Here is a 41546-nt window from a genome sequence, read left to right as displayed (position 1 = left end):
GTAAACGATGGAATCGATTATTTTAACAATATTAGTAGATCAGAAACAAGAAATGGCTGTACCCCAGCAGAATTCTGGAGTATAGCCATATAATAAAAAAGCTAAATTTTATATTATTTTAAATGACAACCAGATGGGTACTAACGCATAACGAGCCTTGGTCTCGTTCCTCGGTTTTAAGCCTTGCAAAGTTCAGCAAGTCTTAAAACTCGTCCGGTGGTGTAATGGCTTACGCCATAACGCCACTTTCCATAGCTGGTGAATTTTCTCAGTTCTTACGACTTATTTATTTGCTAATAATTCATTTAGATATATGAATGGAGAATTATGAGTAAGCAGAATTTTTTATAGCACTAAGCGACAAAATTAAACCCAATAAAAAAGTGATCAATCAAACCTCCAATAAGAGATTCAATCGATCACTAAAAATTCAATATTAATTAACCGTTAACTAGTCGTAGAGGATGAGAATATTTAACATCTGTGGGAATGGCGTTATGACGGAGTCATTACACCATCGGGCGAGTTTTTGGTAAGGCTTCAGTCCAATCCGCACAGCAGGTAAATATCCTCATCCCCGAAGACGGAAAAAAATCACTTTTTAATAGTAGCGCCTAATACTTTTTCAAAATGTTCCATTGCCCAGTCATTGCCGACTTGATTGAATGAAGCCACACCCTGACTGTGAACAACAATCTTATATCCTAAGTCATAAGCGTCAACCGCAGTATGTAAGACACAAATATCTGTACATACTCCAACCAGATGAAGTGTATCGACTCCTCTTTCACGCAAACGAATGTCTAATGCTGTTCCAGCAAAAGCGCTGTAACGTGTTTTATCAAACATCTCGACATTACTTTCTGACTTATGTTTCTCATACCAATCTTTCAAATCTCCGAAAAATTCACGACCCCAAGTGTCACGCATATTGTGAGCTGGGAAAAGCTTTGTTTCGGGATGATATGAATCGAATGGTTTATGAAGATCAGTTGGTAAATATACCCAATCACCTGATTTTCTCATATCCTCAGCTAATTTAATGATCCTTGGTTCAATTAGCTGTCCGGGTTTACCGCAAGTTAGTGCACCATTATCGGCAACGAAATCGTTCGTGTAATCAATGATTAAAAGAGCTTGGTTTGACATGAGAAGTACCTGCTTTCTTTTTTACTTTGATTATTGATGGTTACAGTGATTAAGTCAAATCTAAATTATGCTTCTTCTGTTGGCGTGCTTTCGTCAAAAGCAATGATCTTTTTAGCAATTTCCTCTGGTTTTTCTAAGAAGGCAATGTGTCCAGTTCCAGTTACATCTTCCATTTTAAGGTTAGGAACACGGCCAATCGTTGCCTTGGCATCTTTAATTCCAGCTTCTCCTAAAATTTGATCATTGTCAGAGAACAAAGCCATAGTTGGCAAGTTAACTTTACGCATACGGCGATTTAACGCCATTTCTTCAAGGTAACTATCAGTTGACTTCAACAATTTTTTAGCAACTTTTTTGTCAGTATCTTTAGCTGAATCAGCGATGACATTAGGATCAGGCAAAGTTGAAGTGTCAAAATCCTTTGCAAAGTATAAATTCGACTTAACTGAAGACTTGGCCATTTTGCCTAGTAGAGGTATTGATGACAAAGTTGTTGATGTATCTAAATCAGCATATTTTTGTGTAGCCGGTGTATTCAACATGATTTTCTTAGACATTGCGATATCATGTTGTTCAGCCATGCGATTGACGATAAGTCCACCGACACCATATCCAAAGACAATAACGGGTTTTAGTACCTTAACACGTCCGATACCTTCCCACATAGCCCAAGCTTCGATATCAATTGTATAAAGGTCATCCTTACCTTCTCCAGAATCACCCTGTCCTAAAAGATCCATAGCTATAACCGTATATTTATCAGTCAAATAAGGCGTGATAGCATCATAATAAGAAATTGAACCATTGATTCCTGAAACTAAAACGATAATATCTTTATCGCTATTGACGTCTCCTGTTACTCTTACATTTACAAATCCACGTGAAGTTTCTAATTTATTTTCCAAATCTATTTGCCTCTTTACTTTTTTCTGTCATTCAAAATATACCGAAAAAACTGAACTTTTGCATTGTATTTGTTTATTCTTAATCAAACAGTAATCTGTCATGAGCATAATTCTATTCTATCAAAGATTTATAGCTTTATATTTAGTCTAGTAAAATATTCCATTGGACTATTTATTCGATTAATATTGACATTCGGTCCGAAAGTTACGTAATCTAGTAAAGGTTATTTTACAGGTAGGTAAAAATATGAAAGAAAAACTTTTCAAAAAAGCAGACTATAGACAGTTCATCTCAAAAGACTCTCATTTTACGAAGTCATTGACTAAAAATAACTTGATTGCCATGGGTATTGGTTCAATTATTGGTACAGGTATTTTTATTCTTCCCGGAATCGTTGCTTATTCAACATCTGGACCAAGTATTACGTTATCTTTTGTTTTGGCAGCAATAGTTTGTATCTTAGCAGCAATGTGCTTTGCGGAATTATCATCAACTTTTCCAGTTGCTGGTAGTACATATTCATACGGAAGTATCGTCTTTGGACAATTTCCCGGCTGGATCGTCGGTTGGGCATTATGTCTAGAGTACGTATTAGGGGTCTCAGCCGTTTCTTCAGGATTTTCAGCCTACTTTGTTAGTCTGTTCCAAGGATTCGGCATAGAGCTTCCTAAAGCCCTAACGGGACCATTTATTCCTTCAGAAGGAACAATCGTCAACTTGCCATCAGTTATTGTCCTCATTCTGATTTATTTTCTGTTAAAACGAGGTGTTCAAGCCTCAGCCAGAATGAACGCCGTGATGGTTTTTGTTAAATTAGCCGTCATTATCGCCTTTATCGTTATTGGTTTATTCTATGTAAAACCAGCTAACTATCATCCCTACTTCCCAATGGGCGGTCTTGGTGTTGTTAAAGGTGCTGCGTTAGTCTTCTTTGCCTATTTAGGGTTTGATGTCATTCCCTCATCGGCACCTGAAGTTAAAGATCCTCAAAAAAATATTCCCGCTGGTATCATGATCTCTCTAGCTGTCTGTGCGGGTCTTTATCTAATCATGGCCGCGGTTTTGACAGGTATGGTCAATTATAAACATTTGAACGTTTCTGATCCGGTTGTTTTAGCCTTGAGATATGTTGGTTTAGGAAAAATCGCCTTTATCATTACTATTGGTGCTTTAGCTGGAATGTTCACTATGATGCTGAACACACTCTATGGTGGATCTCGACTGGTCTACGCATTAGGACGTGACAAAATGATCCCTGCAAAATTTGGCGAACTGGAAAAGAAATCCAATATGCCAATGTTGTCACTAGACGCTATTACGATCATGGCCGTTCTCTTAGGTGGATTTGTCTCCTTAAAAGAATTAACCAGTTTAGTTAATATTGGGACACTTCTGTCATTTACTTTTGTTTCCTTAGGCGTCATTAAATTAAGACGCCGTGATGATGTACCAGAAAGTGGCTTCCACGTTCCCTTTTATCCAGTCTTTCCACTGTTATCAGCATTTCTATGTATCTTACTTATGACTCAAGTAAGTATCAATTCATGGATCGCCTTTATCGGTTGGATCATCGTTGGTACTGGAATTTACTTTGCTTATGGCTATCGTCAAGCTGATTAATCTACAACTAAATATATAAATCATCCCTTTATCGTTAACAGATGAACCCACATTTCATCTGAATACCGTTTAGGGATTTTTTTTATCTGGAAATAAAAAATGGCCATGCCCGTTTAGGACATAGTCATATATATAACTTCAATAAGAGCCAAAGAGTACGCTGGTGATTGGAAAGCAGTGTACACGGAGGCGGAACCTCTTAGACAAACTCCAATGCTTGTTTCAAATCATCGATCAAATCGTGATAATCTTCCAAACCAATTGAAAGGCGGATCAATTCATCTGTAATACCGACTTTTAAACGTTCATCACGTGGAATTTCAGCATGTGATTGAAAAGCAGGAACTTCAGCCAAACTTTCAACTGCACCTAGACTGACAGCGAAAGAAATAACTTTGACATGATTAACAAATTCTTTAGCATTCAAACCAGGATTTAATTCAAATGACAATACGCCACCAAATCCTTTACATTCATCCTTGATAGCATCAAAATTCTTGTCCCCATCGTGACCAGGATAGTGGATCTTGCTGATACGAGAATCGCTCTCTAGAAATTCGATCACCTTTTCAACATTGAATAAGTGACGATCCATTCTTACAGCTAATGTTTGAATACCTCTTTGTAAAATACTACATTCCTGTGGTGGTAGCACAGCGCCAGTAGTATTTTGATAATTATAAATTTGATCAGCTACATCTTTATTTTTAGCGACAACGACTCCAGCTACGAGATCAGAATGACCGGCTAAATATTTGGTTGCTGAATGAATCACAACATCCGCACCTAAATTAAGTGGTTGTTGTAGATATGGTGACAGGAATGTATTATCAATCACTGTTAAAATATCGTGCTTTTTAGCAATGGCAGTAATTTGTCTAACATCAGTCAATTGCAGTAATGGATTTGTGACTGTTTCAAAATAAATTGCCTTAGTTTCTGAAGAAATGGCTTCCTCAACTGCCGCTGAATCTCTGGTATCAACTGAAGTAAACGTAACGCCATTTGGCTTCAAATAATCGTTGATATAACGGAAAGTCCCACCATAAATATTGTCACCAATAACGATGTTGTCACCCGGCTTAAAGAGTGAAAAGGCAGCTGTAATAGCAGCCATTCCTGATGCAAAAGCAAAGGCACCTACTCCATTTTCAAGTTTAGCTAGTAATTGTTCTAACGAATCTCTAGTTGGATTACCGGATCTTTCATAATCCCAACGGACATCTGCACCGAATTTAGGAGAAACATAAGTCGATGAATTGTAAACTGGTGTATTGATTGCACCAGTATTATTATCATCAATTTTCCCTCCGTGAATCAACGTAGTATTGAATTTTGACATAGTAAATCCCCCTCATTTTAAAGTACTCTGCTTGCACTTTGGCAAGTATATTAGCATTATTTTAATTTCATTACAACAGGCGTATGAAGGCCGAATTGCCAAATTGTTTCACATGGAACATTCTGTATTCAGAACATACGTTTCTACTAGATATAGTGTCCTATTTTTGATGAACAATTTTGTAACAGGTTTCATGACTCAATATTGATGATTCTGGACTTATTGGATTCTCTAATTTTTCAGAAACAGCCTTCAAAAATGCCACAATGATCGGCTCAAATCCACGTGTAACTAGGTTTGGTTCCCAATCAGGACGAGCAGTTTGCTGAATACCACTAGTAGTGTACTTCTGCAATAAACTCAAGTCCTTTACAACCGCTCTTTTGGTTTCAGTTTGAACCACACTCTGTTCTAAGTTTAGACCACTGATCATGTTAGTTACAACACGTGTTTGACTGTTCTTACCAGTAATTTCTAAATACATTTGTGCTAGCTTATCATCCTGTAAAATTAATCTAGAACTGGTATTTTCCACTGCTTCATCCATCAAATATAATGCCGTATCAACACTATGAATAGCTAAATCAAACACGGCTTTATTTACAGATTGTTCTGTATCTTCACGTGTTTTTTCAACGGTTATCATTCTTTTATCTTCCATGGCTTTTAAATCTTGGTTAAATGGTGCAAAACGACGATTAAATCCACACGTTAACATTAGATTCTTGGATTCAGCCAATGTATAGAGGCGTTTAACTTCCTCAATATCATCAGAAATCGGCTTATCTACATAAACATTGATTCCTGCCAACAATAATTGTTGAATAATTTCCGCATGAGTCTCTGTTGGCGTATGTACAAAAACTGCCAAGGGATGTTCATCAATCAGTTGGTCTAAAGTTTGGTGGAGATGACTGAAATTATATTTAGCTTGTAGGCGTTCACCCTTCTCTTTATTACGCGTAGTTAAATGCCATTCATATTGATCTTGTAATTCTGACATCACGGGAAGATATGCTTTTTGAGCAATCTTGCCTAATCCAATAACACCGATTTTTTCCAAAATATTTCTCCCTTGCATACTAAATATTTATGGGTCTCTATTCGTAATCCAGTATACAAAAAAAGCGCTCGGATTACTCCAAACGCTCTTACTTTAATCAAATAGTGGAACTTTTTGCTGTGTTTTAACATCAAACATCCCTACATCAGAGATCTTCAATTCTTGAGATACTAATAATGACAAAGTTGAAAAAGACATGATCTCGTTGAAATTTACGTATCCTAAACGATTCATAGCTTCTCTAACTTGTTTGAGCTTCATAGCTAGAATTTCTACCGGCTCATCACTGATAATACCACCAATTTTTAGTGGTGCATTGGCTGTTATTTTATTGCCTTCAGCGACCACATAACCACCTTGTTGATCGATGATTTGGTGTTGAACTTGTAACATGGAATCAAGATCCGTTCCCATAACCATCAAATTGTGATGATCATGCGCCCAGGTAGTTCCCACTGCACCGGATTTATTCAAAGTATTTTTGACTAGTCCAAAACTGATATTACCGTTTTTACCATAGCGTTCTTGCACAACCAACAACGATAACCCTGCACTTTGCCAATCAACCACACCATTTACTACATTCAGTTCCATTTTTTCATGCTTAGTGAAAGTACCATGCTCATTGACTGCCATTATATTAGCAATAACTGAATTTTGAGAACTTTCAAGAATAAGATCATCTTTAGTAAATTTTTTGGCGTGAACAGTTGTCCGTAAATACTTAGGAAAATCAGCCCTTTGAGATGGTAAATCTGCGACAGAAATCCCAGATTTGAAGACTTGTGAGATAGTAAATTCATTAAGATCGGATAACATGATCAAATCAGCTACTCTGCCCGGAGCGATTGCTCCTCGATCGTTGAGAGACATTCTTCTAGCCGGTGTAAATGTAGCCATATAAACGGCTTTTTCAGCTGGTAAACCTAGACTGATTGCTTCTTTAACGATCATATTCAAATGCCCATGGATCAAATCGTCAGCCATCACGTCATCAGTTACAAAACCAATATATTCATACAAGTTATGATCAATAATCGTCTGCATATTTTCTTTTGAAAGTGACTTCTTTTGAATCTGAATATACATCCCGTTACTGATTCGTTCTAGCATAGTTTCTGGAGCTTGGAAAGTGTGATCAGAAGTAATACCACTAGCGACAAATTTTGCTAGATCTTCGCCTGTATACTTTGGACAATGCCCTTCAAGCGGCATCGTTGGACGCTTGTTTTGGCATAAACGGATGATCTGCCTGATCAGTGAATCTGGTTCATCAACGATACCTTTAAAATTCATAGCCTCGCCCAAACATATGATCCGTTTATCCTTTAATAGTTCATTTACTTCAGATAATCCAATGATGCCACCAGTTGTTTCCATATCTGGTCTAGTTGATGGAACTGACGAAGGGATTGCATAGAACGTATCAACCACACTGCTCTGGTTCATAAAGTCTTTTAATCCCTGTAATCCAGCCACATTTGAAATTTCATGAGCATCGGCAACTACAGTCGTTGTTCCAAACTTGACTGCTACTGCTCCAAAGTTAGCAGGACCAGTCATCGAACTCTCGATATGCATATGAGAATCTATCAAACCGGGAATAAGATATTGACCTTTAGCATCAACCGTTTTTTTGGCCTCATACTTCAAATTAGTATCAACTCTGACAAACTTTCCATCGGCAATCGCTATATCTTTTGATTCAAAAGTTTGATTAAAACTGTTAAAAACTTTTCCATTGATGATTAAAGTATCTATTTTCATATGCGCCTCATTAGTTCATTGTTTGATTCCAAGTTTTGATCCATGTTGGTAATTGTTTATTTACATAGTTAAAGTCAATTAATTTAGCACGTTTGGCAACATCGCCATATGTCATATGTTTAACATCGCGAGTTAAGTTAACTTGATCATTTACTGGAGCATTATTTAATGAGTCTGAACCGGCAACTGTTGTTTGAGAATCTTTGCTGATACGGTAGTCGATGTACTTATAAGCTGCTTCTGTATTCTTGCTATTCTTCAAAATTGAAACTGTATCATAGTTAGCGTATGTACCTGATTCTGGAACTACATAATCAACATCTGGTGCTGCCCCTTGAATCATATCAACAGCAAAGTCACCAACAACGGCGACGTCGATCTCACCAGATTTGAACATATTAGCAAGATCAGAAGATTTTGCATAAGTCTTAACAACGTTTGGCTTTAGTTCTTTCAAAGCACCAAAGGCTGCCTTACCGTCATCTTTTGTTACATCAGTTTTAGCATGTTCACTAGCCATATAAACCATAGCTGGTCCAAAAGTAGTTGAAATATCTGGAATGGCAATTCTGTTTTCTAATTTCTTATCCCATAATTGATCCCAAGAAGTAATTTTACCAACTGTCTTAGGATTATAGATAATACCAATGCTGTTAACAGTATAAGGAACACTGTTAGTATCCTTAGCTAATTTTTGTTGTTCCTTACTTAAATACTTGAAATTCTTAAGCTTGCTGAAGTCTAATTTTTTAAAGAGACCCTTTTTTTGTCCGGCTACGGCATTATTTTGAGCTAACTCGATCACATCAACACTTGAGTTAGGATTATGTTCAATTTGAGTAAATCTAGATGAACTATCTCCAAATTGGCTCTTAACTTTTAGCTTATTATCTTTTTGGAATGGTTTGAAAACATCATTCGTCATCTGCTTAGTTGCTAATCCAAAAGTAGAAACCGTCAATTGCTTACTTTCTTTACTGCTATTGTTACTACATCCTGCTACAAGTAATGTAACTAGTAAAGTTGTGATGATCGCAAAGAATTTAGTATTTTTTTTCATGTTAATCTCCTATTTATCCTCTAATTCAATTAATGATGATTCTGGAAAATTCAATGTAATTTCAGCATTTGTTTCTGACTGATCTTTAGTCGTATTTACCTTTAAAATACCCAGTTCTGTATCAACGATATATTGATAGTAATTTCCTAAAAAGTTTTTAGAAACGACTTTCCCCAAAAGAGTATTCTCTCCTGCGCCGATCCCAATATTTTCTGGACGAATAGTCAACAAATTCCCCATAATTTCTTTATGAAATTGCCATTGTTGATCTTCAGCCCAAGTTTTAGGAATGAAATTCTCATAGCCGATAAAGCGAGCTACAAATTCAGTTCGTGGATTCTTGTAAATATTTTGCGGTGTATCTAGTTGTTCGATTTGACCTTGATTCATCAGAGCTACTCGATCAGAAATTGCAAAACACTCTTCCTGATCGTGGGTAACAAAGATAGTTGTCATATTGAGCTTCTGTTGCAAGCGATGAATTTCTTCTCGCATTTCAATTCTTAATTTAGCGTCCAAATTGCTTAGTGGTTCATCCAAAAGTAAAACATTAGGATTTATCGCTAAAGCACGAGCTAATGAAACACGTTGTTGCTGACCACCGGATAGTTCATGCGGCATACGGTCTTTTAAATTTGATAGACCTGTTATATCTAAAATGTTGAGTGCTTTTTGTTCGATTGTTTTTTTGTCTAACTTACGTCTCTTTAAGCCAAACGTAATATTTTGAAAAATTGTCATATGTGGGAAAAGCGCATAACTTTGGAAAACCATCCCAAAATTTCTTTTATAGACTGGCACCTTGCTGATGTCTTTTCCTGATACTTTGATGGTTCCTTTTTGAATCGGAATAAGACCGGAAATCAAACGTAACATGGTTGTTTTACCGCAACCACTGGGTCCTAAAATTGATAACAGTTCCCCATCTTTGATACTCAATGATAATTGATCAAGAATTTGTTTACCTTTTTGATAAGACATAGATAGATCTGATATTTCGATATTTGCCAAGTTAAGTCTCCTAAGTCAATTTGTTTAATCCCAAATACTTTTCAGCGAGGATCATGATCGAAGCCGTGATGATCATCAAGATAACTGAAACAGCTGAAACGGTCGGATCGTAATTATTCTCCAGATAATTCAAGATGGACGTTGGTAACATATTTAAATCCGGTCCATTCAAGAACAGACTTATTGGGATATTATTGAACGATGTAATAAAAGATAGGATAAACGCTGCGACGACGCTTTGCTTAATGTTAGGAATAACTACTTTGAAGAAAGTTGAAACTTTATCGTATCCTACCATCCAAGCTGCCTCTTCTATACTTTCGTCAAATTCCATCATCCCCGCCGTGATCAGACGCACCACATATGGCAGGCACAATAGAAAATGTCCAACTATTAAACTTATAAAGAGCGGCAATTGCAAGCTGATTACTAAAGCCTGGTATAACGCAAATCCAATTACTATTTCCGGTATCAAAGCTGGGCTTAAGAATATCGTCTGAAACCAATCCTTATGATGAATATCAAATCTCGTCAAAACATAGACGATCGGTGTTCCAACCAGTAGAGCCAGAAAGGAGGCCAAAACAGCCACTATTGAGCTCATTTTTAACCCTTCTACAAAATCCGGTTGTTGAAAAACATTGGCATACCAGTCAAAAGTAAATCCTTTAATTGGAAATGAAATAGCTGACTCTTCTCCAAAAGAAGTAATAATAACGATCAACAGTGGTACAACTAGTATGATCAAAATCAAGAATCCTACTATGGAAGAAAACTTAATTTTTGTTCTCACTTAGCATTCCTCCGATCCATTAACTTAGTACCGTAATTCATAATTGTCATAACCAAGACAGCAATTACAGTTAAGATAACAGCAACTACACTGGCGCTTGTCCAATCGCCTAAAGTGATCGATTGTTGTTGTAGCAACGTTGCCAATACCATATTCTTGTTTCCACCTAACAACTGAGGCGTTGTATATGCCGTTAGCGAACCAACAAAAACCAGGATTGAACCTGTAAGCATCCCCACCGAAAGTTGTGGCAAAATGACTTTGAAAAATACGATTGAAGGTCGAGCACCAATAACAGAAGCAGCTTCTTCAACTTCAAAGTTAAGCTGACTGAACGAACTAACTAACGAAGTAATCATGATCGGCAAAAACAGATAAACCGATCCAATAACGATCGAAAAGTTCGTGTATAGCAAAGTCATAGGTTTCTCAATAAGGTGTAATTGCATCAAGAGATTATTGATTACACCGTTTTTTCCTAAAATTGTGATCCATGCAAAATTTCTAACTACGGCATTGGTCAATATCGGGAATAAAACAATTATTGATACGACTTTCTTCCATCTCTCTCCCAAACGAGACATCCAGTATGCAGTTGGCAACCCCAACGACAGGGTTATTAAGGTTGTGATAACTGCAATCATCAATGTTCGTAAGATTACTTGAATATTGCCGCTACTATGGAAAAAGTTAAGATATTTTTCCAAGAAAAACTGATCTCCCACAAATGTCGGCAAGAACATTTGTAAGATCGGTAATATCAACAGAACAATTATCAATAAAAGTCCCGGGGATAGTAATAAAACAGTAGATCTTTTCAAATTATGACAACCTTTCTGAAATCAATACCAGTAATATAGCAGAAAGTACGAACAATTTCAAATTTGTTTTTTAATATAGTTCGTATTTTATACGTAATAAAACTTAATAATAAAAAAAATAGGAAAATCGTTCGTACGATTTTCCTATTCTATAAATGTTTTCAGAAAGTTACTTTACTCCAATTTACTCTTTTCGATATTGAACAATTTTCTTGATCAATTCTTCAGGCAACGGTTTTTCGTAGAGAAACTGAATTGCACCTTTGGAAGTTTTATATGGTTTCAATTCTTCTTCAAATTCAACAATTGCTGAAGGAGTTGGATAAAATCCTAAGTGACGTTTAAAATCTGCGAAATGAACTAGATTTTTCTTCAAATAAAACGTCGGCATAGCATATGATATCTTCTCTTCAGCTTCAGGAATGATTGACTTAATAAGCTTGTACATTTGATTGAGCTTCTCTTGATGAGAAGTCTCCGCCTTACTGATATAGTCTTCAATTACGGTCATATGATCACCTCTAACTAATTTATACCAAAAAAGACGTCGAAATACGACGTCTTTTTTATTCTGCTATTTTAGCAATTCTACCTTGTTCAATATAAACACTCAAAATTCCTATATCAGCAGGATTTACACCACTGATACGACTAGCTTGAGCTATTGTTTCTGGAGTTATTTTAGATAACTTTTGAACGGCTTCAGTAGCTAAACTTGGTACTTTAGTATAGTCGATACGATCAGGAATCTTCTTTGACTCCATCTTCTTCAATCGTTCGATCTTTAGTTCTTCTTTTTTAATATAACCTGCATATTTAATGCTGATCTCGACTTGTTCTTTAACACGACGATCAACTGGACCATCCTCTGGATCACCGATCATATCAATAATATCCTCATAGTGAACTTCAGGACGTCTCAATAAATGATCAGCTAAGATACCATCTTTCAAATTCTTAAAGTTATGACTTGTCATAAATGGTTCATCCATCTTCGGAGTGATCATCTTACGATTCAAACGCTCCAATTCACGCTTAGTCGCATCACGTTTGTCGTTAAATTTAGCATAACGGTCATCACTGATAAGTCCTAAGTCATAACCTTTATCAGTCAAACGTAAGTCGGCATTATCATGACGTAAAATTAAACGATATTCAGCACGACTTGTAAGCAAACGATAAGGTTCATTTGTACCCTTAGTAACAAGGTCATCGATCATAACGCCGATATAAGCTTCATCACGGTGTAGTACAAACGGATCTTTACCTTCAGCACGTAAAGCAGCATTAATACCAGCCATAAGACCTTGTCCAGCAGCTTCTTCATAACCAGAAGTTCCGTTCATTTGACCAGCGGTAAAGAGATTCTTAACAACCTTTGTTTCCATATTCAATTTCAATTGCCAAGGTTCAATAACATCATATTCGATTGCATATCCTGGACGCATTAATTTAGCGTTCTCAAGCCCGGCAACTGAATGAACCATCTTTAATTGAACTTCTTCTGGCATAGATGTTGAGAAGTCTCCAACATAATATTCTTGTGTATCTCTACCTTCAGGTTCCAAGAAAATTTGGTGACGTGGCTTGTCAGCAAAACGAACGATTTTGTCCTCAATTGATGGGCAATATCTTGGACCAACACCCTTGATGACTCCAGAAAATATTGGGGCACGATCAAGATTTTCACGAATGATTTGATGAGTTGTTGAATTAGTATAAGTCATCCAACAAGATAACTGATCTTTCAAATATTGTGAATCTGGTGTTTCAAATGAAAAATGATTTGGTTCCTTATCGCCAGGTTGTTCCTCTGTTTTAGAAAAATCAATTGTATCTTTATTTACACGTGGAGGTGTACCAGTCTTAAAACGAGTTAACTTAAAGCCGTTTTCTTCCAAATTTTCTGATAATTTAATTGAAGGAATACTGTTATTAGGACCGGACGAATAAGTTAGCTCACCAATAATAATCTTACCTCTTGAAGATGTACCAGCCGTTAACACAACAGCCTTGGCATGATATCTAGCGCCAGTAGCCGTTATAACGCCTTTACAAATACCATCTTCAACAATCAATTTGTTAACGATACCTTGTCTCAAAGTAAGATTAGGTTCCTTTTCAAGAGTTTCTTTCATCATACGATGATACATATTCTTATCTGCTTGAGCACGCAAAGCTCTGACGGCTGGACCCTTACCTGTATTCAACATTCTCATCTGAATATAAGTTTTATCGATATTACGACCCATTTCACCACCAAGAGCGTCAATCTCACGAACAACGATCCCTTTGGCTGGTCCACCAAGAGAGGGGTTACATGGCATAAAAGCTACCATATCTAAGTTTATAGTTACGAGAAGCGTCTTTTGTCCCATTCTAGCGGCAGACAAAGCAGCCTCTGAACCGGCATGGCCAGCTCCAACTACAATTACATCATAATTCTCTGAATCAAATTCTTTAACTTGCATACATTCACCTATTTTCCTAAACAGAATTGTGAGAATAGTTGTGTTATCAACTCATCTGGATAGCTATCTCCGGTAATTTCACCCAGAGTATCCCAGCAAGCTGTCATATCGATCTGAACTAAATCAATTGGCATCCCTGCTTCAATTCCTGAAATAACATCATTTAAATTTTCTTTTGCTTGTCTTAATAAACCAGCCTGTCTAGCACTAGTGATGATCACATCTGTACTGCTGTCTTCAATACCAGCATTAAAAATCTGACTGATAGTTTGCTTGATCATTTCGATACCGTCATTCGTTATAGCGGAAGTTTGTAAAATAGTGTCATCTGCTTTAACTTGTTTCACCGTTTTAGGTGTTATAACGGGTATTAAATCATTTTTATTAAAAATAATGATTCGACGTTTATCATTAGTTGCATCAAGTAACTGAATGTCATCACTTTCGAGTTCCCTACTGGAATCTAAAACAACAATGACTAAATCAGCTTCTTTTAACGCTTTTTTAGAGCGTTCAACACCAATTTTTTCAACTTTATCTGTTGTATCACGAACACCAGCTGTATCGATCAGTTTAAGTGGCACACCATCAATATTGACATATTGCTCAACAATATCTCTAGTCGTACCAGCAACATCCGTAACAATGGCCTTATCTTCATCAAGTAAGCGATTAAGCAAACTAGATTTACCAACATTAGGTTTACCAACAATGGCCGTGGCTAGTCCATGCTGCAAGATTTCCCCACTGTCGGCTGTTTTCAATAGACTATCAATATTCTTGCTAACTAAATGAGCTTTTTCTAACAACATCTTGGTTGTCATCTGTTCGGTATCATATTCTGGATAATCGATATTTACCTCAACTTGAGCCAACGCATCTAAAATCTCTTGACGTAAATTTGCGATCAAATGATTCAAATTACCATCCAACTGATTTACAGCGACTTGCATAGCTTTATCTGTCTTAGCACGGATCAGATCCATTACCGACTCAGCTTGTGTTAAGTCGATACGACCGTTTAGAAAGGCCCGTTTGGTAAATTCACCAGGTTCAGCCATACGTGCTCCAGAACCGATCAGAAGCTGTAATACCTTATTAGTGGCCACAATACCACCATGAGTATTTATCTCCACTACGTCTTCTCTAGTGAATGTTTTTGGAGCTAACATGACCGAAACCATGACTTCATCAACTAAAGACTCATCTGTAGGATCGATGATATGACCATAATTTATTGTATGACTCTTAACTTTGGTTAAATCTTTACCCTTGAATACCTTTTGTGCTATAGCTACTGCTTGATCTCCTGAAAGGCGAACGATCGAAATGGCACCCTCCCCAGGAGGGGTCGAAATAGCAGCAATAGTATCATATTCAGTAACTGCGCTTGGCATAATAGTCCTCTTTTCCCATTTTTAAGCACAAAAAAAGTGCGTAATCCACCAATTATGGCGGAAAAGCACTTTGACTACTTTTCTATATATGTTTGTACAATTTCTAAAACATCTTAACTAGTTTTAGAAAAATTGTCAATTAACGACGTTTGTAAGCACGTTTTTTAGCTCTTCTGATCTTACGTTGCTTCTCACGCTCTGCTTCTTCCTTTTCCTTTTGAGCACGACGGTACTTGAAAGGATTTTGGAAAATCAATGTCTGAACAACTTGGAAAGCATTTGTTACAACCCAGTATAAAGTAATGGCTGATGGGAATGTCAAAGCAGGAACGAAAATAAATAACGGCATGACGTATGTCATTAACTTAGTAGTTGTATTTTGATTTGGTTGCGAATAGCTGGCAATGTATGTACTTAAGAAAGTAAATACAGCGGCCAAAATAGCCATAATGTAATATGGATCGGCTTTACTTAATTGCATCCACAAGAATGTACCATTACGTAATTGCTCAGTCTTATAAATTGCTTGATACAAAGCAAACATAACCGGCATCTGTACCAAAAGTGGCAAACATCCCGCAACCGGATTAACTCCGGCCTCACTATAAAGTTTTTGAGTCTCTTCTCTTAACTTACTTTGTGTGTCAGTATCCTTAGCAGAATACTTCTTTTGAAGTGCTTGTATTTGTGGTTGAACAGTCATCTGCTTGTTCATACTTCTGATTTGATACCAGTTCAGTGGTAGTAAAACAATTCTTACAATCAGAGTAAAGAGCACGATAGCCCAACCTGAACTATTACCAACTAATGAACCTAACCAAAGGATAAATTGCGAGAAACTATATAAAACATAGTGATCCCAAATCCCAGAACTATGGCTAGTAATCGGTTCATTAAGGTTAGAACAACCTGACAAAACTAAAACAACACCAAGTAATAACGCCACACCTAAGTATTTTTTTAAGCTTTTTTTATTCACTTTTACACCTATATATTATTATTTTTTATCTTACCCTAGTATTTTACCTAATTTTAGCAAATGTACGATATTTTTTTTCGTTTCGAACATATCTAAATCAACGGATGGTTTTCGAGCAATGATCAAAAAGTCCAGTTCAGCTGGTAATTCTGGTTTTAATTCCAACAATGATTGTCTGACGTAACGTTTAACTCGATTACGACCGACTGCTGTATGCGAAACCTTTTTCCCAACTGACAATCCCACGCGAAAATGTTTTTGATCCTTCTTATCAATTTGATAAAGAACAAAATTACGATTTGCGACTGATTGTCCCTTTGAATAAACATATTGAAACTCATTTTCTTTTTTAATTCGATAGCTCTTTCTCATATGTCACCAGACGATCCCTTGTTTGTAATAAAAAAGGACCACTAAAAATCAGTGATCCTTCAAAACTAAGCTGATAATACTTTTCTACCTTTTTTGCGGCGTCTTGCAAGAACCTTGCGACCATTACTTGTACTCATTCTCTTCATGAAACCATGGACGCGTTCACGATGACGCTTCTTAGGTTGAAATGTTCTTTTTGTAGTCATCAATAAACCTCCTGAATCTTATTTAACAAAAATTTTTCACTTCTTCAGACAATTGCTTAACTATAATACCATGCTATGCAATGAATTTAAACAACAAATTTTCGATTACTTCTATATAGTTACTATTTTGTTTTGAAAAGTTTTTAAACAGTTTTCCTGTGGATAATTTGTGGAAGCATTTTACAACTTTTTTTACCCACAAAGTTATCGACAGGCTTTTCACCTGAACAATTTTACTGTGTTTTAGTTATCCACAGGTTGAGAATAAAAAATAAATCTTGTAGAATTAGTTGATATATAAGGCCTGATAGATACACTAGTTTGTGGAAAACTGTGTGAATAACTAAAATTGTCCGACTTTTTCACAGGCTATCTTTTTTAGTATTTCCTTCTTGTTATTTTTTTATAATTTAAACATTTGTTCTGTGGAAAACTCTTTTATACAATGATAAACTATACAATGTCTTTTTTCCGTAAAAAATTTATCCACATTAAAGATTGGGGGGAAATCTTTGCAAAATATAAATGACGATTCAAATACTCAAATCAAAGAATTTTGGGATTATTTAACTAAAAAATTAAAATCTAGTTTAACCCCCGTAAGCTATACAACTTGGGTAGAAAGCGCGCATCCTTTATATATTTCTGGGAATGATCTTCATATTTCTGTTCCCAGCAACTTGCATAAAGACTATTGGGAGCGACATTATACCGAAGATATTGCAATTTATTCTTTTGAATTAAATGGTATTGAACTTAATCCAGTCATCGAGACTGCTGAAGATCAAACAAAGAGGGAAGAACCGGCAGCTCCTAAAAATAACATTGAAAAAACTACTACCACTGGACATGTCTTCCATAATTCTCATTTGAATCCAAAATACACTTTTGATTCTTTTATAACTGGTAGTGGTAACCAAATGGCCCACGCCGCAGCTTTAGCAGTTGCCGAAGAACCAGGTACTATTTACAACCCATTGTTTATTTATGGTGGTGTTGGACTTGGAAAAACTCACTTGATGCAGGCCATAGGACACCAAATGATCAAGCTAGAACCAGCAGCAAATGTCAAATACGTTACCAGCGAAACTTTTGCCAATGATTTTATTAATTCAATCCAGACCAGAACTCAAGAAGAATTCCGTCAAGAATACCGTAATGTAGATTTATTACTAATAGATGACATCCAGTTCTTTGGTGAAAAAGAGGGAACTCAAGAAGAGTTTTTCCATACTTTCAATGAACTGTACGCTAATAGTAAGCAAATCGTTATGACTTCTGATCGCTTACCAAATGAAATTCCTAAGCTTGAGGAAAGATTAGTATCACGTTTCAAATGGGGGCTACCTGTTGATATCACTGCGCCTGATCTTGAAACAAGAATTGCCATTTTACGAAACAAAGCTATCGCCGAAAATCTTGAAATTCCTGATGACACTCTTTCATATATAGCTGAACAAGTTGATACCAACGTTCGTGAATTGGAAGGTGCCTTGCTGAGAGTTCAAGCTTATTCAACAATGAATAAAGAAGACATCACTAAATCCATTGCCGCAGATGCTTTAAAATCATTAAAACTTAATAAGGAACAAAATGGTCTGACCGTTGGGAAAATTCAGAGTCGTGTCGCCAAATACTACCATGTATCTGTCAACGACCTTAAGGGTAAGAAACGTGTTAAAACAATTGTTGTTCCTAGACAAATCGCTATGTATTTAGCCAGAGAACTAACAGATAAATCCTTACCACAAATTGGAATGGAATTCGGTGGTAAGGATCATACGACAGTTATGCATTCGTGTGATAAAATATCCGAGTTAGTTATAAAAAATGGTGAAATAAAAAGAGCCGTCGCTGAATTAAAGGACGAACTCAGAAATTAACATGTTGAAAAGTATTTAGTTTATACTAAGTTATCCACACCTGTTAATAACAAGATAAATTCAAGATCGCCTTGGCTTTATGAAAGTTATCCACAGAATCAACAGCACCTACTACTACTTCTATTTATATACTAATTAATTAAAAGAGGGGTACCTATGAAATTTTCAATCGATAGATCAAAATTCGTAAACCAAACAAATAACGTTCAACGAGCAATTTCCACAAAAACTACAATTCCAATACTTACAGGAATGAAATTAGATTTGTCAGACAGTGGTTTAACTATTACTGGTAGCAATTCAGATATTTCTATCACTTCATTTATTTCAAAAGAGGACACTGATAATGATTTAAGAATCGAAAGTACCGGTTCAATCGTCTTACCAGCTAGATTCTTTAATGAAATCATTAAAAAATTACCTGGGGATAATTTTGATTTAGAAGTTCTAAGTAATAATCAAACTCTTATTTCTTCCGGAGTATCTGAATTTACTATCAATGGTTTGGATGCAAGTAATTATCCACACCTTCCAGAAGTTGAGACCTCAAATCAATTAGTTTTCCCCACGGATCTATTTAAAGAAGTTGTTAACCAAACCGTCATTGCTGTTTCAAATCAAGAAAGTCGTCCAGTTTTAACTGGTGTTAACTTCTTGATCAGTAGTGAAGGTTTAGTTTCGGTCGCAACTGACAGTCACCGTTTATCTCAAAGAAGAATCGATATTACTAGCGATGAAGATTACAACTTGATCATTCCTGGAAAGAGTTTGACTGAATTGGTAAGAACAATTAATGACTCAGTTAAAGAAATTTCAATGTCTATCTCTGAGAATCAAGTCCTATTCAGTTTTGACAATGTTATGTTTTACTCACGTCTGCTTGACGGAAGATATCCAGAAACAGACCGTTTGATCCCGGCAGATTCAAATACCAAGATTACTTTCGATACGACAAAGTTATTAGGTTCTGTTGAGAGAGCTTCACTTCTTTCACATGAGAGTCGCAATAATGTTATTAAGTTAGAGATAAAGACGGCTGAAAAGAAAGCAATTCTTTATGGGAATTCACCAGAGGTCGGAACTGTTGAAGAAGTTCTAGATTTCGAAAACCTTGAAGGTGACGATTTAGAAATTTCATTTAACCCTGATTATTTGAAAGATGCCTTAAGGTCATTTGGTGGAAATACTAATATTGAAATGAGTTTTACTTCGCCATTACATCCGTTCACATTGAGACCAGTAGAGAATAAAGATGACTTTGTTCAACTGATTACTCCTGTTAGAACGTTCTAGATATGTCAAAAAGGGTCAGAACATTTCGTTCTGACCCTTTTTTTTGTCTGATTTGGAAATATACCATTATTTCGCGCTGTCTGTGATTTTTTTATCTTTTTTAGTGGGGAACTACTAAACCGTTTGAAAATTGCTCTAAACGCCTGATAAGTTGTTTTTCGAGTTAAAAACCTCTATAATTATAATATGTCATTAAATATGTAAATCTAATAAATAGGGTGTTAATATGTCGCAAAAAATAAAGATTGAAACGGAATTTATAACGTTAGGACAGTTTTTAAAGGACGTTGGAATCATTTCAACCGGTGGTCAAGCCAAGTGGTATTTGAAAGATAACGCGGTGCAACTTAATGGGGCATTGGAGGATCGTCGAGGCAAGAAATTGCATAAAGGCGATGTATTAATTATCGATAAAGAATCTTACGAGATTGAATAACCGCATTTGTATATAAAGGAGTTACGACTTCGCAGTTATCGCAATTACGAGTCTTTAAAAATTGATTTTTCTCCAAACATTAATATCTTTTTGGGAAGAAATGCCCAAGGTAAAACTAATTTATTAGAGGCTATGTATTTTTTAGCTTTAACAAGAAGTCATCGAACATCTAGTGACAAGGATTTGATCATGTGGGGCAGTGACTTTGCTAGAATTTCTGGGACTATTATTAAAGATAATTCTAGTAACCTGCAGATGGATTTAGTTATAAGCAAATCTGGAAAAAAAGCTCGTTTAAACAATTTAGAACAACGCAAGTTATCGACCTATATTGGTAATTTGAATGTTGTTTTGTTTTCTCCGGAGGATTTGTCGATCGTAAAGGGAAATCCTGGGATTAGAAGAAAATTTATTGATATGGAGTTTGGCCAGATTTCTGCTCAGTATCTAAAAACAGTTAGTCAATTTCGCCGTGTCTTGAAGCAGCGGAATGTATATCTGAAAAAATTACAACATCAGAAAAAACCTGATTTGATGTATTTGGATGTTTTGTCTGATCAACTATCCGGGTATTGTGCTGAAGTAGTGAAAATGCGTTTGGATTTTTTGACACGTTTACAAACTTTCATGAGTAAAATTCACGCTGATATAACCGATCAGCAGGAAAAACTTGAGTTGCATTATAGTAGTGTAATCGATGTCAATGAAAAATCTGTTGAAAACATTTATAATAATTACAAGAATGTTTTCAAAGAAAGTGTCAAAAAAGAGATCCAACGCGGCGTTACATTATATGGACCACACCGTGATGATATTAAATTCATGATCAATGGAAAAGATGCTCAAGATTTTGGATCGCAAGGTCAACAGCGATCTGTGGCTTTAAGTTTGAAATTGGCCGAAGTCGAATTGATCAAAGAAGAAGTAGGAGATTATCCGATTTTATTATTGGATGATGTTTTGTCAGAGTTGGATCGGAAACGACAGACTCATCTTTTGACCTCAATAAGTGATCGCATTCAGACATTTATTACGACAACTTCATTGGAAGATGTCGATCAGACTTTGGTTAGAAATCCTAATATTTTGAATATTAGTAACGGAGTAGTTCAACAGGAGGAAATTTAATGGCTGAGAACGATAGAGAAGCTGAATTAGAAAAAAGAGAAGAATTAGCCGAAGAATATGATGCCAGTCAAATTCAAGTTCTTGAGGGACTTGAAGCCGTTCGTAAAAGACCAGGTATGTATATTGGTTCAACCAGTAAACAAGGTCTACATCATCTTGTTTGGGAAATAATTGATAATGGTATTGATGAAGCCTTAGCTGGATTTGCCACTAAAATTGATGTTACCGTTGAACCCGATAATTCAATTACTGTCTTTGATGATGGTCGTGGTATTCCAATCGATATCCAGAAAAAGACTGGTAAACCTGCACTTGAAACTGTTTATACGATCCTACATGCCGGTGGTAAATTCGGCGGTGGCGGATACAAAGTTTCTGGTGGTTTGCATGGTGTTGGTGCTTCAGTAGTTAACGCGTTAAGTAGCGAACTTGACGTTGTAGTTACTCGTGCCGGAAAAAAATATGGAATCGACTTTGCCAAAGGTAAAGTAGTTCATTCAATGCATGTTGTTGGTGATGCGCCAGAATTTGAACATGGAACTTTGGTTCATTTTGTTCCAGATCCTGATATTTTCACCGAAACAACTGTTTATGACGACAAGGTTTTGACAACTAGAATTCGTGAATTAGCCTTTTTGAATAAAGGTTTGAAATTAACTTTTACAGATAAAAGAGCAGATACAGCTGAGAAACTAGTTTTCCATTACGAGGGCGGTATCAAGAGCTACGTTGAATTTATGGACAAAGAAAAAGAAGTCCTATTCGAAGATCCAATCTACCTTGAAGGTGTTCAAGATGGCGTTACGGTTGAAGTAGCGCTTCAATACACTGATGAATTCCATACTAATTTGATGACTTTCGCCAATAATATCCATACTTATGAAGGTGGTACTCATGAAGTTGGATTTAAGACAGCTTTAACACGTGTCATCAATGACTATGCTCATAAAAATAAATTATTAAAAGACAGTGAAAAGCTTTCTGGTGAGGATGTTCGTGAAGGGATGACTGCGGTTGTCAGTGTTAAACATCCTGATCCTCAATTTGAAGGCCAGACTAAGACTAAATTAGGTAATAGCGATGCACGTACGATCACTGATCGCCTATTCAGTGAACACTTTATGAAATTCTTGATGGAGAATCCTAGCTTAGCTAAGAAAATCGTTGAAAAGGGTAGTTTAGCTACTAAAGCTAGAATGGCTGCCAAACGTGCTCGTGAAGTTACTAGAAAACAAAATGGACTGGAAATCAGTAATTTACCTGGTAAATTGGCTGATAATTCTAGTAAAGATCCAGCAATTTCTGAATTATTCATCGTTGAGGGTGATTCTGCCGGTGGCTCTGCCAAAACTGGTCGTTCACGTTTGACGCAAGCTATTTTGCCGATCAGAGGTAAGATCTTAAACGTTGAAAAAGCAACTATGGATAAGATCCTAGCTAACGAAGAAATTAGAACACTCTTTACAGCTATGGGAACAGGTTTTGGAGAAGACTTTGATATCTCTAAGGCTCGTTATCATAAAGTAATCATCATGACCGATGCCGATGTCGATGGTGCTCACATTCGAACACTGTTGTTAACATTGCTTTATCGTTATATGCGTCCGGTTGTTGACGCAGGCTATGTTTATATCGCTAAGCCACCTTTGTATCAAGTTCGTCAAGGTAAGATGATGCAATACTTTGATACTGATAAAGAAAAAGATGAATTTGTATCACAACTTTCACCAAAACCAGAACCAAAGATCCAACGTTACAAGGGTCTTGGTGAAATGGATGCTGATCAATTATGGGAAACAACTATGGATCCTGAGAAGAGAAGATTAGACCGTGTTAACCTCGATGATGCCATTGAAGCTAACAAAGTATTCTCAATGTTAATGGGTGATAAAGTTGAACCAAGAAGAGAATTTATTGAAGACAATGCACGTTATGCCGAAGTAGATTATTAGGGAGGTAAAGCAAGTTAATGGACGATCGAAGAATATCCAATGTTAATCTAACGGAAGTTATGAAAAAATCTTTCGTGGATTATGCCGCTAGTGTTATCGTTTCAAGAGCACTTCCAGATGTGCGTGATGGGTTGAAGCCAGTTCACCGTCGTATTCTTTACGGTATGAACGAACTTGGCGTTACGCCAGATAAACCATATAAAAAGAGTGCTCGTTTTGTCGGTGACATCATGGGTAAGTATCATCCACATGGGGACTCTGCCATTTATGAATCAATGGTCAGAATGGCTCAGGACTTTAGTTACCGTTATCCATTAGTCGATGGACACGGAAACTTTGGTTCAATTGATGGTGATCCACCCGCTGCCATGCGTTATACCGAAGCTCGTATGAGTAAGATGGCAGTTGAAATGTTGCGTGATATTAATAAAGATACCGTTGATTTAGTACCAAACTATGACGGTGAAGAAAAAGAACCTATGGTACTTCCTGCACGTTTTCCAAACCTTTTGGTCAATGGTGCAACCGGAATTGCCGTTGGTATGACTACTAATATCCCTTCACATAACTTAAAAGAAGTTATTGATGCTTTGCATATTTTGATGAGAAATAAAGATGCAAGTATTGCTGACTTGATGAAGGTACTACCTGGACCTGATTTCCCTACTGGAGGAATCATCATGGGTCGCTCTGGAATTAGAAAAGCCTATGAAAATGGTAAAGGTACAATCATTTTGCGTGCCAAAGTCGACGTGGTTACCAAAAAGAGTGGTCAGGAACAAATTATTGTTACTGAGTTGCCTTATATGGTCAACAAGGCCAATTTAGTTGAACGTATCGCTGAATTAGCACGTGATAAAAAGCTTGATGGAATCACTGATCTAAATGATGAATCTGACCGTGAAGGTATGAGGATCGTTATTGATATTCGTCGTGATATGAGTGCTTCTGTTGTCTTGAATAATCTCTATAAACTGACACAACTACAAATTTCTTACGGTATCAATATGGTTGCTATCGTTGATAAAACGCCACGTGTTTTATCACTTAAAGAAGTTCTAGTTTATTATTTAAAGCATCAAGAAGTTGTTATCAGAAGAAGAACTCAATATGAATTAGATCGTGCTCAGGCACGTGCCCATATTCTAGAAGGACTAAGAATTGCTCTGGATCATATTGATGAAATTATCAGTATTATCAGAGGTTCGCAGACTTCTAGTGTGGCTAAACAAACTTTGATGGATCGTTTTAAGTTATCAGATAAACAATCGCAAGCTATTCTTGATATGCGTTTGGTTCGTTTGACTGGCTTGGAACGCGAGAAAGTTGAAGCTGAATATCAAGATCTTTTGGTAAAAATTGCTGATTACAAAGATATTTTGAATACACCAGAACGTGTAGATAAAATAATTTATGATGAATTATTGGATATCCAAGATAAATTTGGTGATCCTAGAAGAACTGAGATTCGTGCCAGTGAAGTTGCTAATATTGAAGATGAGGACTTGATCGAAGAAGAGAATATCTTGGTCGTCTTGACTCATAACGGATATATCAAGCGCTTGTCTGCTGATGAATTCAGAGTTCAAAATCGTGGTGGTCGTGGTATCCAAGGTATGGGTATTCATGATGATGACTTTATTGAACATATGATTTACGCATCGACTCATGATCGAATGTTGTTCTTTACTAATACTGGTAAAGTTTATCGGACTAAAGGTTACGAGGTCCCTGAATACGGTCGTACTGCTAAAGGTATCCCCGTTATCAATTTGTTGAACATTGAAAAAGGTGAGAAGATCCAAACCGTTATCAATGTCGGACGTGATGTTGATAAGGAAAATTCATTCCTGTTCTTTGTTACTAAATATGGAACTGTTAAGCGTACGCCAGTAACTGATTTTGCCAATATCAGACATTCTGGTCTTCGCTCGATCACTTTAAAAGATGGTGATGAATTAACTAATGTCTTCTTAACAGATGGCAGCAAGGTTATCTTTATCGGAACTCATAGAGGTTACGCGGTAACCTTTAGAGAAAGTGATGTTCGTCCAATGGGTAGAACTGCTGCTGGTGTTCGTGGTATCAAGCTTCGTGAGGAGGACTATGTTGTTGGTTCATCAATCGTTGAATCGGGACAAGAAGTTCTTACGATCTCTGAAAAGGGGTATGGTAAGCGAACTAAGGTTGAAGAATATCCGATCAAGGGACGTGGCGGTAAAGGTATCAAGACTGCTAACGTAACTGAAAAGAACGGACCGATTGCCGGAGTTACTTCCGTCAATGGGGATGAAGATATCATGTTGATCACGGATATGGGTGTTATGATCCGTTTTGAAGTTCAAAGCGTGTCACAAACTGGTCGTGCTACTTTAGGCGTTAGATTGATCAAGGTTGATGGCGATTCTATCGTTTCAACTATGGCCAAGATCCAACACGAAGAACCTGAAGAAGATGCTGATCAGAGCACTGAATCAAATCCTGATGATCTAGCTAGTGATGATGAATCTGTCGACTCAGTTGACACAAATGAGGATTCAAATAATACTGAAGAGTAAAAAATAGTGTTTCTGCGTAATTTGATATGTATCAAGTTTTTGATACGTGTCAGGCAGAAACACTTTTTTATTGGGAAATTTATCTAGAAATTGTTTGTTAGTTATGCTAAACTATAACATCGTGAGTATAAAATGTAGTTAATTTATGCTCCTTGTTCTTTAATTAGAACCATTAGACCATAAGGAGGTGTACAGTCATGGCTGAAACACATTACGAAATTACATACATCATCAAACCTGATGTTGAAGAAGACGCAAAGAAAACTCTAATCGATCGTTTCGATAAGATCCTTACAGATAACGGCGCCAAAGTAATCGATTCAAAAGACTGGGAAAAGAAACGCTTAGCATACGAAATTGCTAACTATAAAGAAGGTGTCTACCACATTATTAACGTAGACGCTGATAACGATGAAGCAATCAATGAATTCGATCGTCTATCAAAGATCGAAGATAACATTCTTCGTCACATGATCATCAAACGTGAAGACTAGTTTTGTTTCACGTGAAACATTTTAAGGAGGCAGGTATATGATTAATCGAGTAGTTCTAGTGGGGCGCCTGACACGTGATCCTGAACTTAGATATACTGCCAATGGTGCAGCAGTTGCCAGTTTTACAGTCGCTGTAAACAGACAATTTACTAATGCTCAAGGTGAGCGCGAAGCTGATTTTATTAATTGTGTTATTTGGAGAAAGGCTGCTGAAAACTTCTCTAATTTTACTAATAAAGGTTCACTTGTTGGAATTGATGGACGTCTTCAAACACGTAACTATGAAAACCAACAAGGACAAAGAGTCTATGTTACTGAGGTAGTTGTTGAAAACTTCTCATTACTAGAGTCTAGATCTGATAGTGAAAAGAGAGCAAATTCAAGTAGTAATAGTAATCCAAATCAAGCACCTAATTATAACCAACAAAATCAATCATCAAATCAGTCTCCAGCAAATAACAATAATAGCAACAATAACAATAACTTTAACAATCAATCTAACAATAACAGTAACAACTCAAATAATATGGGCGATCCATTTGCTGACAACAGTAAACCAATCGACATATCAGATGACGACTTACCATTCTAAAGTGAAGGGAATGACATAAATGGCTCAACAAAGAAGAGGCGGACGTAGAAGACGTAAAGTTGACTTCATCGCAGCTAACCATATCGAATTTATCGATTATAAAGATACAGAATTACTTAAGAGATTTATCTCAGAACGTGGTAAGATTTTGCCAAGACGTGTAACTGGTACAAGTGCTAAGAACCAAAGAAAGCTTACAATTGCTATCAAGCGTGCAAGAATCATGGCTCTATTACCATTCGTCGCTGAAGACTAATTGAAAATTAATTAAAGACCACTGAAAAGTGGTCTTTTTTTATTCTCTGAATTAACGAAATTTCAATTTTGGTATCATCAAAGTCTTATATTTAGATATTAAAAGTGAAACCCTGCTGTGATAAAATTAGGAGGTACGTTTAAGAGGGGACTAATATGGAAAAAATAAAATCTAACCTGCGATTTTTCCTTTCTCGAGTAGATTATTCAACACAACTGACAGCGCTATCTTTAATTGTCATGCTGATTTCAATTTTAATTGTTGGTATGGTACATGGATCCATCAGTGGCTATATTCAAGCTGTGCTTGTAATTATCTCGTTGATACTTTTTGTATACCTCTTCTTGCTTTTAGGTGAAAAAGCGGGTAAGTATACGAATAATTTGCAGTATCGAATTGATCGGGGAACGGATAATAGTTTTGTCGAATATCCTTTGGGAATCTTACTTTATGATGATGATAATCAAGTTCAATGGGTCAATCCTTATTTTGTTGAAAAAACCGGGATCGAATCCGCATTTAGTATGAGTCTATCTGATATTTCAAATGATTTACTTTCATTGGTTAGTGATGATCAAGAAAATGAATCTCATCAAACTATAAAAATCGGTGATAAGTACTATTTAGTTCAGATCCAAAGAGAATTACAGACGATGTACTTTATGGATATAACTCGTTATTCCAAGATTGAACGACGCTATGAAGATAACCGTTCAGTTATTGGTCAAGTATATTTGGATAATTACGCAGAAATCACACAATCAATGAGTGATCGTGATGTTTCCAATCTGGATAATTATATAACCAATGAATTGTCCAATTGGGCATCCAGCGAACAAATGTTTTTAAAACGGATCGATGATGATCATTTCTTCATTGTTGCCTATTCAGGTAAGATTTTTAACATGGAGAAAAAAGGATTTAAAATCTTAGATGTCATTAGAGAATATACATCCCAACAAAATGTTCCGTTAACTTTGAGTATGGGATTCTCATATGGTGTTGATGACTTGAATGTTTTGAATGATGAAGCACAAAAGAACCTTAATCTATCACTAGGTCGAGGGGGAGATCAGGTTGTTGTTAAAGAGATCGGTAAGAAAGCTCGTTTTTATGGTGGAAATACTGATCCAATGGAAAAACGAACACGTGTTCGAGCAAGAATGATCAGTGAAGCTTTACAAGAGTTACTAAAAGACAGCGATCAAGTGTTAGTTATGGGACATAATCATCCTGATATGGATGTTTTAGGTTCATGTTTAGGTATCAGAAGAATTGCACAGATGAACAATACTCCATGTAAAATCGTGATCGACACTAAGGATCTACATACGGACGTTAGTCGTTTGATCAGTTTGATCGATGAAGATCCAGCTATAAAAGATGACATTATTTCATCAGAAGAGTCACTGAATACTGTTACTTCTAACACATTGATCGTTATGGTCGATCATTCTAAGCAGAGTATCTCGATCAATCCAGATCTATTCAATAAGACCAGCGAAAAGGTTGTCGTTATCGATCACCATCGTCGTGGTGAAGAGTTCCCTGAGAATCCAATGTTGATTTATATTGAACCTTACGCATCATCAACCAGTGAGTTGATTACTGAAATGTTAGAATATCAACCTAAGAATAAGAAAGCTATCGAGAAAATCGAAGCTACTTCTTTATTGGCCGGAATCACAGTCGATACCAAATCCTTCTCACTTAGAACTGGTACCAGAACCTTTGATGCCGCTAGTTACTTACGTTCAGTCGGAGCTGATGAAACTCTGATTCAAAATCTTTTAAAAGAGAATATTGATTCATTTATTCAGAGAAATCATCTGATCGAATCGATCACCATGATTGGAAATCAGATGGCAGTTTGCTTTGGTGAAAATGATCGGGTTTATGACCCAGTAATTGTTGCTCAAGCAGCTGATACATTGTTATCATTAAATAATGTCGAGGCCTCATTTGTTATTAGTAAGCGTCCAGATGATCGTGTAGGTATTTCTGCACGTAGTTTAGGTAATATTAATGTCCAAGTTATCATGGAGAAATTGGGCGGTGGCGGTCACTTATCTGATGCCGCAACTCAAATTTCTGATGTGACTGTCAATGAAGCTAAAGAACAACTGGTCCAGGTTTTATCTGAATCTGAAAATAAAAACTAGGAGGAATCCATCGTGAAAGTTATTTTTACCGCAGATGTAAGAGGAAAAGGAAAAAAGGGTGAAGTAAAGAACGTTGCAGATGGTTATGCCCAAAACTTCTTGATCAAAAATAACAAAGCTATTGAAGCTACTAACCAAAATGTAGCTAAACTCAAAGCTGAACAAAATAAAGAAGCTAAGAACTATAAAGAAGAGTTAGCTCAAGCCCAAGCACTAAAAAAGCAAATTGAAGATGACAAAACTATTGTTGAGATCTCAGCTAAATCAGGTGCTGATGGTCGACTATTCGGTTCAGTCACAAGTAAGAAAATTTCAGAAGAACTAGAAAAACAATATGGCTTAAAAGTTGATAAACACAAGATGGAATTAAACGAAGGTGTTAAGTCATTAGGCTACATCAATGTTAAAAGTAAAATTTTTGAGGGTGTTGAGGCAACAATTAGAGTACACGTTGCTGAAAAGAAGTAATTTAAATGAATAATGAAATGACAACAAGAATACCGCCAAATGATAAAGATGCTGAACAAGCTGTTTTAGGTGCGGTATTTTTAAGCCAATATGCACTAGTTGAAGCGATGGAATACGTTGAAGCTGAAGATTTTTATCAACATGCTAATCAATTAGTCTTCCAGGCAATGGTTAATTTAAATGATCAGGAATCTCCAGTCGACGTCGTGACTGTTCAAAATGAGCTTGATCGTTTAAATCAAGTTGAGGATATAGGCGGGGTTAGTTACCTAGCCGATCTGGCTAATGCTGTACCAACGGCTGCTAATACTAGCTATTATGCCCGTATCGTCAAAAATAAAGCCGTCTTAAGACGTTTGATCAATGCTGGTACAACTATTGTCTCTCGTAGTTTTGAAGAGTCTGATGACCTTGATACGATCATTGATCAATCTGAAAAAGACATTATGGAAGTTTCTGAGAATCGCAACCATCAAGGATTCAGAAGAATTTCCGATGTTGTAAAGTCGTCTTTCAATGAAATTGATAAATTATATGGTGAAGATACTGATGTCACTGGACTTTCAACAGGTTATAAAGATCTTGATAATTTAACGACGGGCTTGCATAAAGATGAATTGATCATTTTAGCCGCACGTCCCGGTGTTGGTAAAACAGCCTTTGCGTTGAATCTCGCTCAAAATGCTGCAACTAAAGATCAAGCAACGGTTGCCATCTTCTCATTGGAAATGGGTGCTGAACAATTAGTTAACCGTATGATCTGTTCTGAAGGTAGTATCGACGCTAATTCATTGCGTACAGGTCAATTGGATGAGAATCAATGGAACAGTTTGGTTGTTGCCATGGGGAGTTTGTCTCGAACTAATGTCTATATTGACGATACCCCCGGTGTTAAAATGGCTGAAATCAGATCAAAATGTCGTCGATTGTTAAAAGAAAGCGGCAAGTTGGATTTAGTCATCATTGATTATTTACAGTTGATCGAAGGTACAGGTCAAGAGAACAGACAACAAGAAGTTTCAGTAATTTCACGTAACTTAAAGAAATTAGCTAAAGAATTACATGTCCCAATAATTGCGTTATCACAGCTTTCCCGTGGTGTTGAACAACGCCAGGATAAGAGACCAATGTTGTCAGATATTCGTGAATCTGGTTCAATTGAACAGGATGCTGATATCGTTGCCTTTCTTTATCGTGATGATTACTATCGTGATGAAGATGGGGATGATAACAGTGAACCACAGGATCAGGAGGATCAAGACGTCGGTGAAGTAGAAGTCATTGTTAGTAAAAACCGTTCCGGTCCGCGTGGGACTGCCAAGTTATTGTTTGTGAAGTCTTATAATAAATTTTCATCGATAGCCAATATCCCTGAAAATTAGAGAGAGCGGAGAAGAGACAGTAGAGACTAACTAGAATTGCGAACCTGCCATGCTAGTAGTCGTAGTAAGCGCAGAAATCCGTCTCTTCGCAGCTCGTTTCAAACCAAGTTCCAAAAACTCAATCAATTAAGAGGAGATAGACATGACAACAGTTGTTGTAGTAGGTACCCAATGGGGTGACGAAGGAAAAGGTAAAATCACTGATTATTTCAGTGGTGAAGCAAATATTATCGCTAGATATCAAGGTGGAGATAATGCCGGTCATACCCTAAACATTGATGGCAATGTTTACAAATTAAGATCAGTCCCATCAGGAATTCTTTATCCTGATAAGACTAGTGTTATTGGTAATGGTGTTGTTTTAAATCTAGAATCTCTTTTAGAAGAGTTGAATCGTTTGCACGAACAAGGTGTTGATACTTCAAGCTTGAAGATTTCAAACCGTGCACAATTGATCTTGCCTTATCACATTAAACTGGATTCCCTTCAAGAAGCTGCCAGAGGCGATTCTAAAGTCGGAACTACTAATAGAGGTATTGGTCCAGCCTATATGGATAAAGTTGCTCGTATCGGTATCAGAATGGCCGATATCTTGGATAAGGATATCTTCAAGAGCCTACTTACAGAAAACTTGAAGCAAAAAAATGAATTATTTACAAAAATTTACAATTCAGATGAGATCAAGTTTGATGATGTTTTTGAAAAGTACTATCAATTTGGACAAGATGTAAAAGATCGTGTTATTGACACTTCAGCTTATTTAAATAAAGAGCTAAAGAATGGTAAGAATGTTTTATTTGAAGGTGCACAAGGGATCATGCTTGATATTGACCATGGTACATATCCATATGTAACTTCATCTAATCCCGCTGGTGGTGTTACCACAGGTGCTGGTATTGGTGCTCCGATGGTTGATAAGGTCATTGGGGTTGTCAAAGCGTATACATCACGTGTCGGTGCTGGACCATTCCCAACAGAACAAGAGAATGAAATTGGTGATTTCTTGCGAGATGCTGGTCATGAATATGGAACAGTTACACATCGTCCTCGTCGTGTTGGTTGGTTAGATACAGTTGTTTTACGTCATTCAGCTAACGTGGCTGGTGTTACTCATCTCTCACTAAACTGTCTTGATGTTTTAACTGGTCTAAAAGAGATCAAAGTATGTACCGGATATGATTTGAATGGAAAAATAATTGATGAGTATCCTGCTAATCTTAATATCTTGGCTCAATGCAAACCCGTTTATAAGACATTTGCGGGCTGGGATGACGATATTACAGGTGCTAAAAAGCTCAGTGATCTTCCAGAAGCAGCTAGAAATTATCTTGATTTCTTGAAGGAACAACTTGGCGTTGAATATGCGACTGTATCAGTTGGTCCTGATCGTGAACAAACAATTGAAGTTAATGATGTTTGGAATGCTTAATTAAAAGTGAAAAGTGGATACCGTTTAGGTATCCACTTTTATTTTGCTCTGTTATCAGTTGATATGATGCCCTTTTGAAAACTGACAAATTTTTTGCTGTTACGGTTATAAGTTAGAGTGTAATAATAATGCTTATTTTTACTTAGTTGTTTGATATAGACTCGTGAATGACGAGGTACGTCAGATATTTCATAACCAACTATTCCGTAATTAGTTACTCTGGAGTTAGAATTTTTAGCTAGATTGTAGAGTCCCTTATTGCTCTTATCGGCATTAAGTCCAAGATTTATAGCAATTTGATTGAAGTTACCCGGTTCAGATGCATTGTTCATTGTTAAATTGGAATTGATGACAGCCGTTTTGAGACGCTGCATGAAATTCTTAGAATTGTTGATGCCAGCATCCCCAACTTCAACATCAGGAATAATGAAACGTGGAGGATAGGTATTTGAAGTCTGTTTTAGATATTTAACTGAGAATATCTGTGATTTCTTGTGATATAGACGATAGCGATAACTGACTATTTGTTTGGTGTCATTGTATTGATTCAGACTGATGGTCAAGTATTTACCTTTACGGTCTTTTCCAAAATTCAACAGAGTGACATCATGGATGTATTGATGCGATTGCTTTTTGATTTTATCGGTGAGAGACTTATCCTGTTTTTCAGTGAGAAAATTAAAATCTTTGGTAGCTTTATAATTGCTGTTGATCGTATTAACTAGATTGATGGCTTGAGTCTTGTCAGCTTCAAAATCCTTATCATTTAATTTGATCGATTTTGGCGTGACATCCTGATCGATATTTTTAGGATTGACGATCAAAGAGAAGGGGATCGTGATCGAAGATATTTTGTTGACAGTCTTATCTTTGATATTTCCCCAGTTGAAGACATAGGTTAAAATTATTAAGATTAGGATCAGTAAAGTAATTAATAATTTCAGATGTTTTTTTAATAATTTTTTCAAAATTTCTCACCCTTTATAATTGTGGTACTTTAATATATATAATATACAAAAAGAAACGTTATTTGAGGAAAATCGTGAAAGATAAAAAAGATTTAAAAGGTAGTTCTTCATCAGTACACTATTTACTACTAGGGGCCAAGGTAATTGCTGCTATCACAGCAGTTATATTTTTTGTCATGCTTTCACGCGGGGTAGTCAATGCGGCTGTAACAGCTAAGATAAATGGTCAATATCAGGATAAGACTAACAAAGTTTTAAAAACACATGTTGATTCTGGTTCAGTGAGTTTTGTGGGCAAGCTGATAAAAGTCAGTGGAAATAATATCATAACTAAGGATAACGTTAAAAGGTATCATGAACTAGAACAATATATCGATGCCAGATCAATACGAGCTGAGCAGGTTTCGGCTCTCTTTGATGGAAAGAGCAACTATAAAGATGGTGTTTCTAGTGGTGAAATTGACGAATTAGATAAAAAACTGCTAAAAGAAAAGAATCAGGATGTTTATCAGAAGCAGCGTAATAGATTGGATATGATTCAAATCTGGTTTGAACAAACTCAAGATGCTAATGGGTATATTTCTAAAACTTGGGATAAGTTCAGCAGTGACAATGCTAGTTTGGACATCAAAAAGATCTCCATGGTCAATGCCTATTATAAGTTGATCAAGAATAAGACAATTAAAAAACAGTGGACTGAAGCAGTTTCGAAGATGACTGACTACTATGCTAACCATAAGGGTGCCAGTGCTAGAGTTACTGCTGCAAAGGAGCAACTAGATGCTTTGAGAAATTCGCCTTTGACGGAGAAATATAAAGCAGCCAATGTCGATATTATCGGAACGCTTGATAAATCAGATAATGATTCTGATACGTTGAATAATGCTGGTTTAACGGGCAAGACTGTTCTTTACTATGATTCTAGTAGTAGTAAATTAGCTTTGATGACTAATGTTAACGGAAATTACGTAGCTGAAAGTGGATATATTTCAGTAAGTAATTCAAGAGTAAGTTCAGGTAAGTATAGTATCAAGAAAGTCATTACTTCAGCAGGCAATAATGATGCCATCATCACGGACAGTAGTAATAGTAGTTTTGGACAGTATCTAACTAATGCGACTGACAGTACTTTGGAGAGTAATGATATTACTGACGCCGATAATACAACGTCTGATTTCAATTCAGCTACGCCAGTCTTTTGGATGAAGAATAATAGCAGTTTGAGTAAGTCGATCTACTTCAGCAATGGATCAACAATTGGATTTATTTATTCTGGTGGAAGCAGTTATAGTAATGGACTACAAATAAGTTCATCAGACTTATCGAGTTTGCAATCTAAGATTTCATCGGGAACAATATTCTACGCTGATTAGGGGTCATTATGCGAGAAGCTAAGAGAAATACAGTTAAAAGAAAACATAGAAAATGGCCGTGGATAATACTGATATTGATCATTCTTATTTTAAGTGGGATCGGGACATTTTGGATGAAGTATGGTTATGATATCAAAGGTGCGATTGCTGACGGTTATTCATACAGTGAAGGTCTGACAAAGAGCGATTTCCGCCCTAAAAACTCTACCGTTATATATGATCGTAACGGCAAAGTCTTAAAGAAGTTATCACAGTCAAGTTCTGATTATGTGCCGATAAATAAGATCAATCCTAAGATCACTAAAGGATTGGTAAAGGTTGAAGATCAGAGATTCTATATTCATCATGGGGTCGATGTTTATGCTATCATTCGATCGATCGGAGCCAGAATCCTACATCGTAGGATCGAAGGTGGGTCAACCTTGACACAGCAGTTGGTTAAAAATGTTGTTCTAAAAGATCAATCACAAACAGTCGATCGTAAGTTAAAGGAAATGGTTATTGCCCAACAACTGGAAAAGAAGTTTACCAAAAAACAGATTCTAGAATTTTATATCAATGACGTTTACATGGGCCATGGTTCATATGGGTTTAGCAGCGCCGCCGATTATTATTTCTCTAAGAATCAAAATGAATTATCAATTGATAAACTGGCAATGCTAGTTGGTATTCCGAATAACCCGGCTTACTATGATCCTGTCAGTTATCCGCAACGCTCATTGAAGCGTAGGAACATGGTATTATACATTTTCTATAAGAATAAATTGATCAGTCATAACGCCTATTTGAACGCCAGAAAGCGACCATTAGGATTGAAGATCAATGAACATAAATTTGATAACGATGTTTCCAATAATTATGCGCTAAGTTATGCCGTCAATAATGCTGCCGAAGAACTTATGAAGTCGTCTGGCTTTATGATGAAGTACAAATTCAGCAGTGATAAAGAGATGAGTCAGTACTACGCTAAATATCAACAAGAATTTGAGCGGGCTCGTGGTGAGTTATTGGAAGGTGGATATAGTATCCATACGACTATTGACATGGATGTCCAGAATAAAATCGAAAGCATCGTTTCTGATACCTATAAGTCATATACCGGACGAGATGTACACGGAAAGTTGGCACCACAAGTATCTAGTACAGTAGTTGATAACCAAACAGGGGATGTTTTAGCAATTATTGGTGGTAGAACGACTGATGGAGACCAAGTTAATCGTGCTATTACAGGTTATCGTCAGCCAGGTTCTGCTTCTAAACCAATTACAGCCTATGCTCCAGCCTTCGAGCGTGGCTATTTGCCACAAAGTACCGTTATTGATTCGGCAATTGCCGGTAGAAAGAATTGGTATAGTGGTTATAAAGGTAAGACGACCGTTCGTGATGCTTTGGCAAATTCAATTAATACTGTTGCTTATAAATTGGCTTTAGAAGACAATAAACACTTGTATTATAACAATTTGATCAAGATGGACTTTGCCAGATTAGCGCCAGAAGACGATAATCCAATCATTGCCATTGGTGGTTTTCAAAATGGTGTAACTACCACTGAGATGGCTTCAGCATATAGTTCATTCTCAAGGGGTGGTAGTTTTATAGCCCCAAGTAATTTGAGCAGTATTTATGATAATGCCAATGAACGATATATTTATCAAAATACTCACCCTAAAAAATCCATTTATACTAGGGATGCCAGTTATATGACGTTGAATACCATGCAATCAGTAATTAGTGATGGTTCAGGTAAAAATGCTAAATTGGATAACTATGACTTTACAGCTGGTAAAACAGGTACGACTGATGATACTAAGGATTCATATTTTGTGGGTATGACACCAAGATTTACGATTGCTAATTGGACCGGTAATGATATGCCATCGACATTGACTGCCGCTGAAGAGAATCTTTCGATGCAGGCTTTTAAAGCTGAAGGTGAGTATTTGGTTGATTCGCTTAAAGAGAAGAATAAAGACTTTAAGAAACCAAGTACTATCACGGTTAATGGTGATAAATTGTCAGTTCAAACTAAGAATAGGAAGCAGTCAATACAAGATATTATTGATACAGACTTTTCTAAATATAATACTGAACAGACAAATAAGAATTCTGAACGTTTGGCTAACTTAGATTATCGGATCATTTATCACTTAACGAAAAAAGAAGAATATTCTCGTGAACGTAAAGTTGAAAAGGCAATCGAGAAGTATAAAGAGTCTCCAATTATCAAACAATCTCAATACAATAAAAAGTTGGATCAATTACAAAAGATCCGTTATTTGAATGCCAATGTTAAACGTCAGAATGCTAAGAGTGACTTTAACAACCAGATTCTTGATCTACAAAAAGACCTTAATATGAGTCAAGCAATGTTCCAAACTTCAAAAGATAATAAGAAGATTGCCAAATATAATCAAGAAAAAGAACAAATTGAATCAGAACGAGCCTCAAAGCGTAAAGCTAAAGTAAATGACCTGATGCCACAATACAATTCTCAATTGCAAAAGGTTAAAGACGCTTACAACAATGATGATTCTGATAAAGAAAATCAAAAGCAAAAATTGATTGATATTATGAATGAAATCAGAAGTTATGGTGGAAACGTTCCAGACGTGAAAATAAACGTTAATAGTAGCAATTAAGAGGTTGTCATGAGGTACGCAATCTATTAACATTTAAATAGAATAATTAATGGAGGTTAAGGACAATGAGCTTAGCAGATAAAGTTTCTGAGGGAAAAATATTGCTATTTAAATGCAGTCAATGCAATCATCCAGCCATGCTGATCCTTAAGAAAAAGGAACTGGGAACTAATCCAGACGACTCTGTTAAATACGAAATTACAATGCAGTGTCCACGTTGTCGCAATAAAGATGAATTTACTTTGAATGACGGTAAGGTTGACGTTGCATCTAAATCTGAAAAAACAGATAAAGTTCCTAATTTGGATCGAGTATTGTAGTTGGTAGTATTGCAATAAGTTTTAATTATTAGAAAAGAGAAAGCAGATATTACTTGAGTTTTTCAAGTTTTGATCTGTTTTCTCTTTTTTTTAGGATAAAGGTGTATTTTCTACCAGTTTCTGGGGACATTTATTATTTCACAATTTGACAGAATAGCTTAAACTTTTATAATTGTTTCAACGTACACTAAATTTCTTCATATTTTTAGGGTATATTATTAACGTTGTACAAATATGTCCATTTTTCATAAAATAATGGAAAATCTCAGGGATATACTAAACGGAGTTTATTTATGAATAATAAGAATAATATGTCTAGGGAGCAAAGACGTCGTTTGACTAGAAATAGTGCGTTGGCTTCTAATAATGGTGGAGGGACAAAGAAATCCTTCCTAAAAATTCTAGGCTTAGTAGTTTTAACAGTATTTTTCATATTAGGTGCGTATGGATTTAGGATTTATGCTCAGACACAAGAAACTTTGGGCAAGACTTACAAGGCACTGGATGGTAAACAAGCTTCAGTTAAGATTTCCGATAAGAAACCTATCTCAATTTTATTGTTAGGTGTAGATACGACTGATGGCGGCGTTAGAGATATGGAATTAGATTATCGCGGTAATTCAGATACGATGATCATTGTGACCGTCAATCCAAAGACTAATAAGACGACAATGGTATCAGTACCAAGAGATACTATGGCTCAAATTTGGAAAGACACTAACAACAACACTAAGAAGATTCAAAAAATCAATTCTGCTTACAATATAGGTAACGAAGAGAGTGCTGTTGCGACAACTGAAAAACTCTTGAATGTTCCCATTGATTACTATGTAAAAGTCGACTTTAATTCATTGAAAAAGATCGTTAATAGTGTCGGTGGTGTTGATGTTGATGTCCCATTCAGCTTTTCTTATGGAGATACTGATGAAAAAGAATCTCACTTTAAGAAGGGTGAAATGCACCTTAACGGTAAGCAGGCATTGGATTACTCAAGAATGAGATATGAAGATCCTGAAGGTGATTACGGTAGACAAAAACGTCAAAGACAGGTAATCTCTGCTATTATTAAGAGTGCAGCAAGTGCGAACACATTCACTCACTATCAGAAAGTATTGAACAGTATTTCAAATTCAATGACAACAAATCTGAGTTTCAGTGATATGCAGTCTATTTTTCTTAACTATCGAGGAGCTTCCAAGAAGATCGGTTCAGATCATGTTCAAGGATTCAGTTCAACGATTAATGGATCTTCGTATGAAATTGCTCCAACCAAAGAATTGCAACGTGTGTCTGATAAGCTAAGAAAGCAATTGGATTTAACACCAGCAACTTTAGATAATCAAGAAACAAAATTGAATAAGTACAATAAGTCTTTAGGATTCTCGTTTAAGTACACAGGTGATCAAAACCAGAATTATGAAACTAAGATTAAGAGTACGCCAAGTAGTGAAGGTACTAATAAAGATAGAGACGATACGATCGGACTATCAGGATTTTAATTAAAAGGCTGAAGCAGAATTTGTTTCGGCCTTTTGTTATGTTTTTAAAATAAGGAGTTTATTTATGAGCGTTTTAGAGGTACATGATTTAACACAACAATTCTTGGATAAAAGACTTTACGATGACGCAAGTCTCCAAGTAAACAAAGAAGATCATCTGGGAATCACTGGTCAAAATGGAGTGGGTAAGTCTACTTTCATCAAAATTTTGACAGGCCAGATCGAACCCGATGAAGGTAAGATCACTTGGCAAAAACATTTAACAGTGGGCTATTTAGATCAGCAAGCAAAACTAGTTGAAGGGATGTCCATAAAAGAATATCTTCAAACTGCTTTTGATAAGTTGTATGAAGCAAATGATAAGTTGACTGAAATTTATATGAACGATCCAGACGATGATGACTTGGAAAAGGCTGGTAAACTTCAAGAGATATTGGATGCTAATGATTTTTACGAGCTGGATACTAAAATCGAACAAGTTGCTACTGGTTTAGGACTAGATGCTATTGGATATGACCATGACGTTTCAAAACTAAGTGGTGGTCAACGTTCAAAGATCATTTTGGCTAAAATCCTTTTAGAAAAACCAGATATGATTTTATTAGATGAGCCAACTAACTACTTGGATACTAATCATATTGAATGGTTATCAGACTATTTGAATGATTTTGAAGGTGCCTTTATAGTTATTTCCCATGATTACGGTTTTTTGGATAAAATCGTTAACTGTGTAGCAGATATTGAATTTGGTAAGATCACTAAGTACACCGGTAATCTTAAGCAAGTTATGAAACAGAAGGCTGCTAACAAAGAAACATATATGAAAGCCTATGTTAAACAACAAGAAAAAATTTCAAAGACCAAAGCTTATATTAGAAAGTTTAAGGCCGGTACTAGATCTAAAAGTGCTAAGAGTCGTGAGAAGCAGTTAGCACATATGGATGTTCTAACACCACCTGGTAATAAGAAAATTGCCAGCTTTAACTTCCCGTATCAAGAAATCCCCAGTTCTCGAATGGTACTTGAAGTAAACGATCTAAAGATAGGCTATGACAAACCTTTATTTGAGCAGATGCTGAACTTCTCTATAGTAAGTGGAGAAAAAATGGTTATCAAAGGATTCAATGGTATCGGTAAGTCTACATTGATCAAGACACTATTAGATATTATTAAACCAATCGAAGGTAATTTTGATTTTTCAGAAGTTGTTAAGGTTGGATACTTTAAGCAGGATCTTGATTGGAAGAATAAGATGGCAACTCCATTCCAAATTGTTGGAGAGGAACATCCTGAGAAAGATAACAAGGAAGTTAGACAGGTTCTGGCTAGAACTGGACTAACAAGTCAGCAGATCATGTCTCCAATTAGATCATTATCTGGTGGTGAGCAGACAAAAGTTAAGATTGCTGATTTGATGTTTGATCCAACAAACTTTCTATTTATGGATGAACCAACTAATCATTTGGACGATGAAAGTAAATCTTCATTGCGAAAAGCTCTAAGAAATTACCCTGGATCTATGATCTTAGTTACCCACGAAGAGGGCTTCTATAGTAGTGACTGGATCGACAAGGTACTAGATATAGAGCAAATCAAAAAAATGTAATCTTTTTTACAAAAGTACTTGCAAAGGTGTTACTTAACTAGTAATATATTACCTGTTGTTGCGACAGAGCAACGGCGACAACGTATTGATGAGTTCCTTTCATCTTTACCTTCAAATAATTATTTTAAAAAGTTGTTGACATTAACTTGTC

At 36.3% G+C, this 41546-nt stretch carries 35 protein-coding genes; 19 read left to right on the top strand and 16 right to left on the bottom strand.

The window, feature by feature from the left end; translation table 11 throughout:
- Positions 1 to 594: 594 nt before the first annotated feature.
- Positions 595 to 1149, bottom strand: coding sequence for a cysteine hydrolase family protein (locus EKM60_RS09810; RefSeq protein WP_125714979.1), 555 nt, complete (start codon positions 1147 to 1149; stop codon positions 595 to 597).
- A 65-nt stretch (positions 1150 to 1214) separates the two neighbouring features.
- Positions 1215 to 2054, bottom strand: coding sequence for an alpha/beta fold hydrolase (locus EKM60_RS09805; protein ID WP_125714977.1), 840 nt, complete (start codon positions 2052 to 2054; stop codon positions 1215 to 1217).
- A gap of 247 nt (positions 2055 to 2301) precedes the next feature.
- Here EKM60_RS09805 and EKM60_RS09800 point away from each other — a divergent pair, with 247 nt between their 5' ends.
- The gene (locus tag EKM60_RS09800; RefSeq protein ID WP_125714975.1) at positions 2302 to 3675 is read left to right on the top strand and encodes an APC family permease; all 1374 of its coding nucleotides are present in this window, start codon (positions 2302 to 2304) and stop codon (positions 3673 to 3675) included.
- A gap of 199 nt (positions 3676 to 3874) precedes the next feature.
- Here EKM60_RS09800 and EKM60_RS09795 read toward each other — a convergent pair whose 3' ends face one another.
- From EKM60_RS09795 to rpmH, 13 genes are all read right to left on the bottom strand, one after another.
- Positions 3875 to 5017, bottom strand: coding sequence for a trans-sulfuration enzyme family protein (locus tag EKM60_RS09795; RefSeq protein ID WP_125714973.1), 1143 nt, complete (start codon positions 5015 to 5017; stop codon positions 3875 to 3877).
- 160 nt (positions 5018 to 5177) lie between these two features.
- The gene (locus EKM60_RS09790) at positions 5178 to 6080 is read right to left on the bottom strand and encodes a Gfo/Idh/MocA family protein (protein ID WP_125714971.1); all 903 of its coding nucleotides are present in this window, start codon (positions 6078 to 6080) and stop codon (positions 5178 to 5180) included.
- A 93-nt stretch (positions 6081 to 6173) separates the two neighbouring features.
- Complete coding sequence (locus EKM60_RS09785; protein ID WP_125714968.1) at positions 6174 to 7847, bottom strand: adenine deaminase C-terminal domain-containing protein; 1674 nt, start codon at positions 7845 to 7847, stop codon at positions 6174 to 6176.
- A 10-nt stretch (positions 7848 to 7857) separates the two neighbouring features.
- Positions 7858 to 8907 carry an ABC transporter substrate-binding protein gene (locus EKM60_RS09780; RefSeq protein ID WP_125714966.1) on the bottom strand — a complete coding sequence of 350 codons (1050 nt, stop codon included), beginning with the start codon at positions 8905 to 8907 and terminating at the stop codon, positions 7858 to 7860.
- Between the two features lie 9 nt (positions 8908 to 8916).
- On the bottom strand, positions 8917 to 9918 hold the full coding sequence (locus EKM60_RS09775) for an ABC transporter ATP-binding protein (RefSeq protein WP_125714964.1): 1002 nt from the start codon (positions 9916 to 9918) through the stop codon (positions 8917 to 8919).
- 10 nt (positions 9919 to 9928) lie between these two features.
- A complete protein-coding gene (locus EKM60_RS09770; RefSeq protein ID WP_225427045.1) occupies positions 9929 to 10711 on the bottom strand; it encodes an ABC transporter permease in 783 nt (260 codons plus the stop codon).
- The gene (locus EKM60_RS09765; RefSeq protein WP_125714962.1) at positions 10708 to 11532 is read right to left on the bottom strand and encodes an ABC transporter permease; all 825 of its coding nucleotides are present in this window, start codon (positions 11530 to 11532) and stop codon (positions 10708 to 10710) included. Before EKM60_RS09765 ends, EKM60_RS09770 begins: the two co-directional genes overlap by 4 nt.
- A 184-nt stretch (positions 11533 to 11716) precedes the next feature.
- Positions 11717 to 12043 carry an iron chaperone gene (locus tag EKM60_RS09760; RefSeq protein ID WP_125714960.1) on the bottom strand — a complete coding sequence of 109 codons (327 nt, stop codon included), beginning with the start codon at positions 12041 to 12043 and terminating at the stop codon, positions 11717 to 11719.
- 55 nt (positions 12044 to 12098) lie between these two features.
- Positions 12099 to 14003: a tRNA uridine-5-carboxymethylaminomethyl(34) synthesis enzyme MnmG gene (gene mnmG, locus EKM60_RS09755; protein WP_125714958.1), complete on the bottom strand. Its 1905-nt coding sequence runs from the start codon at positions 14001 to 14003 to the stop codon at positions 12099 to 12101.
- 8 nt (positions 14004 to 14011) lie between these two features.
- Positions 14012 to 15400, bottom strand: a complete 1389-nt coding sequence (gene mnmE / locus EKM60_RS09750; protein WP_125714956.1) for a tRNA uridine-5-carboxymethylaminomethyl(34) synthesis GTPase MnmE — start codon at positions 15398 to 15400, stop codon at positions 14012 to 14014.
- Positions 15401 to 15539: 139 nt separating this feature from the next.
- Entirely contained in the window at positions 15540 to 16379 is an 840-nt protein-coding gene (yidC, locus tag EKM60_RS09745; RefSeq protein ID WP_125714953.1) for a membrane protein insertase YidC, read from the bottom strand.
- A gap of 30 nt (positions 16380 to 16409) precedes the next feature.
- Positions 16410 to 16751 (bottom strand): ribonuclease P protein component, encoded by a 342-nt coding sequence (gene rnpA, locus EKM60_RS09740; protein WP_125714951.1) that lies wholly within the window; start codon positions 16749 to 16751, stop codon positions 16410 to 16412.
- A gap of 65 nt (positions 16752 to 16816) precedes the next feature.
- Positions 16817 to 16957 carry a 50S ribosomal protein L34 gene (rpmH, locus tag EKM60_RS09735; protein WP_010625561.1) on the bottom strand — a complete coding sequence of 47 codons (141 nt, stop codon included), beginning with the start codon at positions 16955 to 16957 and terminating at the stop codon, positions 16817 to 16819.
- A gap of 545 nt (positions 16958 to 17502) precedes the next feature.
- Between rpmH and dnaA the strand changes: the two genes are divergently transcribed.
- From dnaA to EKM60_RS09670, 13 genes are all read left to right on the top strand, one after another.
- Positions 17503 to 18840, top strand: coding sequence for a chromosomal replication initiator protein DnaA (dnaA, locus tag EKM60_RS09730; RefSeq protein WP_225427046.1), 1338 nt, complete (start codon positions 17503 to 17505; stop codon positions 18838 to 18840).
- Positions 18841 to 18996: 156 nt separating this feature from the next.
- Positions 18997 to 20133, top strand: a complete 1137-nt coding sequence (dnaN, locus tag EKM60_RS09725) for a DNA polymerase III subunit beta (protein WP_125714947.1) — start codon at positions 18997 to 18999, stop codon at positions 20131 to 20133.
- Between the two features lie 226 nt (positions 20134 to 20359).
- The gene (gene yaaA, locus EKM60_RS09720) at positions 20360 to 20569 is read left to right on the top strand and encodes a S4 domain-containing protein YaaA (RefSeq protein WP_125714945.1); all 210 of its coding nucleotides are present in this window, start codon (positions 20360 to 20362) and stop codon (positions 20567 to 20569) included.
- A 6-nt stretch (positions 20570 to 20575) separates the two neighbouring features.
- Positions 20576 to 21697 carry a DNA replication/repair protein RecF gene (recF, locus tag EKM60_RS09715; RefSeq protein ID WP_125714943.1) on the top strand — a complete coding sequence of 374 codons (1122 nt, stop codon included), beginning with the start codon at positions 20576 to 20578 and terminating at the stop codon, positions 21695 to 21697.
- Positions 21697 to 23649 carry a DNA topoisomerase (ATP-hydrolyzing) subunit B gene (gyrB, locus tag EKM60_RS09710; protein WP_125714941.1) on the top strand — a complete coding sequence of 651 codons (1953 nt, stop codon included), beginning with the start codon at positions 21697 to 21699 and terminating at the stop codon, positions 23647 to 23649. Before recF ends, gyrB begins: the two co-directional genes overlap by 1 nt.
- 17 nt (positions 23650 to 23666) lie before the next feature.
- Positions 23667 to 26207, top strand: a complete 2541-nt coding sequence (gyrA, locus tag EKM60_RS09705; RefSeq protein WP_225427044.1) for a DNA gyrase subunit A — start codon at positions 23667 to 23669, stop codon at positions 26205 to 26207.
- A 197-nt stretch (positions 26208 to 26404) separates the two neighbouring features.
- Positions 26405 to 26701 carry a 30S ribosomal protein S6 gene (rpsF, locus tag EKM60_RS09700; RefSeq protein ID WP_125714939.1) on the top strand — a complete coding sequence of 99 codons (297 nt, stop codon included), beginning with the start codon at positions 26405 to 26407 and terminating at the stop codon, positions 26699 to 26701.
- Between the two features lie 37 nt (positions 26702 to 26738).
- Positions 26739 to 27293, top strand: a complete 555-nt coding sequence (ssb, locus tag EKM60_RS09695; protein ID WP_125714937.1) for a single-stranded DNA-binding protein — start codon at positions 26739 to 26741, stop codon at positions 27291 to 27293.
- A gap of 19 nt (positions 27294 to 27312) precedes the next feature.
- A complete protein-coding gene (gene rpsR / locus EKM60_RS09690; protein ID WP_125592736.1) occupies positions 27313 to 27549 on the top strand; it encodes a 30S ribosomal protein S18 in 237 nt (78 codons plus the stop codon).
- Positions 27550 to 27704: 155 nt separating this feature from the next.
- Complete coding sequence (locus tag EKM60_RS09685; protein WP_125714935.1) at positions 27705 to 29711, top strand: DHH family phosphoesterase; 2007 nt, start codon at positions 27705 to 27707, stop codon at positions 29709 to 29711.
- A 12-nt stretch (positions 29712 to 29723) separates the two neighbouring features.
- Entirely contained in the window at positions 29724 to 30179 is a 456-nt protein-coding gene (gene rplI / locus EKM60_RS09680; protein WP_125714933.1) for a 50S ribosomal protein L9, read from the top strand.
- Positions 30180 to 30184: 5 nt separating this feature from the next.
- Positions 30185 to 31561, top strand: coding sequence for a replicative DNA helicase (dnaB, locus tag EKM60_RS09675; RefSeq protein WP_125714931.1), 1377 nt, complete (start codon positions 30185 to 30187; stop codon positions 31559 to 31561).
- Positions 31562 to 31703: 142 nt separating this feature from the next.
- Positions 31704 to 32990 carry an adenylosuccinate synthase gene (locus EKM60_RS09670; RefSeq protein WP_125714929.1) on the top strand — a complete coding sequence of 429 codons (1287 nt, stop codon included), beginning with the start codon at positions 31704 to 31706 and terminating at the stop codon, positions 32988 to 32990.
- A gap of 38 nt (positions 32991 to 33028) precedes the next feature.
- Here EKM60_RS09670 and EKM60_RS09665 read toward each other — a convergent pair whose 3' ends face one another.
- Positions 33029 to 33958 (bottom strand): hypothetical protein, encoded by a 930-nt coding sequence (locus EKM60_RS09665; protein WP_125714927.1) that lies wholly within the window; start codon positions 33956 to 33958, stop codon positions 33029 to 33031.
- Between the two features lie 74 nt (positions 33959 to 34032).
- Here EKM60_RS09665 and EKM60_RS09660 point away from each other — a divergent pair, with 74 nt between their 5' ends.
- The 5 genes from EKM60_RS09660 to EKM60_RS09640 all read left to right on the top strand — a co-directional run bounded on the left by EKM60_RS09660 (position 34033) and on the right by EKM60_RS09640 (position 41395).
- Positions 34033 to 35331: a hypothetical protein gene (locus EKM60_RS09660; protein ID WP_125714925.1), complete on the top strand. Its 1299-nt coding sequence runs from the start codon at positions 34033 to 34035 to the stop codon at positions 35329 to 35331.
- A gap of 8 nt (positions 35332 to 35339) precedes the next feature.
- Positions 35340 to 37970 (top strand): transglycosylase domain-containing protein, encoded by a 2631-nt coding sequence (locus EKM60_RS09655; protein WP_125714923.1) that lies wholly within the window; start codon positions 35340 to 35342, stop codon positions 37968 to 37970.
- A gap of 65 nt (positions 37971 to 38035) precedes the next feature.
- Entirely contained in the window at positions 38036 to 38290 is a 255-nt protein-coding gene (locus tag EKM60_RS09650) for a hypothetical protein (protein WP_125714921.1), read from the top strand.
- A gap of 293 nt (positions 38291 to 38583) precedes the next feature.
- The gene (locus tag EKM60_RS09645) at positions 38584 to 39789 is read left to right on the top strand and encodes an LCP family glycopolymer transferase (protein WP_125714919.1); all 1206 of its coding nucleotides are present in this window, start codon (positions 38584 to 38586) and stop codon (positions 39787 to 39789) included.
- A gap of 64 nt (positions 39790 to 39853) precedes the next feature.
- Entirely contained in the window at positions 39854 to 41395 is a 1542-nt protein-coding gene (locus EKM60_RS09640; RefSeq protein ID WP_125714916.1) for an ABC-F family ATP-binding cassette domain-containing protein, read from the top strand.
- The last annotated feature ends 151 nt before the right edge of the window (positions 41396 to 41546 follow it).

This window comes from Companilactobacillus kedongensis, assembly GCF_003946625.1.
Taxonomy (GTDB): domain Bacteria; phylum Bacillota; class Bacilli; order Lactobacillales; family Lactobacillaceae; genus Companilactobacillus; species Companilactobacillus kedongensis.
The sequence above is the reverse complement of the archived record's forward strand: the minus strand, read 5'-3'. Positions and strand labels throughout refer to the sequence as shown.

Bases quoted from the DNA above. Each gene is read 5' to 3' on its own strand.
- dnaB (WP_125714931.1), top strand. From the start codon at position 30,185: ATGAATAATGAAATGACAACAAGAATACCGCCAAATGATAAAGATGCT.
- dnaN (WP_125714947.1), top strand. From the start codon at position 18,997: ATGAAATTTTCAATCGATAGATCAAAATTCGTAAACCAAACAAATAAC.
- EKM60_RS09685 (WP_125714935.1), top strand. From the start codon at position 27,705: ATGGAAAAAATAAAATCTAACCTGCGATTTTTCCTTTCTCGAGTAGAT.
- EKM60_RS09670 (WP_125714929.1), top strand. From the start codon at position 31,704: ATGACAACAGTTGTTGTAGTAGGTACCCAATGGGGTGACGAAGGAAAA.
- gyrB (WP_125714941.1), top strand. From the start codon at position 21,697: ATGGCTGAGAACGATAGAGAAGCTGAATTAGAAAAAAGAGAAGAATTA.
- ssb (WP_125714937.1), top strand. From the start codon at position 26,739: ATGATTAATCGAGTAGTTCTAGTGGGGCGCCTGACACGTGATCCTGAA.
- yaaA (WP_125714945.1), top strand. From the start codon at position 20,360: ATGTCGCAAAAAATAAAGATTGAAACGGAATTTATAACGTTAGGACAG.
- rpsF (WP_125714939.1), top strand. From the start codon at position 26,405: ATGGCTGAAACACATTACGAAATTACATACATCATCAAACCTGATGTT.
- gyrA (WP_225427044.1), top strand. From the start codon at position 23,667: ATGGACGATCGAAGAATATCCAATGTTAATCTAACGGAAGTTATGAAA.
- EKM60_RS09650 (WP_125714921.1), top strand. From the start codon at position 38,036: ATGAGCTTAGCAGATAAAGTTTCTGAGGGAAAAATATTGCTATTTAAA.
- EKM60_RS09800 (WP_125714975.1), top strand. From the start codon at position 2,302: ATGAAAGAAAAACTTTTCAAAAAAGCAGACTATAGACAGTTCATCTCA.
- EKM60_RS09810 (WP_125714979.1), bottom strand. From the start codon at position 1,149: ATGTCAAACCAAGCTCTTTTAATCATTGATTACACGAACGATTTCGTT.
- EKM60_RS09655 (WP_125714923.1), top strand. From the start codon at position 35,340: ATGCGAGAAGCTAAGAGAAATACAGTTAAAAGAAAACATAGAAAATGG.
- rpsR (WP_125592736.1), top strand. From the start codon at position 27,313: ATGGCTCAACAAAGAAGAGGCGGACGTAGAAGACGTAAAGTTGACTTC.
- mnmE (WP_125714956.1), bottom strand. From the start codon at position 15,400: ATGCCAAGCGCAGTTACTGAATATGATACTATTGCTGCTATTTCGACC.
- rnpA (WP_125714951.1), bottom strand. From the start codon at position 16,751: ATGAGAAAGAGCTATCGAATTAAAAAAGAAAATGAGTTTCAATATGTT.
- EKM60_RS09780 (WP_125714966.1), bottom strand. From the start codon at position 8,907: ATGAAAAAAAATACTAAATTCTTTGCGATCATCACAACTTTACTAGTT.
- EKM60_RS09640 (WP_125714916.1), top strand. From the start codon at position 39,854: ATGAGCGTTTTAGAGGTACATGATTTAACACAACAATTCTTGGATAAA.
- rpmH (WP_010625561.1), bottom strand. From the start codon at position 16,957: ATGACTACAAAAAGAACATTTCAACCTAAGAAGCGTCATCGTGAACGC.
- EKM60_RS09785 (WP_125714968.1), bottom strand. From the start codon at position 7,847: ATGAAAATAGATACTTTAATCATCAATGGAAAAGTTTTTAACAGTTTT.
- EKM60_RS09795 (WP_125714973.1), bottom strand. From the start codon at position 5,017: ATGTCAAAATTCAATACTACGTTGATTCACGGAGGGAAAATTGATGAT.
- mnmG (WP_125714958.1), bottom strand. From the start codon at position 14,003: ATGCAAGTTAAAGAATTTGATTCAGAGAATTATGATGTAATTGTAGTT.
- EKM60_RS09645 (WP_125714919.1), top strand. From the start codon at position 38,584: ATGAATAATAAGAATAATATGTCTAGGGAGCAAAGACGTCGTTTGACT.
- EKM60_RS09760 (WP_125714960.1), bottom strand. From the start codon at position 12,043: ATGACCGTAATTGAAGACTATATCAGTAAGGCGGAGACTTCTCATCAA.